The sequence below is a fragment of the Mycolicibacterium lutetiense genome (genome assembly GCF_017876775.1).
Classification (GTDB): domain Bacteria; phylum Actinomycetota; class Actinomycetes; order Mycobacteriales; family Mycobacteriaceae; genus Mycobacterium; species Mycobacterium lutetiense.
Map to the genome: position 1 here is coordinate 1247798 of NZ_JAGIOP010000002.1, position 57671 is coordinate 1305468.

The following is a 57671-nucleotide window of genomic DNA, read 5'->3' on the forward strand; positions in this document are numbered from 1 at the left end:
GGTGCCGGCGGCATACACGTCGCAACGCTGCTCGAAATGTGGGCACGTGGACCCGAAATCCCGTGAGAGCCAAGCGGTATTCCGGTGCACCTCGTGCACACACCATGAGCACGCGGACGTCAACGCCGCCAAGAACATTCTGGCCGCAGGGCTTGCGGTCACTGCCTGTGAAGACCAACTCCGGCCTGCGGGCAAGGCGCGGTCACCGAAGCAGGAACCAGCAGGAAACCGCGAGGAATTACTGCTCCACACCCCCAACGCCGCTACCGCAGCATGAACGGGTTGGAATCCCCCGGCGTCAGCCGCGGGGAGGATCGTCAATCAACACGATTAGGCTGGCCCGCCATGGGGAGACTCGTTGGACTCGTTCCGGGTGCCGTCATCGCTGTGGCGACCGCGCTGATCCCGGTCGCGTCCCTGCTCGGCACCGCACCCCCGGCCAGAGCCGACATCGACGTGCAGCAGATCGGGTCCGCACCCATCCCGGACGGACCCGCGCAGGGCTGGGTCGTCGCCGACCTGGATACCGGACAGGTACTGGCCGCACGCAACGAGCACACCCGTTACGCACCGGCGAGCACGATCAAGACCCTGCTGGCCCAGGTGGTGCTCGACGAGGTGCCGCTGGACAGCACGATCGTGGCCGACGAAGCCGATACCCGGGTCGAGTGCAACTGCGCCGGCGTCGCACCCGGGCACACCTACACCGCGCGCCAACTGCTGGAGGCAGCGCTGCTGGCATCAGGAAATGACGCCGCCAACACCCTGGCCCGGATGGTCGGCGGGCCCGAGGCCGCCGTGAGCAAGATGAACGCCAAGGCGGTGGCGCTCGGGGCGAACAACACGAATGTCGCCACCCCGTCGGGGCTGGACGGGCCGGGGATGCCGTTCTGGTCGACACCGCACGACCTGGCGACCATCTTCCGTGGCGCCATGGCCAATCCGACCTTCGCGCAGATCACCACGATGCCCTCGACCACGTTCCCCAGCAAGACCGGCGACCGGGTCCTGGCCAATCAGGACGAGCTGTTGCATCGCTACCCCGGCGCCATCGGCGGCAAAACGGGTTTCACCGACATCGCCCGCAAGACGTTCGTCGGAGCCGCGCAGCGCGACGGCCGCCGTCTGGTGGTCACGATGATGTACGGACTGGTCAAAGAGGGTGGGCCGACCTACTGGGATCAAGCGGCAACCTTGTTCGACTGGGGCTTCGCCCAGGACCGCTCGGCCAGCATCGGGTCGCTCTAGGCCTGGCGGCCCGCACCGACGGTCCGATATCTGAAGGAAACCTGACCGTGCGCGCAGCGAGTCCAAAGTTGCGTAGCGTCGACGCTCGTGCGAAGACTGTTCGTGACGCTGGCGCTCGCCCTCGGTACGGCCCTGGCCGCCGCGAACATCTGGGCACCGCCGGCCGCCGCGCAGCCAGGTGTCCAGCCGGCAGGTGCGCAGATTCCCGATGGGCCCGCCAAGGCCTGGCTGGTCGCCGACATGGACACCGGCCAGGTGCTGGCGTCCAAGGATCCCAACGGCTCGTACGCCCCGGCCAGCACCATCAAGCCGCTGTTGGCGATGGTGGTACTCGATCACCTTCGACCCGACAATTTCGCGCGGGCCAACGAGTCCCACACCAAGGTCGAATGCTCGTGTGTCGGCCTCAAACCGGGCCAGCCCTACACCACCCGCCAACTGCTCGAAGCGCTGCTCATGGTGTCGGGCAATGATGCGGCGAACATGCTGGCCGACATGCTGGGTGGCCGGCCCGCGGCCGTCGCGGCGATGACCCGCAAGGCGGCCAGCGTCGGCGCCCGCAATACCCGGGCGTCCTCACCGTCCGGCCTCGACGGTCCCGGCTGGGAAACCGTCACCACACCGCACGACCTCGCGGTGATCCTGCGCGCGGCGCTGAACTACCCGCTGATCGCGCAGATCATGCGCCAGCCATCGGCCCAGTTCCCGGGCAAGACCCTGACCAACCAGAACGAGCTTCTCGCACGCTATCCCGGTGACATCGCCGGCAAGACCGGATACACCGACCTGGCCCGCAAGACGTATGTCGGTGCCGCCCAACGCGGCAACCGACGCCTGGTCGTGGTGCAGATGTACGGCACCGGCGATCTGTACGGTCAGGCGATCGATCTGTTCGACTACGGTTTCTCGCACTGACCATCGGCAGGGTCGTAAAGAGGTAGGGCCCCACCGGGACTCGCACCTAACTAAGGTAACCCTAAATTCTCGCGGAGTATCCGCGCACGATGAGGGGAGCCGATGTGTCCGAGCGTGAGTTCTCGCTGGTGGTCGCCTATGGCACCGACATGGGCAACGCCGAAGACGCTGCCATGTCGTTCGCCGAGGCCACCACCGCAGCCGGAATTCCCGCCGAGGCCGTCGAACTCAATCAGGTGGAACTCGGTCAGCTCAGTACCGCAACGCATTTCATCGCGGTCACCTCCACCTTCGGTGATGGCGAGTTCCCCGACACCGCCACGTTGTTCTGGGAGGCGCTCAGCGTCTCCACCGATCGGCTGGAGCACCTGAGCTTCGCAGTCCTGGCCCTGGGCGACACATCCTACGAATTGTTCTGCAACGCAGGCATACTCCTTGATGCCCGGCTGGAAGAGCTGGGCGCCACCAGGATCGCCGACCGGATAGACGTCGACGGATACTACGAGGAACCTGCCGCTGCGTGGACCACCGACCTCGTCAAACAGCTCACCGCGGTCCAGGCCGGCCCCGCGGCACCCGTCGCCGTCATAGAGACCGCCCCGGCCGATCCCCCACTTCGCACCCAGGAACGCAACCGCCCCTTCGGGGCCGCGCTGACCGTCAATCGGCTGCTCACCGCGACAGAATCCGACAAGGAGGTCCGCCACTACGAGCTCGACCTCACCGGCTCCGGGATCACCTACCTGGCCGGCGATTCACTGGCCGTCCACCCGACCAACGATCCCGACCTGGTGGCGGCGATCCTCGCCGAACTCAAGGTGGGCCCCGAACACCGGATCGCCGACACGGAGGAGACCTTGGGTGTCCTTCTGACCGAGCACCTGGAGATCCGGACGCCCTCGCGAGCGCTGCAGGAGTTGGCCGGTACCGCCGCCTACGGTCAGGATGTCCTCGATCTGATCAGGCGCACCGCTCTCACCGTCGACGAGGTCGTAGACACGTTGCGCCCGTTGCAATTCCGCGATTACTCGATCGCCTCCAGCCCGCTGGTACATCCCGATTGCATCCATCTGACCGCGGCTACGGTGCGCTACCCCGCCGCCGACCGCCACCACGGCGGCGTGGCCTCCACATATCTGGCCGGGCGCGCGCAGACGGTTCGGGTTCACCTGCGCCCCAACCATCATTTCCGCCTGCCTCCCGGCGATGTGCCGATCATCATGATCGGGCCGGGAACCGGTATCGCGCCGTTCCGGGCGTTCCTGCAGGAACGGCAGGCCGCCGCCGCGCCCGGTCGGTCCTGGCTGTTCTTCGGGGACCGGCGCCGGGCGACGGACTTCCTCTACGGTGACGAGCTGACGGGATTCGTCGAGTCGGGCACGCTGACCCGGCTGGACGTGGCCTTCTCCCGCGATCAGGATACGAAAGTGTATGTGCAGCAGCGCATGCGGGAGAACTCAGCCGAGTTGTTCGCGTGGCTACAGGACGGCGCATACCTCTACGTGTGCGGTGATGCCGACCGCATGGCCAGGGATGTCGACGCCACCCTGCACGAGATCATCGCCGAGAACGGCTCGATGGATGCCGACGCCGCGCACGCCTACGTCAATGACCTGATCAAAACCCACCGGTATCTGCGCGACGTGTACTGAGTTTTTCCCGCGAGCAGACACCTAGGTACCCGGAAACGCGCGTTTTGGGGTACCTAGGCGTCTGCTCGCCGGTGATGGTGAGTCAGAACACCCGGCCGCGCAGGATCACCAGGTCGGGGTGGCTGACCCCGCCGTGGCGCGGATCCTCGGTGTAGCAGACCAGGTCCGCCGATGTCCCGTGCTCCAGCGCAGGCCGGCCCAGCCACGCCCGCGCATCCCAACTGGCCGCCCCCAAGGCGGCGGTGGGGCTCATCCCGATGCCCTTGAGCGCCTCGATCTCGTCGGCGATACGACCGTGGGCGATCATGCCGCCGGCGTCGGTGCCCGCGAAAACCGGCACCCCGGCCTCGTAGGCCGCTCCCACCCGGCCGCGGCAGGACGCATAGAGATCGCGCATGTGCCTGGCGTACGACGGGTACTTGCCTGCCGCATCGGCGATGCCGGGGAAATTGTCGATGTTGATCAGGGTCGGCACCAGCGCCGTGCCGTGTTCGAGCATCAATTCGATGGTGTCGTCGGTGATCCCGGTGCCGTGCTCGATGCAGTCGATTCCGGCCTTGATCAGCCCCGGCAGCGCATCCTCGCCGAATACGTGCGCAGTGACCCGCGCGCCCTCGGCGTGGGCCGCGTCGATCGCGGCCTTGAGGATCTCGTCGGACCACAGCGGCGCCAGGTCCCCGATGCCACGGTCGATCCAGTCGCCGACCAGCTTCACCCAGCCGTCGCCCCACCGGGCCTGCTCGGCCACCGCGGCGGGCAGTTGCGACTCGTCCTCGATGTCGATCGGCAACCCCGGCGAATAGCGCTTGGGCCGGGCCAGATGCCGTCCGGCCCGGATGATGCGCGGCAGGTCCTCGCGGTCGTCGAAGCTGCGGGTGTCCACCGGCGATCCGGCGTCACGCAGCAGCAACGCACCAGCGTCCCGTTCGGTCTCCGCCTGGGTGACCGCCTCGTCGATGTCGACGGCACCACCCGGGCCCAGGCCGACATGGCAGTGCGCGTCGACCAGGCCGGGAATGATCCAGCCACCGTCAAAGACGGTCTCGGCCCCGGCCACCGGTTCGGCGGACAGCACTCCGCGCATCCCGCGCTCTTCGCGCAAGCGCTCATCGTGCGAACGCTCTTCACGCAAGCGCTCATCGACGATCCACCACTCGACGGGCTCGCCATCGGGTAGGCCGCGTCCCCGAAGGTGGAGCGCGTGGAGCACAGCGCTACTTCTGGCCCGGGAACTTCAGCTTCGACAGGTCGAAATCGGCCAGGCCGGGCGGCAATTCGTCCAGGCCCTTGGGCATGTTCGACAGGTCGGGGAAACCGGCGGGCATCCCGGCGCCGAACGGGTTCTTGGGCTGGGTGGGGCCGCGACCCTTGCCTTTGCCTTTACCGGCCTGCTTGTTCTTGCCCTTGGCGGCCTTGCGCGGCGCGTTCTTGCGGCCGAACGGCATGCCCATCTGGCCGGCCATCGACGACATCATCTTGCGGGCGTCGAAGAAGCGGTCCACGAGCGAGTTGACCTCGGACACCGCGACACCGGAGCCGTTGGCGATGCGCAGCCGGCGCGAGGCGTTGATGATCTTGGGATCGGCCCGCTCGGCCGGCGTCATGCCGCGGATGATGGCCTGCACCCGGTCCAGCTGCTTGTCATCGACCGCGGCCAGCGCGTCCTTCATCTGTCCGGCCCCGGGCAGCATGCCCAGCAGGTTTCCGATCGGGCCCATCTTGCGGATCGCCAGCATCTGCTCGAGGAAATCCTCCAGCGTCAGCTCTCCGGAGCCGATCTTGGCGGCGGCCTCCTCGGCCTTCTGCTGATCGAAGACCTGCTCGGCCTGCTCGATGAGGGTGAGCACGTCACCCATGCCCAGGATGCGGCTGGCCATCCGGTCGGGGTGGAAGACGTCGAAGTCTTCGAGCTTCTCCCCGGCGGAGGCGAACAGGATCGGCACACCGGTGATCTCACGGACCGACAAGGCCGCGCCGCCACGAGCGTCGCCGTCGAGCTTGGTCAGCACCACACCGGTGAAGCCGACGCCTTCGCGGAACGCCTCGGCGGTGGCGACGGCGTCCTGACCGATCATCGCGTCGAGCACGAACAGCACTTCGTCAGGGTTGACGGCGTCCCGGATGGCCGCGGCCTGACCCATCAGCTCGTCGTCGATACCCAGCCGGCCCGCGGTGTCGACGATGACGACGTCGTAGTGCTTGGCACGCGCCTCGGCCATACCGGCAGAGGCGACCGCCACCGGATCGCCGTGGCCACCGATCTCCAGGCCATCGGGCGAGGTGCCCGGGTGCGGGGCGAAGGTCGCCACACCGGCGCGCTCACCGACGATCTGCAGCTGGTTGACCGCACCGGGACGCTGCAGGTCACAAGCCACCAGCAACGGGCTATGGCCCAGGCCCTTGAGCCATTTCGCCAGCTTGCCGGCCAGCGTGGTCTTACCCGCACCTTGCAGACCGGCCAGCATGATCACCGTCGGCGGGTTCTTGGCGAAGGACAGCTGGCGGGTCTCACCGCCGAGGATGCCGATCAGTTCCTCGTTGACGATCTTGACCACCTGCTGCGCGGGATTCAGCGCACCGGAGACCTCGGCACCCTTGGCGCGATCCTTGATGCGCGCAACGAAGGCACGCACCACCGGCAGCGAGACGTCGGCCTCCAGCAAGGCCAACCGGATCTCGCGCGCGGTCGCGTCGATATCGGCGTCGGTCAACCGCCCCTTGCCGCGTAGGCCCTGCAGGGCTCCGGTCAACCGGTCAGACAGGCTCTCAAACACGTGGTAAGCCTAGCGGCCGACGAATTGGGGCGTGTCCTCGCGCCGCGGGCCGGACCTCATGGCATCCGCTGCCCAGCAGATCAGCCGGCGTGCTCAGCAGGCTTCGACGGTTTTGCCGGTGGCGGCGCGGGCAGGATCGCGAACATGTCGCGCTCCAGTTCCTCGCGTACCGCGGCCCGGCGCGCGTCGTCACCGGCCAGTGCCGGTGCGGTGATGCAGAAGACGTCGACCACCGAGGATCCCAGCGTGGTGACCTTCGCCCAGCCGACATCCACCCCGCCGCGCTCGAACACCGCGGTCAGCCGGGCCAACAGACCCGACCGGTCGATCGTGCGGATCTGGACGATCAGGTCTTCGGGAGACGGACCCGGCGACCACAGGATGCGGGGCGGGGCGGGCACATGGTTGGCCGGCACGGAGGCCAGGATCTCGCCGGCGCGGGTTGTCGGATGCTGGGCGGCCTCGTGGTCGCGGCGTTCCAGCGAGCCGATCACATCCAGTTCGCCGTCGAGCGCAAGGATGAACTGCTGGCGCAGCAATTCGGCCGGCGGTGGCGCACCGAAGTGCGGAGACACCGCGAACGTGTTGATCGCCGAACCTTCGTGGCTGTTGACCGACGCCGAGTGGACCCGCAGCGAGTTCAACGCCAGCACGCCGGCAGCCTTGGACAGCAGGCCGCGCCGATCCGCAGCGATCATCGTCACGTTGTAGAGGTGCGGACCGTCGCCCGCGGTGAGCTCGACATGCACGCCGCCATCGGCGGCCAAGTCCGTGAACCGCGGCTCGACCGGATCGGGCTGCGGCAGCGATTCCCCTGCCATCACCAACCGGCACCGTCGCACCAGGTCACCGATCAGGGATGACTTCCAGTCGCCCCACACCCCCGGTCCGGTGGCCAGCGAATCGGCCTCGGCCAGGACATGGAGCAACTCCAGCAGCACCATGTCCCCACCGAGGGCATCGACCACTGCGTCAATGGTCTTGGGGTCCTGGAGGTCTCGTCGCGTCGCAGTGTCAGGCAGCAGCAGGTGGTACCGGACGATCTTCGAGAGCACCTCGATGTCGGACGGCCACATGCCCAGCCGGGTGCCGATCTGGGTGGCCAACTCCGCACCGATCTCGCTGTGATCGCCGCCGCGGCCCTTGCCGATGTCGTGGCACAGCGCACCCAGCAGCAGTAGATCGGGACGCGACACCCGGGTTGTGAAAGCACTTGCCCGCGAGACAGTTTCGACCAGATGACGGTCAACTGTCCAGATGTGCACGACATCCCGCGGCGGCAGATCCCGTACTGCACCCCACTCCGGGAACAGCCGGCCCCACAGGCCGGTGCGGTCCAGAGCCTCGATGGTGGCGACCGTGGCGGGGCCCGACGCGAGCAACACCAGCAGGTCCTTGCAGGCTTGGCGCGGCCACGGTGTACGCAACTCCGGTGCGGTCTCGGCCAGCCTGCTCAGCGTGGACACCGCCATCGGCAGCCCGGTACTGGCCGACGCCGCGGCAACCCGCAAGATCAGCCCCGGATCGCGTTCCGGCCGCGCGTCACGGGCCAGGATCACCTCACCGGCGTATTCGATCACTCCTTCGTCGAGCGGGCGGCGCACCGGGCGACGCAGCGCAGCGAAACCCCGCCGTGGCAAGGCATTGGCGGCCGTACGGATACCGGAGTCGACGTAATAGCTGACCGTCCGGGCCGCATCCGACAGGGTGCGGGCCAGGTCGAATCGATCCCCGATCCGCAGAGCCGCGCCGATTTCGTCGGCATGCTGAGCCAGCAGTAGTTCCCGACCACGCCCCGAGGAGCGGTGCAGTTCGGTGCGCACATTCAGCAGGGACAGGTGGGCACCGCCGAGCGTTCCGGTCGGTGACGCCAGGGCCCGACTCGGATATACGTCGGCCAGTTGCGCTATCGCGAGCGCGTTGAGCAGTTGTACGTCCCGCAGACCGCCGCGGCCCGACTTCAGGTCAGGTTCGGCGCGGTGTGCGATCTGGCCACTGCGCTGCCAGCGCGCCTGCGCGTACTCGACGAGTTCGTCGAACCGCGAGGCGATTCCGATCCGCCACTGCCGGCGCGCCCCGCCGATCAGCAGCGCCGACAGATCGGCGTCGCCGGCCATATGACGGGCATCGAGCATGGCCAGGCCCACCGCGATGTCCTCGCCTGCGACCTTGAGGGCTTCAGGTACGGTGCGCACACTGTGGTCGATGCGGATATTGGCGTCCCACAAGGGATACCAGAGTTTTTCGGCCACCTCAGCGACCAGCTCGACCGGCATGTTGTCATGCAGCAACATGAGATCGAGGTCGGAGTACGGCAACATCTCGCCGCGGCCCAGGCCACCGGTGGCCACGATGGCGAACCCACTCGTGGCCGTGATCCCGATCTCGGTAGCCTTTGTGGTGAGCCAGAATTCGTGCAAGTCGAGTAACGCGTCCCGCAGCGCGGCCGCGTCGAGTTGACGGGATCCACCGGTGAGCAACTGCTGGGTGGCCGCCGCCAGATCGTTGGCCGGCCGCGGCGAGCCGGCCGGACCCTCCTGTCCGGAGGTGCCGGCCGGCTCGTGCGCGGATTGTGGCTGCTGGTCTGTCATTTGAATTCCTCCCCCGGCCGACTATCTGCCACCGTGCTTCCTGACCGGGGGACTCGGTCGTCTACCTCTACGACCGGCCGCGGCTACAGGGCGTCGGTGCCCCGTTCCCCGGTGCGGACGCGGACAACGGTGTCGACCGGGCTGACCCAGACTTTCCCGTCGCCGATCTTGCCGGTGCGGGCGGCCTGAACGATGACGTCCACGACCTTGTCGACAGCGGAGTCGTCGACGACGACCTCCACCCGGACCTTCGGCACGAAATCGACCGAGTACTCGGCACCGCGGTAGACCTCGGTGTGGCCCTTTTGCCGGCCGTAGCCCTGTACCTCGCTGACCGTCATCCCCAGGATGCCCGTCTGCTCCAGGCCGGTCTTGACATCCTCCAGCGTGAACGGCTTGACGATCGCAGTGATCAGCTTCATATTCCCTTATTCCTCCCCGCCGTGACGACCAAGAACAGAACCGGTTCCGACAGCGACGAAGTCGTAAGCGCTCTCAGCGTGCTCGGACTCGTCGATACCGGATGCCTCCTCTTCTTTGTCCAGGCGCAGGCCCACGGTGTATTTGACAATCAACGCCAAGATAGCGGTACCCACCGCCGAATAGAGCAGAACAGCACCTGCCCCGACCGCCTGTCGCCACAGCTGATCGAACCCGCCACCGTAGAACAGACCGGCAACACCGGCAGGTGCTTCCTTGGTCGCCACCAGGCCGACCAGCAACGTGCCGACGATTCCGCCGACCAGGTGGACGCCCACCACGTCGAGCGAATCATCGAAACCGAACTTGAACTTCAAGCCCACTGCCAGGGCGCACAGGACACCTGCGGTAGCACCAATCGCCAGCGCGCCCACAACATTCACCGATGAGCAGGACGGCGTGATGGCCACCAGTCCGGCAACGATGCCCGATGCCGCGCCCAACGAGGTGGCGTGTCCGTCACGGATCCGCTCGGTGAGCAGCCAGGCCAGCATCGCCGTGGCAGTTGCCACCGTGGTTGTGACGAAGGTCGAACCGGCAACTCCGTTGGCCGACACCGCAGAACCGGCGTTGAAGCCGTACCAGCCGAACCACAGCAGCCCGGCGCCGAGCATCACGAACGGGAGGTTGTGCGGGCGCATCGGCGTGCCGGGCCAACCGAGCCGCTTGCCGAGGATGATGGCCAGGACCAGGCCCGCGACACCCGCGTTGATGTGCACCGCGGTGCCACCGGCGAAGTCAATTGCCTTGAGCTGGTTCGCGATCCATCCACCTTGGTGAATTACGGTCTCCCCGTCGGAGCCCTTGACGTCGAAGTCGAAGACCCAGTGCGCGACCGGGAAGTAGACGAACGTCGCCCACAGCCCGGCAAACAGCAGCCAGCCGCCGAACTTGATGCGGTCGGCGACGGCACCGGAGATCAGGGCGACCGTGATGATCGCGAACATCAGCTGGAAGCCCACGAACACGGTGGCCGGGATCGTTCCGACCAGCGCGATGGGCGCATCGGCCGAGCCGTTCGCTCCGATCAGGCCCTTCAGGCCGAAGAACTGCCCGGGGTCGCCGATCACACCTGCAGTGTTGTCACCGAACGCAACCGAGTACCCGTACAACGCCCACAGGACCGTGATGACACCCATCGCGCTGATGCTCATCATGATCATGTTGAGGACGCCCTTGGCGCGCACCATGCCGCCGTAGAAGAAGGCCAGACCCGGTGTCATCAACAGCACGAGCGCGGCGGCGGCCAGCATCCATGCCGTGTCACCGGTGTCCGGCGCACCCAATATCGGGAATTGCTCCACTCGCAGTTTCCTCCTTCACCACGCCACGGCCGCACGGATTTACGGCTGTTGACCTGGTCAAGACAATGCTGAGTGGATGTTTCACCGACGACGCCGCCGCGTTTCGCTCGTGTGAACGGATGGGCAGGCTGCGTTTCGCCGGTGTTACGCCGTGCGTTTTCCTGGGTTTTCCGGACTTTTCTAGCCCAGCAGGGCGTCGACGAACGCGGCGGGTTCGAACGGTGCGAGGTCATCGGGCCCCTCACCGAGCCCGACGAGCTTGACCGGCACGCCGAGTTCCTGCTGAACCCGGAACACGATGCCGCCCTTGGCGGTGCCGTCCAGCTTGGTCAACACCACCCCGGTGATATCCACGACGTCGGCGAACACCTTGGCCTGCGGCAGGCTGTTCTGCCCGATGGTGGCATCGAGCACCAACAGCACTTCGTCGACGGTGGCGCGCTTCTCCACCACTCGTTTGACCTTGCCGAGCTCATCCATCAGTCCAGTCTTGGTGTGCAGGCGACCGGCGGTGTCGATCACGACGACATCGGCGCCGGCCTTGATGCCCTCGTCGACGGCATCGAACGCCACCGATGCGGGATCGGCACCTTCGGGCCCCCGCACCACCTCTGCGCCGACGCGCGCGGCCCAGGTCTGCAACTGGTCGGCGGCCGCGGCGCGGAACGTGTCGGCAGCGCCGAGGACGACGCGGCGACCGTCGGCCACGAGGACCCGCGCCAGCTTGCCCACCGTAGTGGTTTTGCCGGTGCCGTTCACGCCGACGACCAACAGCACCGACGGCTTGTCAGCATGCGGCAGCGCCTTGATCGAACGGTCCAGGTCGGGCCGCAGCTCCGACATCAGCACCTCGCGCAGCACTGCACGGGCGTCGGCCTCACTCCGCACACTCTTGCTGGCCATCCGCTCACGCAATGCCGCGACAATGGACTCGGTGATCACCGGGCCCAGGTCGGCGATCAGCAGGGTGTCCTCGATCGCCTCCCATGAGTCCTCGTCGAGATCGCCGCCGCCGAGCAGCCCGAGCATGCTGCGGCCCAACGCGTTCTGGGACTTGGCCAGACGGCCCCGCAGCCGGTCCATGCGCCCTTCGGCCGGGGCGATGTCCTCTACGGCAGCGGCAACAGCATCCGGTGCCTCGATCGGCTCGACGGCCACTTCCGACTCGACCGGTTCGACAGGCTTCTCCGGTGCGACCGGCTCAGCCGGTGGTTCCGGCAGTTGCACATCGGAGATGCCACGTTTGGGCGCGTCTCGCGGAATGGTGGCGTCGTCGCCGACCGCAGGCAGTCCGCTGGTGTCGATGCGCTCCGGCGTCGGCGTGTCCGACGTGCTGAACGTGATACCCGAGGAAGCCGTGTAACCGCCGGAGCGATCGATCGGTTTTGCGGCGTCCCGCTCCGACAGGCTGATCCGCCGCCGCCGGTACCGCACCAACCCCACGGTGATGGCGACGACGACGATAACGGCGACGACCGCGATAGCGATCCACAGACCCAACAACGCACCTTCTGTCACGCCGTCATTGTCGCAGGGCTGCCATCTGGGGATGACCGGCCCCGTTTCCCGGTGACCCCGCGGCCCGGCGGCGCAGACAGAGCGCATCGGACCCGATGTCAGAACATCGGCGCACCGGATTGCCCGAAACCGTGGTACATGACCGTACCGAGGCGGTATCTTTCATTCACCACACCACCGAACCTCTCACTTCACGCGCGCCGTAGATGTCATCTACGGATTAGCTGCGATGGTGGCTGATTTCTCTAAAAACAGTTGATTACCTGCAATAATTCTATTTTTGCCCCCAGTTTCTCCAATTCGCTGACAACAGGTGTTGCCGTAGTCCACGATCCCAAACGGGTCGGGAATGGCTTCAGCGTTCAGACGGCATGCGGTCCTTCCCATGGAATTTTCAGGAGAGGGCAGACAAGGATGCACATTCGTGCACTTCGAGGGGCAGCACTGACGCTGGTAGCCCTGGTCGGCACCGTCGGACTCGTTCTGACGGCGAGCATGACCACGTTGATTCAACTGGCGGCTACGGCACTCATCATGGGCGGAACCGGGATGAAGGGAGCGGTGGAACAGGCCTACATGGACGAAATGAACAAGACCTATCTGCACCTCACCCCCGAGGAGCTGTACGGCGTTGCGACACCGGAGGAGTTCTGGCCGGCGACCGGCTTCTCCGACATCAGCTTCGACACCTCGGTGGCTCGGGGGGTCCTGGCGCTGCACAACACGATCATGAATACCGTCGGCCACAAGATCGTGCTCAGCTATTCGCAGAGCGCGAACATCGCTACCCGGGAGAAGCGCAACCTCGAAGAACTGCGGTCCCAGGGTTACGCCGGAATACCTCAATGGGACGAGTTGTCGTTTGTCTTCCTGGCCAACCCGAATCGGCCGAACGGCGGAATCCTGGCCCGATTCCCCGGCCTGTACATCCCGATACTCGGTGTGACCTTCGACGGAGCCACCATCGATGACGGCTACCAGACGATCGATGTCGCGCGCCAGTACGACCTGATCTCCGACTTCCCCAAGTATCCGCTCAACCTTCTCGCCGACCTCAACGCCCTGATGGGCTACTTCCTGCTGCATCCGAACTACCGGTCAGACGTGATCGACCTGGACGACCCCTCCACCTACGAGTCCCATACCTCGGGCAACACCACCTACTACCTGGTGCACACCGAACACCTTCCGCTCCTTCAGCCGTTGCGCGACATCGGAATTCTGACGCCGGTGCTCGATCTGATCGAGCCGACCTTGCGGGTGCTGATCGAACTCGGCTATGACCGCACGCCGGAGAACATGGGAGTCCCGACCAGTGCCGGGCTGATGCCACACATCGATCTCGGCAAGCTCGCATCGGACCTGCACGCCGCAGCCAGGGAGGGTGTGCGCAATGCACTCGCCGGCCTGGGCATCACCACCGATCAGCACGCAGAAAGCGTTGCTGCACCGGACAAGTCGGACCCGGAGAAGGTGACGCTCGATACCCCGGTCACGGCCGGGCCGCAGTCGGAGCGCACCAGGTCTCAGCTGACCCGCATCCGCACCGCAATCGAGAACTCCGCCCTCGGCCAACGTGACACCGACACCTCCGTCAAGACCGACACCGTCGTCGAAACCGAAACCGAAACCGAGACCGAGACCGACACCGTCGCGGACACCACCGTCGACACCGTCGAGACCGACACCTCCGTCAAGACGACCACGACCACGACCACGACCACGACTGCACCGGAACAGAAATCGAAGCCTGAGCAAATCCGGCAGTCGCTGCGGCGGGCGCTGTCACCCGAGAAGGCATCCGACGAGCTGAAGGTCGATGCGTCAGGCGACAGCCCACGTCCGCCCCGCAAGGCCCACCGCCTCGACGGGCGCGACTCGACCCGGGCCACATCCGGACCCAAGGACGCGAGGAACGGCACCAGACAAGACAAGTCGCGCCGTCACCTCCGCGCTGGACACTCCGACGCGGCATAGGAGTGCACTTGGAGAGCGTGCACGGTGACGCCTGGGTCCACGGGGGAATCCCGGCGTCACCCGCACGCTCAGCACAGCTTCGTCGAACGGTGATCGCAGACGCACGGACACCCGGGGTTCAGCCCGGGCTGGCGGCCAGTTCCTGACCCCGCATCCGCTGCGAGATCACGGTGGTGATGCCGTCACCGCGCATGGTCACACCGTAGAGCGCGTCGGCGACCTCCATGGTGGCCTTCTGGTGGGTGATCACAATCAGCTGGGACTTCTCCCGCAGCTGCTCGAACAGGCTGATCAGCCGGCGCAGGTTCACATCGTCGAGCGCGGCTTCGACCTCGTCCATGACGTAGAACGGAGACGGGCGGGCCCGGAAGATCGCCACCAGCATGGCCACCGCGGTCAACGACTTCTCGCCGCCCGACAGCAGCGACAGTCGCTTGATCTTCTTGCCCGGAGGCCTGGCCTCGACTTCGATTCCCGTGGTGAGCATGTCGGCAGGGTTGGTGAGCAGAAGGCGTCCCTCGCCACCGGGGAACAGGGTGGAGAACACCTGCTCGAACTCGCGTTCCACGTCGACATAGGCCTCGGTGAACACCTGCAGAATGCGGGTATCGACATCGGCGATCACGTCGAGCAGATCGGTTCGCGCAGCCTTGACGTCCTCAAGTTGTGTCGACAGGAAGTTGTAGCGTTCTTCCAACGCCGCAAACTCTTCCAGGGCAAGCGGATTCACCCGGCCCAACTCCGATAACTCGCGTTCGGCCTTCTTGGCCCGGCGTTCCTGCGTCGGCCTGTCGAACGGCATCGGCGCCGGCGCCATGACCTGCTCACCCCGCTCACGCGCCTGCTCGTACTCCGCCATCTCCAAGTCGCTGGGCGGCAACGCAACCTGCGGGCCGTACTCGGCGACCAGGTCGGCCGCGGGCATCCCGAACTGCTCGAGCACCTGCGCCTCGAGCTGCTCGATACGAAGTGACGCTTGGGCTTTGGCCATCTCGTCGCGGTGCAGCGAATCGGTGAGCGCGGTGATCCTGGCGTTGAGTTGGGTGACGACCTCGCGCACCTGGGCCAGTGCGGTGGCACGTAGTTGGCGCTCGGTGGCCAGCTCATCACGCATCCTCGAGGCCACCGACACCACCGCGCTCAACCGTTGGGCCACAACCCGTCCCGACTCAGACACCGCTGCGGCCACCTGGGCCGCGTGCGCACGAGCCTCGCGTGCCCGTTGCGCGCGCGCCCGGGCCTCACGCTCTGCGGCGGCGGCCCGACGCAGTGAATCTGCCCGTCCGCGCACGGCATTCGCACGTTCCTCGGCGGTACGCACCGACAGTCGGGCCTCCACCTCGACAGAGCGCGCCGCCTCGGCGGCAGCTGTCGAGGTCTGCCGGTCCACCGGCTCGGCCTCGAACATCGGCAGCTGTTCGGCGTTGTGCAGCCGTGATTCGAGTTCGGTGAGTTCCTCGACGGTCTGGGTGCGTCCGGCCTCGAGTTCGTCGCGTTGGCGGATCAACCGGTGCCACTCGTCACCGGCACCGCGGGCGTCCTGCCCCAGCCGGCCCAATTGCTCGTAGATCGCCGAGATCGCGGCGTCGGATTCGTTGAGCGCGGCCATCGCCTCTTCGGCCGATTCCCGACGGGCAGCCTGCTCGGTCAACGCACCCGACAATGCCGCCGCCAACTCACCGGTCTGCCGCTCGGTGGCCTCCAGTTCGTGGCGGGCCTTGTCGATCTCGGAACTGATCTCCAGTGTGGACGGCTTGCGGTCGGATCCGCCGCTGATCCAGCCGGCGCCGACGAGATCACCGTCGGCGGTCACCGCACGCAGGTCCGGGCGCGCCGAGACCAGCTGTACCCCGGCAGGCAGATCGGTCACCACCGCCACCCCGGCCAGCATCGCGGTGATGGCCCCCCGCAGGCGATCCGGGACCGTGACCACGTCGTTGGCCCAGATCGCACCGTCGGGAAGCGCGCCAGACGGGGCCGAGCCGTTGGCCTTCCAGTCCCCCAACAGCAGGGCCGCCCGCCCACCGTCGGATTGTTTGAGCGCGGCGACGGCGGCAGCGGCCACTCCGAAATCCTCGGCGGCCAGCGCGTCGGCGGCGGCACCCAGAACCGTCGCCACGGCGACCTCGTGCCCCGGCTGGACCTTCAGGTACTCCCCGATGGTGCCGAAAAGGCCTGTGCCACTGTGGTTTTTCTGCAACCAGGCGGCACCGTCACGCCGGTCCAGGCTGACCGAGAGAGCCTCGATCCGAGCCTGCAGCGAGGCGACCTGCCGTTCGGCGGCACGCTCAGCCGACTGCAGTTCGGACACCCGTTCGTCGGCCACCCGCAGGGCCGCCACCGAGCGGTCGTGCTGCTCATCCAAGCCCAATTCACCGGCATCCAGTTCGCCGACCCGGCTCTGCACGGTCTCGAATTCGGCCTGTGTCAGTTGGGCTTTGGCGGCTGCTTCCTCGATGTTGACCGACATCCGCATGACCCCGTCGTCGATCGATTCGACCCGGGTACGCATCGTGTCGACCTGCCCGGCCAGGCGGGCCAGCCCTTCACGACGGTCGGCCTCGGCGCGGGCCGCGGCCAGGTGCGCCCGTTCGGCTTCGGCGGCGAGTTGCTCACGCTCGGCCAGTTCAGCACGGGCGCTCTCCAGAACGATGCGCGACTCTTCGAGCTCTCCGAGCAGCTCCATCTCCAGCTCGGCGACCTCGTCGGCCTCGGCCTCCAACGCCTCGGGATCCTGCCCGGAGGAAACCTCCGCTTCCGACTCGAACAGCTGCGCCCGGTCGGTCGCGATCCGCACCGTGGCGCTCACCCGTTCGGCCAGCGCCGAGGCCCGGAACCAGGTCTGTTGGGCCGCCTCGGCGCGACGGGTCAGTTCGGCCACCGCGGCCTCGTGCGCCTGAAGTTCGACGGTCGAGGTCTCCAGCCGGACAGTCGCCTCGTCGTGCTCGCGACGCAGCATGGTCTCGGCCTGATCGGTGTTGTGGAACTCGACCTGTCTTCTGACCAGGTCGTCGGCGGCCAGGCGCAGCCGCGCGTCACGCAGATCGGCCTGAATCGTCGCCGCGCGCCGCGCCATCTCGGCCTGGCGCCCCAGCGGTTTGAGCTGTCTCCGAAGCTCAGTAGTGAGGTCCGTCAATCGGGCCAGGTTCGCCGCCATCGAGTCGAGCTTGCGGACCGCCTTTTCCTTGCGCTTGCGATGCTTGAGAACCCCGGCGGCCTCCTCGATGAAGGCGCGGCGATCCTCCGGACGCGACTCCAGGATCTCGGCGAGCTTGCCCTGACCGACGATGACGTGCATCTCGCGGCCGATGCCGGAGTCACTGAGCAACTCCTGAACATCCATCAATCGGCAACTGCTGCCGTTGATCTCGTATTCGCCTGCGCCGTCACGGAACACGCGACGGGTGATCGACACCTCGGAGTACTCGATCGGCAGCGCGTTGTCCGAGTTGTCGATGGTCAGCGTCACCTCGGCGCGGCCCAGGGGCGCCCGTGAGGACGTGCCGGCGAAGATGACGTCCTCCATCTTGCCGCCGCGCAGGGTTTTGGCGCCCTGCTCTCCCATCACCCAGGTCAGGGCGTCGACCACGTTCGACTTGCCCGATCCGTTGGGACCGACGACGCAGGTGATCCCGGGCTCGAAGCGAAGAGTCGTCGGCGAGGCGAAGGACTTGAAGCCCTTCAGCGTCAGACTCTTGAGGTGCACGGCGACTTACCCTACCGCCGACCCGGCTACCGTTCGTGAAACCCCGCCATCGTGGCGTCGGCATTCGCCCAATCTGCAACGACGTTGTCCACCGAGCCCGGGGCCTGGTCGCTCAGGAGCAGCTCAAGCAATCGCTGACATTTCGCGCGTGGCCCCTGGGCCACCACATGCACCCGGCCGTCGGGACGATTCGAAGCAAACCCGCTCAGACCGAGCTCCAGGGCGCGCGATCGGGTCCACCACCGGAACCCCACGCCTTGCACACGACCGTGCACCCAGGCGCTCAGCCGCACCTCTGCGTCGGGGTCACCGGCGGGGAGCTCCGGTCCGGTCATCGAGTGGCGACCTCGAACTTCACCTCGGTGCCGGCCTTGAGGGTCCGGCCCACCGTGCAGACCTGGTCAATCGCGCGCTCGACGACGGTCAGCAACCGCGCCACCTCGGCCTCCGAAAGACCTGACACGTCGATTTCGAGTTTCTCCTCCAGCAGCGGGTAGCGCTCCTGCTCCCGGTCCGCCGGTCCCGATACCCGGATCGTCGCCGGATAGTCGTCCCCCAGACGCCGTCGCAACGGCTGATCGCTGGACATTCCGCTGCACGCGGCGAGCGCGATCTTCATCAGCTCACCGGGGGTGAACACGCCCTCGACGTCCTCACTGCCCACGAGTACCTCTGCACCGCGCGAGCTGCGTCCGACATACCTGCGGACACCGGTGCGGTCAACCCAAAGTTCGGTCATGCGGTATTTCTACACGTCGCGACACGCAGGTATTCCAGCGGTAATCGCCCGCGGATCGGTCAACGGCCCCCGTTGCAGGCGGCGGCGACCCGGGCAGCGACGATAGACTCGGCACACCGACTTCGCCGAGGAGCACCGTGACCTATCCGCCGAGCAATCAGCCCACCCCGCCTTCGGGGGCGCCCGGCCCGTGGCAGCCGTACCAGCAGCAGGGCGGACCTGAGGGATATCCGAACACTGCCGGAAACCCTGAGCAGCCGTACGGCTCCCCCTACGGTGCACCTCAGCAGCCGCAACAGCCGTACGGCGCACCGTATGGAGCCCCCCAGCAGCCCCAGTCTCCGTACGGTGCTCCCTACGGAGCACCCCAGCCCTACGGTGCGCCCCAGCAGTACGGCGCGCCCTACGGAGGCCAGCCGCCCTACGGTGCGCCGCAGCAGCCGTACGGATACCCCACCCCCCAGCCGCCCGGTGGCGGCAACCGCAAGTGGTGGGCGATCGGCGGCGCTGTGCTGGCCGCGCTGGTCCTGGTCGGCGGCGTCGCGATCTTCGCGTTGAAGGGCGATTCAGGTTCGAACGGGGACCGTAACACCGCGGGCTCGTCGCAGTCCTCCGGCTCCAGCGACGCCGAGCAAGAGGTGCGGGATTTCCTCGATGAGGTGATGGCGAGTTCCAGCGACCTCAGCGAAGCCCTGCCCTACTTCTGCCAGGCCGACCAGGACCTGTTCGAAAAGATCGGCGGTCTGGATGCGATCGATATTCCGAAGACCACCGATTCCAGCGGATCGGCGGAGATCTCCAAGATCACCGTGACCGGCAACAAGGCCGTCGTCGACATCTCGAGCAGCGCGGGTCCCGGCAAGTTGTACCTGCGTAAGGAAAGCGGATCGTGGAAGATCTGCATGTCCGACACTCCGGGCATGCCCAGCATTCCTTGATCGGCCTCGGGTACGGCTCGTGTCAGCCCCGGGGACGGGGCTGACATCTCGGGCAGTAGAACGATGACCGATTCATGAACTTGTCGCGGCGCATCACCGCGCCGCACCGCCGGCACGGCTCCCCTTCGCGGCCGTAGGCATCCAAAGACCGTTCGAAGTAACCGGATTCGCCGTTGACGTTCACATACAGCGAGTCGAACGATGTGCCGCCCTGGCTCAGCGCATCGGTCATCACCGTGGCGGCGGCGTCGAGCACCTCGCCCAATCGGCGGCGCGGCAGCAGCGCGGCGGTCCTGGCACCGTTGATCTTGGTCCGCCACAGCGCCTCATCGGCGTAGATGTTGCCGATACCGGACACCACGGTCTGGTCGAGCAGCTGGCGTTTGATCTCGGAGTGTTTGCGCCGCAGCACCTCAACCACACGGTCGCGATCGAAGCGGGGGTCGAGCGGATCACGTGCCACATGCGCGACCGGTTGGGGCACGGCGGTACCGTCCACCGTCACCAATTCGGCCAGCTGCCAGCCGCCGAACGTACGTTGGTCGACGAAACTCAGGGCCGTGCCGTCATCGAGCACGGCGGCGATCCGCAGATGCCGGTCGTCACGGATCGGCCCCAGCAGCATCTGGCCGCTCATACCCAGATGCACCACCAACGCTTCGGTCTCGTCCTGGCCGCCATCGTCGGCCAGCGTCAACCAGAGGTACTTGCCGCGACGTCCGGTTCCGGTGATCCGGGCCCCCAACAGGCGGGCACTCAGGTCAGCGGGACCGGCCTCGTGACGGCGCACGGCACGCAGATGATGCACACGTACCGCCGAAATCGATTTGCCCGCAATATGTTCCTGCAAACCGCGACGGACTACCTCTACCTCGGGTAATTCGGGCATCGGGGCTCACGCATCGTCGAGTGCGGTCCAGGCCGCGGCCGCAGCCTTGAGCTCGGCCTCTTTCTTGTTGCGCCCCACGCCGCTGCCGTACTCGACATCGGCTACCACCACGGTCGCGGAGAATTCCTTGTCGTGATCAGGGCCGGTGGAGGTCACCACATAGCTGGGTGCACCGAGCCCGCGTGAGGCGGTCAGCTCCTGCAGGCTGCTCTTCCAGTCCAGCCCGGCGCCGAGCGTCGGCGCGGTGTCCAGCAGCTCACCGAACAACCGCAGGATGACCTCACGCGAGGTGGTCAGGCCGTGCTCCAGATAGATTGCGCCGAGCAGGGATTCGACACCGTCGGCGAGAATGCTGGACTTGTCGGCGCCACCGGAATTCTCTTCGCCCTTACCGAGAAACAGATGGCTGCCGAGACCGCCCTCGGTGAGCCCACGGCCGACATCGGCCAGCGCCTGGGTGTTGACGATGCTGGCGCGTAGCTTCGCCAGATCGCCCTCGGAGCGTTCGGGGTGGCGGTGGTAGAGCTCCTCGGTGATCGTCAACCCCAGCACGGCGTCGCCGAGGAACTCCAAGCGCTCGTTGGTGGGCAGGCCACCGTTTTCGTAGGAGTAGCTGCGATGCGTCAACGCGATGGTGAGCAGACCGGCCGGAAGGTCGATGCCGAGCGCCTCCAGGAGCGCCGCGTGCGAATCGGTCACTCGGCGCCCCCGGGCTGTTCGTCCTCGGGCAGCAGCGCAGCCAGCTTGGCCCAGCGGGGATCGATCTTGTCGTGGTGATGCCCCGGCTCTGCGGTGGCCAGCGCGACCCCGCAGTCGGGGCACAAGCCCGGGCAGTCCGGACGGCACAACGGGGAGAACGGCAACGCCAACCCGACGGCGTCGATGACCGGCTGTTCCAGGTCGACGGTGTCGGCGTGGCCACAGGCACCTACCCGGCCCATCTCGTCGGCCTCGGTGGTCTCGTCGGTGGTGCTGTCCGGGTACGCGTACAGCTCGGTGAGGTCGATCTCGACGTCGCCGGCGAGCGCGGTCAGGCAGCGCGAGCATTCACCGACAGTGGGAGCCGAAACGGTCCCGCTGACCAGCACGCCCTCCGACACCGCCTGCAGCTGCAGATCGAGCTCGAGTGGCGCACCTTTCTCGATGGCGACCAGCTCGGCCCCGATCCGCACCGGACTGGGCACCGTCTCCTGGTGGGCCAGGAACGAACCCGGCCGTCGGCCCAGCCGAGAGACGTCAATCACCAGCGGCGATCGGGAATCACTGCGCCTTTCAGACCCTCTCCGCCCAGCTGATCTCGCATGCGTTGACATGCATCGATCCTACGGCGACGTCCGAACTCACCACGACGCAGTGCACCGACCGTCACCCATGTCGTCAGCGGGTCGCGTAGTCGTGCGTCCCCGCGGTCGTGCGCAACTGGTGACGTCCACGGCCGACAGAGCGCAGCGTGCCGTTGAGGAAGTCCTCGAACTCGGCCAGCTTGCTGTCGACATAGATGTCGCACTCGCCGCGCAACCGGTCGGCTTCGGCGTGCGCCGCGTCGATGAGGCGGGTGGCCTCGGCGGTCGCCGTCGAGACGATCTCGGTCTGCGACACCAGACGCTGCTGCTCCTTGATGCCCTCCTGCACGGCCTTCTCGTAGGTGAGGTTGCCGTTCTCGGTCAGGCGATCGGCCTCGGCCTTGGCCCGGCCCGTGCTCGCGTCGTATTCCCGCTTGGCCGCGGCCGCTAGGCGCGCCGCCTCTTCGCGCGACTCCCCGACCATGCGTTCGCTGTGTTGACGGGCCTCGGCAACCATCCGGTCTGCCTGCGCCTTCGCGTCGGCCAGCAGTCGGTCGGCCTCGCTCCTGGCGTGATTGAGCATGCCGTCGGCATCGGCGTTCGACTTGCCCATCACCGACTCGCAGTGTTCCTTGGCTTCGCGCAACAGCGAATCACGCGCATCCAGCACGTCCTGCGCGTCGTCGAGCTCACCGGGGATCGCGTCCTTGATGTCGTCGATCAACTCGAGCACATCACCGCGGGGCACCACGCAGCCGGCGGTCATCGGCACACCACGCGCTTCTTCAACGATCGCGCCGAGCTCGTCGAGCGCTTCAAAAACTCGGTACACGGCAAAACCCTCCAGGTCGTCGTTGTCAGTGACCAGTGTGCCTGGTGTTACGCCTGTGACTTGGGAGCGCAATCGGTGTGTCGCTCGTGTTTGCCGCCCGACCTGAGCTTATGTCCGAGATTTCGACAAAAACTCGTACCCAAGCTCAGTTTCGGCGCGGATCAGCGGTTCAGCTTCTCCCTTAGCCTGCGATTGACCGGCGCGGGAAGTAGCGCCGAGACGTCACCGCCCAGGGAGGCAACCTCCTTGGCCAACGACGAGGACACGAACGAGTACTGCGGTGTGGTGGCGACGAAGAACGTGTCGACACCGGCCACATGCTTGTTCATCTGCGCCATCTGCAGCTCGTACTCGAAGTCGGTGCCGGTGCGCAGGCCCTTGACGATCGCGGTCAGGCCGCGCGTCTGGACGAAATCGACGACCAGGCCCTGCCCGGCCTCGACCCGCAGATTCGGTAGGTGTGTGGTCGACTCGACGATCATCGCTATGCGCTCGTCGAGGTCGAACATCCCCTTCTTGTTGGGATTCACCAGAATCGCCACCACGACCTCATCGAACTGCGCCGCCGCACGCTCGAAGATGTCGATATGACCAAGGGTGACCGGGTCGAAGGAGCCGGGACATACCGCGCCACTCATGGGTGACGACGGTACAGGCCCGGCCGACCCATCCGACCCGCTAGCCCACTTCGGCGAGTTCGACGCGGGTGTCACCGTAGCGCCGGGCGCTCAACACATCCCAACCGTCCGGCCAGCTCACCGGTTGACTCGACGACCGCCGCTCCACCAGAACGAGAGTGCCCGCGGACACCCAGCCGGCAGCCGCCAACACCGTCAACATCGCATCGACCTCGGCGTCACCGAGGTCGTACGGCGGGTCGGCGAACACCAGATCGACCGGACGCGTCGCACCCCCGGCCAACACCGAGTCCACATTGCCCCGGCGTACCGCGGCGTTGCGGACGCCCAGCGCGGTGATGTTCTCGGCGATGACGGCGGCGGCCCGCGCATCCGACTCGACGAAAGTGGCCGAGGTGGCACCTCGCGAAAGTGCCTCCAGGCCAAGCGCTCCCGAACCGGCGTACAGATCGAGCACCGACGACCCGGTGAAATCCAGCCGCGCCGTCAAGGCGTTGAACACCGCCTCCCTGACCCGGTCGGAGGTGGGGCGGGTACCGCTGCGGGGGACCGCGATCCGGCGGCCACCGAGTGCCCCTGCGACGATGCGGGTCAGCTCGATCCCCCGGTCGCTTCGCTCTTGCCCGCCGAACCGGTCACCACCACCAGCAGGTCACCACCCTCGACCTGCGCCGTGGCTGCCACGGCTACACGTTCGACGGTGCCTGCCCTGGGGGCCGTGATGGCTGCTTCCATCTTCATCGCCTCGATGGTGGCGATCGTCGCGCCGGCTGCCACGGTGTCGCCGGCCGCCACGCCGACGGTGACCACACCGGCGAACGGTGCCGCGACATGATCCGGGTTGTTGCGGTCGGCCTTCTCTGCGGCCGGGACCTCACTGGCGATACTGCGGTCGCGCACGGTGATCGGACGCAGCTGACCGTTGAGGATGCACATCACCGTGCGCATCCCACGCTCATCGGCGTCGGAGATCGCCTCCAAACCGATCAACAACTGCACGCCACGCTCGAGCTCGACACGATGCTCCTCGCCGTAGCGCAGCCCGTAGAAGAACTGATTGGCACTCAGGCCGGAGGTATCGCCGTAGATCTCGCGGTGCGCCTCGAACTCCTTGGTCGGCGCGGGGAACAGCAACCGGTTCAACGCCGCCTGACGCTTGGGGCCGGGAGCAGACAACAGCGCCTCATCCTCGACGGAAAGCTCCTGCATCGGCTTGGCCGGACCACGACCCTCAAGAGCCTTGGTGCGCAACGGCTCCGGCCATCCGCCCGGCGGGTCACCGAGTTCGCCCCGCAGGAACCCGATCACGCTGTCCGGAATGTCATAGCGCGCCGGATCTGCGGCGAACTCCTGTGCGCTGGCCCCGGTACCCACCAGAGACAACGCCAGGTCCCCGACCACCTTGCTCGACGGGGTCACCTTCACCAACCGGCCCAGCACCCGGTCGGACGCGGCGTACGCCGTTTCGATCTCCTCGAACCGATCCCCCAGCCCCAGCGCGATGGCCTGCTGCCGCAGGTTGCTCAGCTGCCCACCGGGAATCTCGTGCGTGTAGACACGACCCGTGGGTGCCGGCAACCCGGACTCGAACGGCGCGTACACCTTGCGCAGCGCCTCCCAGTAGGGCTCCAGATCGCAGACCGCACCCAGCGACAACCCGGTGTCGAACGACGTGTGCGCGGCCGCGGCCACGATCGAGGACAACGCCGGCTGACTCGTCGTGCCCGCCAACGGCGCGGCCGCGCCGTCCACCGCACTGGCTCCGGCCTGCCAGGCCGCCAGATACGTCGCCAACTGCCCACCCGGAGTGTCATGGGTGTGCACATGCACCGGCAGATCGAAGCGCGACCGCAGGGCACTCACCAACAGATGCGCAGAATGCGGACGCAACAACCCCGCCATGTCCTTGATCGCCAGCACATGCGCACCGGCATCGACGATCTGTTCGGCCAGCTTCAGGTAGTAATCCAGCGTGTACAGGTTCTCGCTGGGGTTACTGAGGTCTCCGGTGTAGGACATCGCCACCTCGGCGATCGCCGTACCGGTCTCACGCACCGCATCGATCGCCGGACGCATCGACTCGACATTGTTGAGCGCATCGAAGATCCGGAAGATATCGATTCCCGTGCGGGTCGCCTCGTCCACGAAGGCCGACGTCACCAACTCCGGATACGGCGTGTACCCCACCGTGTTCCGGCCCCGCAACAACATCTGCAGACAGATATTGGGCACCGCTTCCCGCAGGGCGGCCAGCCGCTCCCACGGATCCTCCTTCAAAAACCGAAGCGCCACATCGTAAGTCGCCCCACCCCAACACTCGATGGACAACAGCTGCGGCATCGTCCGGGCCACATAGGGCGCCACCTTGAGCAGGCCGGTGGACCGCAACCGGGTGGCCAGCAACGACTGATGCGCATCACGGAACGTCGTGTCGGTGACCCCGAGGGCCTTGCTGTCCCGCATCCACCGCGCGAAGCCTTCGGGTCCCAACTCGACCAGGCGTTGCTTGGAGCCCGGCGCCGGCACCGACGACAGATCCAGCGCAGGCAACTTATCCTGCGGATACACCCCCGTCGGCCGTTCCCCGTTCGGCTTGTTCACGGTGACGTCGGCCAGGTAATTCAAGATCTTGGTACCGCGATCGGCAGGCGTATGGGCGGTCAGAAGCTGCGGACGGTCATCGATGAACGAGGTGGTGACCCGTCCGGCACGGAAATCCGGATCATCGATCACGGCCTGCAGGAACGGGATGTTCGTCGACACCCCGCGGATGCGGAACTCCGCCAGCGCACGCCGGGCGCGCGAGACGGCGGTGGGAAAATCACGTCCCCGACACGTCAGCTTGACCAGCATCGAGTCGAAATGTGCGGAGATCTCCGCACCCAGGTTGGATCCGCCGTCCAAGCGGATACCCGCACCTCCGGGCGACCGGTAGGCAGTGATCCGGCCGGTGTCGGGGCGGAAACCGTTGGCCGGATCCTCGGTCGTGATCCGGCACTGCATCGCCGCGCCGCGGATGACCAACGACTCCTGACTCAAACCCAGATCGTCCAGGCTCTCCCCGGCGGCGATCCGCAACTGTGAGCCCACCAGGTCCACATCGGTGATCTCCTCGGTCACCGTGTGCTCCACCTGGATCCGCGGATTGCACTCGATGAACACGTGATGCCCGCGCTCGTCGAGCAGGAACTCGATGGTGCCCGCACAGCTGTAACCGATCTGGCTGGCCAGGGCCACGGCATCCGCGCAAATCTGTTCACGCAGAGCAGGATCCAGGTTCGGCGCCGGCGCGAGCTCGATCACCTTCTGGTGCCGTCGCTGCACACTGCAATCCCGCTCGAACAGGTGCATCACGTTGCCCTGCGTATCGGCAAGGATCTGCACCTCGATATGGCGCGGGTTGATGACGGCCTGCTCCAGATACACCTCGGGATCGCCGAATGCCGACTCCGCCTCACGCGAAGCCGCCTCCACCGCCTCGGGTAGCGACTCGGGGTCCGTCACGCGGCGCATTCCGCGCCCGCCGCCGCCGGAGACCGCCTTCACGAACAACGGGAACGTCATATCCCTTGCCGCAGCGACCAATTCGTCGACCGACGACGACGGCGCCGAGGAGGCCAGGACCGGCAGGCCCGCCGCCTTCGCGGCTGCGATCGCCCGCGCCTTGTTGCCGGTCAATTCCAGAACGTGCGCCGAGGGCCCGACGAAAGTGATGCCCGCCTCCGCGCAGGCGGCCGCCAGTTCCGGATTCTCCGACAAGAACCCGTAGCCGGGATACACCGCGTCCGCGCCGGAATGTTGGGCGACCCTGATGATCTCGTCCACAGAAAGGTACGCCCGTACCGGATGGCCGATCTCGCCGATCTGATACGACTCATCGGCCTTCAGGCGATGTAGCGAATTGCGATCCTCATACGGGTACACCGCCACCGTCGCGATGCCCATCTCATAAGCGGCACGGAACGCACGGATAGCGATCTCGCCACGATTGGCGACTAACAGCTTGGAAATCACGGGTAGACCTAACCGCCAAGTTATTTCTGAAGTGTTACAGCAGCGTTGACCAGTATTCCCAGAAACGCACCAAGATCAACAGCACAAGTGAGGTGAACCAGAGCGCCACGAGCGACCACCGCCACTGGTGGACGATCCGGGCGACCCCGTTGGTGTGCAGCGGCCGAAGCGCAACCGAGCTCACCACCACGAACAGCGGAATGGTAACCGCCCACACGACCATGCAGTACGGGCACAGGGCACCGATGCGGTAGAGGCTCTGGAAGATCAGCCAGTGCACCATGACCACACCGAGCAGGCTTCCCGCCGCCAGCCCGGCCCAGTACCACCGGGGCAACCGAACGCCCGCGATGGCCAGGACACCTGTGACCAGCACGACGGTGAACCCGACCACCCCGATCAGCGAGTTGGGGAACCCGAAGACCGCGGCCTGCGAGGTGGACATCACCGAGCCACAGGAGAGCACCGGGTTGATGCTGCAGGTCGGGACGTAACTCGGGTCGATCAGTAGCTCGATCTTCTCGACCGTCAGCGCCAGAGCCGCCGCCAACCCGAGGACACCGGCGATCAGTATCCAGACCGCACCGGCTTTACCGACGGCTACTCCCGGGGCCTGCTCGGCCCCGGAATCGCCGAGTTCGTCGACCTCGGAGGCTGCGACGTCACTCATGGGTGGGCCGGTGCGGGGGCTGCCGGTGCTCCGGGCGCCGGGGCGGGCGCGGCCGGGGCGGGCGCGGGGCCGGCCAAGGCCGGCAGGTCGCCGACGACTTCCTTGACCTTCGCGATCAGTGCGTCGGGCGTGGTCGGGCTGTACTCCTCGCCGTTGAACTGAATGGTCGGTGTCGAGTTGATCCCGGCGGCTGCGGCCATCCCCTGGACCATCTCCACGTAGCGCGCCTTGGTGATGCAGTCGGGCACGTCACCGGCGGCACCGGCCTGGCGGGCCAGCTCGATGATCCGGGCGTTGTCCGGGTAGACACCGCCGCCCTCCGCCGGCTGGATGCCCGGGGTGAACAGCGCGGAGTGGAATCGGCGGAACGAATCGATGGACTGGTCGGCGACACAGTAGGCGGCACCGCCGGCCCGCGACGAGTAGCCGTTGCCCATCTTGTCCAGGATCGCCACCATGTGGTAGTCGACTGCCACCGCACCGGTGTCGATGAGCTTGTTGATGGTCGGACCCAACAGCTGTTCCAGATTGCCGCAGGCGGGGCACAGGAAATCCTCGTAGAGGCTCAGCGTCACCTTGGGCTCAGAAGTGCCCTCTTTGGTGATCACGCTGGGCGCCGCCACGTGCACGGCGCGGGCCTCCCCCGAGGCCGGGCGCTTGTGGCCGGTCGTCACGATGTAGAACACCAGGCCGACGGCGAACAGCACCACAACGGCTGTCAGCCCGATCTGAACCCATAGGTTGCGCTTGCGGTCCGCCGCCTTGAGGTCGTACTTCGCGGTCTTCTTCGGTTTGGCCACGTCGACAAGCGTACCGGCGCCTCCAGGTCAGCTTTCGGCGTGGCTGAGATGTGCCCGCAGCGCCGAGATCATGGCGCTCGTCGCGGTGGCACTGCCGCCTCCCAGCGGGAAGAAGTTGGCGAACGCGTGGATCATCGACCGCTCCTCCCGGAGGTCCACCACCACCCCGGCGTCCTGCATGGCTCTCGCGTACCGGTTGCCCTCGTCCCGTAACGGGTCGAACCCGGCCGTGACCACCAGTGCGGGCGGCAATCCGGAGAGATCCTCACTCAGCAGCGGTGACACCACCGGATCGTCGGCGGACACCTCGGCCCCATCGAGGTAGTGCCCGGAAAACCAGTCCATGTCGCGTTTGCTCAGGAAGTAGCCGTCGGAAAACAGCGTCTTGGATCGGGTCTCGCTCGACATGTCGGTGACCGGATAGAGCAACAGCTGCAGCGCAGGCAGCGGCAACTCGGAGTCGCGGGCCTGTTGAGCCACCACGGCAGCCAGGTTGCCGCCCGCGCTGTCGCCCCCGACCACTATGCGCGTGGCACCGAGGCCGGCCGCGTGGTCCAGTGCCCAACGGTAGGCGGCATAGGCGTCGTCGATCGCCGCCGGCGCCTTGTGCTCGGGCGCCAGCCGGTAGTCGACGGAGATCACCTGTATTCCGCCGTCCCGGCAGATCAGCCGGCACAGGCTGTCGTGGGTGTCGAGGTCACCGATCACGAAGCCGCCGCCGTGGAAGTACAGCAGCAGCGCCGAGGTGTCCGGGGATCCGGTGCCGTCCGGGACGTAACGTCGCGCCCGGAGAGGGCCGGCCGGGCCGGGAATCGAAATCTCGGTCACATCCGCGCGGATGCGGGGATCCATCATGGCCGCGGTGGCCCGCAGCGCGGCCCGCGATACGGCGACACCGGACTGCGAGCTGTGATCGGCGACCAGACCCCCGACTCCGGCGGCGTGTTCGGCGGCCAGGGTGAACTGCAGTGTGGTGTCCAGGGTGTTGCCGTCGACGACCACCGAACGCCCGCCCAGCAGCAGGCGTTTGGTCCGGTCGGAGATCCGCGGAATCGCCGACAGGGTGAACTTGGTTGCCCGCTGGAGCACTGCCTGTTTGACCGTGTCCCGGCTGTGGCCACCAGCTCCACCCAGGGCCTGCCCGCCTGGCAGACTTTCCGTCATGGCTGCTCCCTCTGTAAGTCCTCGCGTCACGCTCAATGACGGTAATTCGATACCGCAGGTCGGGTTGGGAGTTTGGCAGACCCCTGCCGAGGAGACCGAACGGGCAGTGACCGCGGCCCTGCGGACCGGCTACCGGCACATCGACACCGCCGCCGCGTACCGCAACGAGCCAGAGACCGGCCGCGGCCTGGCCAACTCCGGGGTGCCCCGCGAAGACGTGTTCCTGGTGACCAAGCTGTGGAACAGCGACCAGGGATACGACTCAACGCTGGCCGCGTTCGACGCCAGCCTGGATCGGCTCGGTGTCGACTACCTCGACCTGTATCTCATCCACTGGCCGGTGCCGGCCAACAACGCCTACGTCGACACCTTCAAGGCCTTCGCGCACCTGCGGGACCAGGGCCGGATCCGGTCCATCGGGGTCAGCAACTTCGCGCCCGAACACCTGACCGTGCTGATCGACGCCACCGGCATCGTGCCTGCGGTCAATCAGATCGAATTGCACCCGCTCCTACCGCAACACGAGCTTCGCGAGGTCCACGCCAGATTGGGCATCGCGACCGAGGCATGGAGCCCGCTGGGACAGGGCTCCCTGCTCACCGATCCGGTGATCACCGGCATCGCCGAACGGCACGGTAAAACCCCCGCACAGGTACTGATTAGGTGGCATATACATCTGGGTAATATCGTCATCCCCAAGTCGGTGAATCCCGAGCGGATTGCCAGCAATTTCGACGTGTTCGATTTCGATCTGGACGCATCGGACATGTCGGCCATCGCCTCGCTGGAGACGGACACCCGCCTGGGACCCGACCCTCGAACCTTCAACTTCACAGGATAGGTGCCATGACCTCCTCGGACGGGGCCGCGATTCCCACCGTCACGCTGAACGACGACCGTACGATCCCGGTCGTCGGTCTCGGCGTCGGCGGACTCTCGGATTCCGAGGCAGAGCGCGCCGTGTCCACGGCCTTGGAAGCCGGTTACCGGCTGATCGACACCGCGGCGGCCTATGAAAATGAGGCCGGGGTCGGCCGTGCCATCGCGGCATCGGGCATCCCGCGCGAGGAGATCTCGGTCACCACCAAGCTGGCCATCACCGATCACGGTTTCACGTCGTCGCAGGACGCCGGGCGGGCCAGCCTGGAGCGGCTCGGCCTCGATTATGTGGACCTCTATCTGATCCATTGGCCCGGCAACGACATCGGCAAGTACGTCGACAGCTGGGGTGGACTGATGGCACTCAAGCAGGCCGGGCTGACCCGTTCCACCGGGGTGGCCAACTTCAGCCCCGAGAACCTGTCGACGATCGTCGATCTGACGTACGTCGCACCTGCGGTCAACCAGATCGAGCTGCACCCCCTGCTCAACCAGAGTGCCTGGCGCGCCGCCAACGCCCAGTACAACGTCGTCACGCAGGCCTACAGCCCGCTCGGTGTCGGCAGCCTCCTGGACAACCCGGCCGTCACGGCCGTCGCCGAGGCACACGGCAAGACCCCGGCCCAGGTGCTGATCCGCTGGAGCATCCAACTGGGCAACAGCGTGATCTCCCGGTCGACCAACCCGGAGCGGATCGCCTCCAACCTCGACGTGTTCGGCTTCGAACTGACCGCCGATGAGATCGCGGCTCTCGACAGTCTCGATAATGGCACCCGCTTCCGGCCCGACCCGGCGACCTTCACGGGCTAGCCCGTCGGGCAGGTGCCCGCGGCGTCGCGGAGAACCCCGGCCGACGCGGTGTCGACCGGGAGCGCGTAGCCGCGCAGCACCTCGACGAACTGCACCGAGTACTGACACCAGAACGCCTGATTGGGCGGCATCCAGCGGGCGGGTTCCTGATCGCCCTTGTCCTGATTGGGTTTTCCGGCGACCGCCAGCAGATTGGCCGGGTCGTTGGCGAACCGCAGCCGCAGATCGTCGGGCCAGTCTCGCGCGCCCAGGTCCCAGGCCAATGCCAACGGCACGATGTGGTCGATCTGCACCGAGGCACCGGTCCGGTTGCCTCGGACGAATGACACGACCGCATTGGTATACGGGTCGTGCAGGGTGCCGGTCGCCACGGCGGTCGGACACCGCTTGATCGCGACGAAGGTCTTGTCCACGAGGTCGCGGTCGAGGATGTCGTTGCGGGTGTCACAGCCGTTGTGGCCACCGGGGGCGCTGTTGTCGTCGTCCCATGAGTCACCGTACGCCGCGCGGCGATAGTCGTTGCTCCGCACCCGCATCGGTATCTCGGGCACTCCGGCCAACAGGTCGACCCCGGGCGCGACGCTGGGCGGTTGCGCCTGGGCGGAGAACCGGTCGGGACGTTGTGTCGACCACGCCACCTGGACGGCGACGACCACTGCGAGTGCCACGGCGGCGGCCAGCCACCACATCCGGCGGCGGGTCATGCCTTGTCCAGATATTCGACGCGGTCCGTATTCACGAATTGTGCTGCCAGCAGGTCCATTCCGGGATCATGCGGACTCTGCGCGTAGCGCTGCTCGCAGAATGCCCGGGCTTCCTGGATCACTTCGAGATGGTCCCGCAGAGACAGGAAGCGCAAGTTGATGGTGCGCCCGGACTGGTTGAGGCCCAGCACATCTCCCTCGCGACGCTCGTCGAGATCCAGATCCGCCAGGGCGAATCCGTCCAGGGTCGCCGCCACGGCCTTGATCCGTTCACCTGCCTTGGACGTCTCCGGCAGCCGGGTGGCCAACAGGCACAGGCTGGGATGCTGCCCCCGGCCGATCCGGCCGCGCAGCTGATGCAGCTGGCTGATGCCGAACCGGTCGGCGTCCATCACCACCATCATGGTGGAGTTGGGCACATCGACGCCGACCTCGATGACGGTGGTACACACCAGCACATCGATCTCGCCGGCCCGGAACAAGCCCATCACCGCGTCCTTCTCCTCACCGGACAGTCGGCCGTGCATCAGGCCGAGCCGCAACCCGGACAGCGGACCCGCACCCAACCGGTCGAACAGCTCGACCACCGTGACCGGCGGCGGACCCCCGCGCTCTTCGCTCTTGTCACCGGACTTGTCGGATTCGTCGATGCGCGAGGCGACCACATAGGCCTGACGCCCCGCGGCCACCTCCTCGCGGATGCGGGCCCAGGCCCGGTCCAGCCAGGCCGGCTTCTGCGAGATGAAAATGGCGTTGGTGGTGATGGGCTGGCGCCCCCTCGGCAGTTCGCGCAGCGTCGAGGTCTCCAGATCGCCGTACACGGTGAGCGCGACGGTGCGGGGTATCGGCGTGGCCGTCATCACCAGCAGATGGGGCGTCAATCCATCACGGGCCTTGGCGCGCAATGTGTCCCGTTGCTCCACACCGAACCGGTGCTGTTCGTCGACGACCACCATGCCCAGATTGTGGAACTCGACCGCCTCTTGCAGTAGTGCATGGGTGCCGACAACGATGCCGGCCCGCCCGGACGCCACCTCGTCGCGCACCGCACGCTTCTGCGGCGCCGTCATCGACCCGGTGAGCAGCGCGACCCCGGTCGAGGATTCAGCGCCGCCGAGTTGGCCCGCCATCGCCAGCGGACCCAGCACGTCGCGGATCGAGCGCGCATGTTGTGCGGCAAGCACCTCGGTGGGCGCCAGCAGCGCACACTGGTAGCCCGCATCGACCATCTGCAGCATCGCCAGCACCGACACGATGGTCTTGCCCGAGCCCACCTCGCCCTGCAACATCCGGTTCATCGGCCGCGTCGAGGCCAACTCGCCCGAGATCACCTCCAGCACCTCGGACTGCCCGGCGGTCAGTTCGAACGGCAGCCGACCCCGCATCGCGGCGGCCAATCCGTCGCCGGTTCGTGGTGCGGCAGGGCCGGATTCACTCAGTTCGCTGTAGCGCCGGGCCACCAGCGCCCATTGCAGCCCGATGGCTTCGTCGAAGGTCAACCGCTCGCCGGCCCGCTCCCGCGCAGTAGTGTTCTCGGCCAAATGGACGGCCCGCAACGCCTCGTCTTCGGTCATCAGATTGTGTTCGCGGACAAAGGATTCCGGGAGCGGGTCCGGGACCGGGTCGAGGACGTCGAGCGTCTGGCGCACGCACGCGTAGATGTCCCAGCTCTGCACCTTCGCCGAGGCCGGGTAGATCGGGAAGAAGTCTCGTTCGAACTCCGCCAGCATCTCCTCACCGGTGGCACCCGATGCCGACGCGATGGTCTTGAGCGACTTGGTCCCGATCTGCTTGCCGGGCGGCGGATTCAAGACCAGGAACGCCGGATGGTCCAGCTGCAGATTGTTGCGAAAGTACTTGACCTCGCCGGAGAGCATCAGCCGCGTACCTTTTTCCAGCTTGTCGACCATCCACCCCGCGTTGAAGAACGTCGCAGTCACGGTGGGCCGATGCTCACCCAGGGTGACCCGCAGCCACGTCCGGCTCGTCTGCCGTCCGGTCTTCTTGTTGAAGGTCGGCTTCATGCCGCCGGTCTTGGTCTCGGTGACGACCTCGATGAACGTGACGTGCTCACCTTCCTCCAGATCGAGGGCCTCACCTTCTCCGCGGACCGTCATCCCGTCGCTGTATTTACGGGGGTAATGCCGAAGCAGATCGTTGACGGTGACGATGTCGAAATGCTCCTGGAGCGGCTTGGCTGCCTTTGCCCCGATCACCAGATCCAACCGGTCGCCGAGAGTGGCCACTACTCGACCCCGATCAGCAGGGCGTCACCATGGTGCCCTGTGTGATACGTCACCAATTCGGCACCGAGGTGCTGGCGGCGCACGTGGGCCTGCAGCGCGTCCCCCACGAGGCCGTCGACACCGTCGCCGGTGAGCACGGTGATCAGCTCTCCGCCGGCCACCATCAGCAAATCGATCAACCCGGCGGCCGCCGAGGTGAGGTCCGGCCCGACGATCAGCACCTCATCGCCGGCGATGCCAAGCCCGTCGCCCGGCTGACAGGCGCCCGCCCAGGTCAATGCATCTTCGGTGGCGATCCGCACCGCACCGTGCCGCGCACCCGCGGCGGCGCGCGCCATCGTGTACCCGTCGTCGACGGCCTGTCGTCCCTCGTCGTGGACGGCCAGCGCCGCCAGCCCCTGCACCATCGATCCCGCAGGCACCGGCACCACGTCGATCCCCCAGCCGATCGCCGCCGTGCAGCCCGCGACCAACTCCTCTGCGGCGACATACCCGTTGGGCAGCACCATGACCTGGGCCGCACCCACATCGATCAAGGCCCGCAGCAGCTGCTGCGCGTTGATCGGCGCGCCGGCATCGGGTCGCAACACCTGCGCACCCTCACCGGCGAACAGTTCGACACCGCCGTCCCCGTCGACCACTGCCAGCACGGCGCGCTCGCGGGCCCAGCCCCCGGCGGGCCGGACGCCGGCGGCGACGGTCAGCGCAGTGATCTGAATCCGGTTCAGCGACCCCACCCCCAGCCCAGCCTCGACCGCAGCCCCGGCATCGTCGAGGTGGACGTGCACCGAGTACTGATCGCTGCCCGAGGCGGCGATCGCCACCGACTCACCGATCTGCTCCAGCGCTGCCCGCAGCCCCTCGACGGCAGGCGCACCGCACCCGCTCAGCAGGTACATGACCTCGAACTGTGGCGGTGCCGCCGCGGCCGCCAGCGTGGCCTGCGGCGAGGCCGGGGTGTAGACCGGCCGGCGGGGCACGTGGCCGGCCAATGTGGCCGTCATGGCGTCTAGCAGGACGAGCAGGCCACGACCGCCGGAATCGACCACCCCGGCCTTGGCCAGCACATCAAGTTGTTCCGGTGTGCGGTCCAGGGCGGCCGATGCAGCCTCACCGGCAGCGGCCGCCACCTCGGCAACCTCGCCGCCAGCGGCCGCGCACTGTTCACCGGCCACGGCGGCCGCCTGCAACACGGACACGATCGTCCCCGGCACTGGATCACCCATGGAGGTGACAGCCAGGACGGCGGCGTGACGCAGCGCCGTGCCGAACAGCGCGCCGTCCACCGCGGAGAGACCGCCGTCACGCCGGGCCGCAGCGGTGGTGATGACCTCGGCCAGGCCGAGCAGAATCTGGGACAGGATCACTCCGGAGTTGCCCCGAGCCCCCTGCAATGCCCCGGCCGCCAACGCGCCCGCCACCACTGCGAGGTCGGCGCCAACCGGCTCGGCATCGACATGCGCCCACGCCGAACGCATCGTGAACAGCATGTTTGTCCCGGTATCGGCATCAGCCACCGGGAACACATTGAGCCGGTTGATCTCGTCGGTATGGACGATCAGATCATCGACAGCGGCGTGAGCCCAGGCCCTCAGAGCGGAGGCATCCAGCTGCCGAGCCGACATCGGACCTCCCAATCCCCGAATCAGATCCCCACCGAAACCCGGTGCGATCCCCCATTGCGGCGCGGTCATCGCCGTGGCTTCCAGCCTATCCAGTGACGATGACAAACCCGATCAGAGCACCACCGGCTGTGCACAACCTGGGTCGTGTTCACGAGCCGTTTTGGCGATCCTCTGGCCTCCCGGTATTCTGATCAGGTTGTCGGGTCGAGCCCCGCCGTTTGCGGCGAGTGGGCCCAGTCCCCCCAAGTACTGATTTCGAGGAGTTGTTGATATGGCTGCCGTGTGCGATATCTGCGGAAAGGCACCTGGCTTCGGCAAGTCGGTGTCGCACTCGCATCGGCGGACCAGCCGGCGCTGGGATCCGAACATCCAGTCGGTGCGTGCCGTGGCGCGCCCGGGTGGCAACAAGCAGCGCGTGAACGCCTGCACCTCCTGCATCAAGGCCGGCAAGGTCTCGCGCGGCTAGTTTCGCGCGCCTGACCGGTGCGCGACGCTTCTGTTTACCTGAGGAGACGGCAGGGTATGCCCTGTCGTCATGACCTCACGTCGCGCACCACACACACCGATCTATGCATGTGCGGCCGCAATCGCGGTCGGTTTCGTGCTGTCCGCATGCGGCGGCACCAGTTCCGATGACAACACCACCTCGGAGACTCCCTCCACAACGGAGGCTCCGGTGACCTCGGAAGGTCCGGCGACCCATACCGAGACCACAGTCATCGAAACCCCGGTATCGCCTGGACCCGCGACGCCGTCGGCTGAGATGCCCGCGCCTACTGGCGACGGCGGCGGGGACATGACTATCCAGATACCCTCGCCGGGTATCCCCTCGCCCCCGCCGATCCCCGCGCCGCCCGCGATCCCCGCGATCCCTGGGCCCTGATCGCCTCAGGGCAGCCGCCATTCGATCGGGTCGGCACCTTTCTGCTGCAGCAATTCGTTGGCCCGACTGAACGGGCGCGACCCGAAAAATCCACGCGACGCCGACAACGGTGACGGGTGCGATGATTCGATCGTCGCGCAGTCACCTTCGGCCAGTAGCGGTTTGAGGGTCGACGCGTCACGCCCCCATAGCACCGCCACCATCGGCTGCTCGCGCGCGACGAGCGCCCGGATCGCACACTCCGTCACTGCTTCCCAACCCTTACCGCGGTGCGAGGCCGGCGTACCCGGCGACACCGTGAGCACCCTGTTGAGCAGCATCACGCCCTGTTCTGCCCACGGGGTGAGATCCCCGTTGGCCGGCTTCGGATAGCCCAGATCCTCGGTGTACTCGTTGAAGATGTTCGACAGGCTGCGCGGCAGCGGACGCACATCTGCGCCCACCGAGAAACTGAGGCCGACTGCATGCCCCGGTGTCGGGTAGGGATCCTGACCGACGATCAACACGCGCACCCGCTCAAAGGGAAAAGTGAAGGCGCGCAAAACATTCTGACCGGTAGGCAAATACTGCCTGCCTGCGGTGAGCTCGTCGCGGAGGAACTCACCCATCTGCGCGACGTGCGTTTCCACCGGCTCGAGCGCGCGGGCCCAGCCGTCCTCGACGAGTTCATTCAGGGGGCGTGGGGTCACGGAAATCCAACTTAGCGTGAGCCGTCAGTCAAACGACTGCCATCCCGCGTTTCCCTCCCACGCGGCGCCGTCGAGGAGCACCGCGGCCGGGCCGGCGAGCACCCGTCCGATGGCCCGCCACCCTGGCGGTGGCGCACCGGGGAATGTCGCGACCAGCGCGTGGTCCTCGCCACCGCCCAGAACCCAGGCCAAGGGGTCGGCACCCACGGCTGTGGCGGCCTCGGCGACCGCCAGGCGATCGGTGTCGAGACGGCTGCTGTCCAGGTCGATGGCAACCCCGGAGGCCGTCGCGATGTGGCCCAGATCGGCGAGCAGGCCGTCGGAGACGTCGGTCATGGCAGTGGCCCCGGCGTCGGCGGCCCGGGCGCCCTGACCGTAGGGCGGCTGCGGGGTGAGGTGTCGCTGCCGCAGGTCCCCGAATCCGGCGGGCCCGTCGACGCCGTGCTCCCACAGTGCGTACCCGGCTGCCGACCGTCCCAGCTCCCCCGCCACCGCGAGGGTGTCACCGGCGCGGGCACCGCTGCGGCGCACCGGTTCCCGGCCGCCGAGGTCACCGAGGACAGTGACCGATATCACCCACAGCGGAGCGCTGACCAGATCCCCACCGGCGATGCTGGCGCCCAGCCGACGCGCCTCATCCCACAGCCCGTCGGACAATTCCGCCGCGGCTGCGACAGCGGTATCGGGTGGTGCACCGAACGCCACCACGAACGCGGTGGCCCGGCCACCCATCGCCTCGATATCGGCGGCGTTCTGGGCGATGGCTTTGCGCCCGATGTCATGCGGCGTCGACCAGTCGAGCCGAAAATGGCGGTCCTGCACCAGCATGTCGGTGGAGACCGCGGTGCGCCCGTCGGACGCCGTCAGCACGGCCGCGTCGTCACCCGGGCCCAGCGTCACGGCATCGGCTTGCGCGCGTCCGAACACCAACCGGTCGATGACGACGAATTCCCCCGCGGTCGCCAGGGTGTCGCCGTCGTCGTCACCGGGATCGTCGCCGATCGTCTCGCCGGTCATATCGCCTCCTGCCGGTCGGTTGCCGCGTCGGAGAACCCGGACCCGACCTGCGGTACGTTTGGTGCCTGCGGCCAGCAGTTTATGCAGCGAGACAGAGGAGGCGGCCGGTGGTGGAGGCTTACGTGCTGATCCAGACCGAGGTGGGTCGCGCCGAAGTCGTCGCCAAACAGCTCGCCGGACTGCCCGGCGTGGTGTCCGCCGAATACGTGACCGGGCCCTATGACGTGGTTTTGCGTCTCAGCGCCGACACGTTGACGGCGCTGCAATCCGATGTGGTCCCGGCCGTGCAGCAGGTACCCGGAATCACCCGGACCCTGACCTGCCCGATCGCCAACGCCGGCCGGCCATAGAGTTGGCGGCGTGACCGACTCGCACACCTCCGACGGACCGCCCCGCGCCCTGCTGATCGCGGCTGTGGTCGTTGCGGTTTCGGTGCTGATCACGGTCCTCGGTATCGCGGCGTCCCGGCAACGCTCACCCGAGCAGCAACCCGTCGCCATCCCGGCGATACCGGCGCCACAGGCCGACAGCCAGCAGTGCCATGACCTGCTCAAGGCACTGCCCCAACAGCTTGGTGATTTCCGGCGGGCCACCACCGTCGACCCCACCCCGCCGGGCACCGCGGCCTGGCGGGCCGAACCCGACACCGAGCCGGTGGTCCTGCGTTGCGGGCTGGAGCGCCCCACCGATTTCATTGTCGGCACTCCGCTACAGGTGGTCGACGAGATCCAGTGGTTCAGGGTGGGAGAAACCGGCCCGGTAGCCCCCGGAACGGAGGCCGATGATCAGGCCCGCAGCACCTGGTACGCGGTCGACCGTCCGGTGTACGTCGCCCTGACCCTGCCCGCCGGGTCAGGACCGACGCCTATTCAGCAGATCTCCGGTCAGATCGCCCGCACCATGCCCGCCCAGGAGCCGGCACCGGCTCCGGCGCGCTGAGTCAACGCAGTCCGGTACCGCGGGCCAGCGCAGTCTCGACCATCGCGGTCAGCAAGGTGGGGTAGTCGACACCGCTGGCCGCCCACATCCGCGGATACATCGAGATGGTGGTGAACCCCGGCATCGTGTTGATCTCGTTGATCACCGGGCCGTCGTCGGTCAGGAAGAAGTCGACGCGAGCCAACCCCTGGCAGTCGATCGCGGTGAAGGCACGCACGGCCAACCGGCGGATCTCCGCCGAGACGTCGTCGTCAACCTTGGCGGGTACGTCCAGTTCGGCTGCGTCGACAAGGTATTTGGTGGCGAAGTCGTAGAAGCCGTCCTCGCGTCCGCGCACGCCGGCCACCCGGATCTCGCCGACGGTGCTGGCTTCGATCTGGCCGTCGGGGAATTCGAGGACGCCGCATTCCAGTTCGCGCCCCGGGATCGCGGCCTCGACAATGACCTTCGGGTCGTGGTGGCGCGCGAGTTCGATCGCGGCAGGCAGCTCATCCCACGTCGCGACCCGGCTGACGCCGATCGACGAGCCACCCCGGGCAGGCTTGACGAACACCGGCAGGCCGAGGCGCTCCCGCTGTTCCAGATCCAGGGTCGGATCTGAACCGTCGCGGCTGGGACGCAGCACCACGAAGTCGCCGATCGGCAGGCCCTCGGCGACGAGCAGCTTCTTCGTGAACTCCTTGTCCATACCCGCGGCACTGGACAACACTCCGGAGCCGACGTACGGGATCCCGGACAACTCCAGCAGGCCCTGGATGGTGCCGTCCTCGCCGTAGGGCCCGTGCAGTACCGGGAAGACCACGTCGACGGCGGCCAACAGCTCACCGGGACCATTGCTCAGCGCCAACAGCTGACCGCTGCGGTTCGGGGCGGCCGGCAGCGCGAGCTCGGTACCGGACGCCTCGGTCACCTCGGGCAGCCGGCCGTCGGTGATCGCGAGCGTCTCCGGACTTCCGTCGGTCAGGACCCACGATCCGTCGGGGGTGATCCCGACGGCGACGACCTCGAATCGCTCCGGGTCGAGGTTGCGCAGGATGCTGCCTGCCGATACGCAGGAAATCGCGTGCTCAGAGCTACGCCCGCCGTAGACCACGGCGACGCGGGTGCGGGATCCGGTCTGATTGCGGGCTGTCACAACCTAGAGAGGTTACCGTCCCGGTCCGCTCCCACCTTCCGGTGCGTCCCGACCTGGGCTTTCACCGCTGCAGTGCGTGCTCCACGTCGGCGAGCAGGTCTTCGGTGTCTTCGATCCCGGCCGAGATGCGGGCGAACCCGGCGGGCACCGGGTCGCCCCAGCGGGCCCTGCGGTCGACCGAGGTGTGGATCCCGCCGAAGCTGGTCGAGGCGATGAGCAGTGCGCTGCGCTCGACCAGGGTGTGCACCGCGGCGGCGTCGGCCAGCTCTATCGACACCAGCCCGCCGAAACGCTTCATCTGGGAGGCCGCCAGGTCGTGTGCCGGATCGTCGGGTAGTCCGGGATAGCGCACCGAGCGCACCGCAGGATGGCTGCGCAGCATCATCGCCAGGGCTGCGGCGTTCTGGCACTGCCGTTCGAAGCGCAGTCCGGCACTACCGAGGCTGCGCAGCACCAACCATGCCTCGAACGCACCAAGGATGGGCCCGGCCAGCAGCCGGTCGCGCTCCACCGCGGCCATCAGCTCGGGCTGGCTGCCTGCCACGTAGCCGGCTATCAGATCACTGTGTCCCGACAGTGACTTCGTGGCACTGGCCACCACGAGGTCGGCGCCGAGCGAAAGCGGTTGCTGACCAAGCGGTGTGGCGGCGGTGTTGTCGACGACGAGCGTGGCGCCGCGACTACGGCAGGTCATTGCCAGCCGGTGCAGGTCGACGACGTCGAGCCCCGGATTGGCCGGTGTCTCGGCGAGGACCACGTCAGCGTGAGCGGACGCCTCACAGATCTCGGCAACACTCGCTTCGATCACCGTAATACCTTGTGGCGCAAGGTATTCTACCGCGTAACGACGGACCTGATAGTAGCCGTCAGCGGGGACGACAAGCGTGGATCCCGGTCTGGCCAGGACCCGCAGAGCCGAGGTGATCGCGGCCATGCCCGATCCGAACGTGAGCGCAGCGGCGGCCCCTTCCAGTTCGGCGAGGGCCGCTTCGAGCTGCCGCCACGACGGGTTGGAGCTGCGGCCGTAGCTGTCGAGCGGCTCGGCTTCGTCGGGCGAGAGATGGAACGCCGACGCCGGCACCGGGATGGGCGCCACCGGCTGTCCTGGAATCGATTCCAGGCCAACAGCTTTGACGCTCCGAGTGGAATCTCCGTACAGGCCGTCCACTCACTCACTCCGGCTTCGTGCTGCGACCCAGTAGCAGTAGAACCGCTTCGTGAACCGACAATCCCTTGTGGCACACCCGATGAACGGCGTCGGTCAGCGGCATCTCGACACCGTAACTGGACGCCAGCGCCAGCACCGATTCACACGAGGACACGCCCTCGGCGACATGTCCGCCCGCGGCGGTCAACGCCGATTCCATGGTGCCGCCGTTACCCAGACGCACACCGAAGGTGCGGTTTCGGGAATGCCCCGAGGTGCAGGTGGCCACGAGGTCTCCGACGCCGGCCAACCCGGCCAACGTGGCGGGGGTGGCGCCCAACGCGATACCCAGCCGCATGACCTCGGCCAATCCGCGGGTGATGATGGCGGCCACGGTGTTCTCCCCCAGCCCCACGCCCACCGCCATACCGCAGGCCAGCGCGATGACGTTCTTGCAGGCACCGCCGACTTCGGCGCCGACCACGTCGGCGTTGGTGTACGGCCGGAAGTAGCCCGTGGCCAATGCGCGTTGCAGAGCGACCGCGCGTCCGGAGTCGCTGCAGGCGACGACGGTGGCGGCGGGCTGTTCGTCGGCGATCTCGCTCGCCAGGTTCGGCCCGGTGACCACGGCGACCCGGCCTGGATCGGCCCCGGTCACCTGCACGATCACCTGACTCATACGCATGAGTGACTCGAGTTCGATGCCCTTGGCCAGACTGACGAGTGTCACGTCGTCACCGATCAGGTGCTTCCAGCCCTCCAGGTTCGCCCGCAGTTGCTGCGCCGGAACACCCAGGAGCACTGTGCAGGCACCGGCCAGCGCCTCGGCCGGATCGGAGGTTGCCCGGATCGACGAGGGCAGTACGACGTCGCCCAGGTACCGACTGTTGCGATGCTCGGTGTTGATCTCGTCGGCAACCTCGGGGCGCCGGGCCCACATCGTCACCGGATTTCCCGCGTCCGCCAACACCTTCGCCAGCGCCGTCCCCCACGCACCGGCACCCATCACCGCAGCTGCTACCACCTGTTCACCCTATCCGGCGGCCGCGCGACGCGCCGCCTCCGGCCGGGCTGGCAGGATGAACGGATGAGCGGCTCCCGAAGCAGCAACGCCGCAGCCACCCAGGCCGCCGACGTCACCCTCGTGATCGCGGTGAAACGGCTGTCAGCCGCGAAAACCCGGCTGGCGCCGATCTTCTCCGCGGCCACCCGCGAGGCCGTGGTGCTGGCCATGCTCGTCGACACCATCAACGCGGCGTCGTCCATCGCCCCGGTGACCGTCGTCACCCCCGACGAGACCGCGGCCGAGGCCGCCAGGCAGCTCGGCGCCGGCGTCCTGATGGACCCGACGCCGCCGGGCCATGATGATCCACTCAACAACGCGATCACCGCGGCCGAGGCGGCGCTGCGCTCCGCTGCCGGAAATATCGTTGTCCTCCAAGGAGATCTACCCGCCCTGCAACCCCAGGAGCTGGCCGAGGCACTGTCCCTGGCCCGCGGCTATCAGCGCAGTTTCGTCGGCGACCGGCACGGCACCGGAACCTCGGCGCTGTTCGCGTTCGGCACTGCCCTGTCTCCCCATTTCGGATCCGATTCGGCTGCGCGCCATCGCCGCTCCGGTGCGATCGAACTCACCGGAGCATGGCCCGGTCTGCGCTGCGATATCGACACTCCCGACGATTTGCAGGCGGCCCGCCGTCTCGGCGTCGGCACCGCCACGGCACGCACCCTCGGCAGGCGTGCCACTAGGTAGCCGAGGACCCGCGAGATAGGGAATGATCGGACGGATGAGCGAAGCCACTGAAGCCGAGCCAGAAACCCGGTCGGATCACTCCCGACGGGACGCCGCGACAGTCGTATCGGAGCAGTCCGACGAGGCATCGTCGCCGGGAGCACCACCGGCGGCCACCTCGCCCGCAGTGGACAACGCGCTGCCCGAGGACCGATACCTCAACCGCGAGCTGAGCTGGCTGGACTTCAACGCCCGGGTCCTGGCCCTGGCCGCCGACACCTCACTGCCCTTGCTCGAGCGGGCAAAGTTCCTGGCGATCTTCGCGTCCAATCTCGACGAGTTCTACATGGTCCGGGTGGCCGGCCTCAAACGCCGCGACGAGATGGGACTTTCGGTGCGCTCGGCCGACGGCCTGTCCCCGCGCGAACAGTTGCGTCGCATCAACGAACGCACCCAGCAGATCGCCAGCCGTCACGCCAGCGTGTTCTTCAACTCGGTCCGCCCCGCCCTGGCCGAAGAGGGCATCGTCATCGTCAACTGGGCCCAGCTCGACGAGTCCGAACGCGCGAAGCTCTCCACCTACTTCCATGAGCAGGTGTTCCCGGTCCTCACCCCGCTTGCGGTGGATCCGGCGCACCCGTTCCCGTTCGTCAGCGGGCTGAGCCTGAACCTGGCGATCACCGTCAAGCACCCCGAGGACGGCGGCCAACACTTCGCCAGGATCAAGGTGCCCGACAACGTCGGCCGCTTCGTCGAACTCAGCGGCCCCGCCGAATCGACGGTGGTGCGGTTCCTGCCGATGGAGGAACTGATCGCGGCGTTCCTGCCGGTGTTGTTCCCCGGCCTCGAGATCGTCGAGCACCACGCCTTCCGGATCACCCGCAACGCCGACTTCGAGGTCGAAGAGGATCGCGACGAGGACCTGCTGCAGGCGCTGGAACGTGAACTGGCCCGCAGGCGGTTCGGCTCGCCGGTCCGGCTGGAAGTGTCCGACGACATGACCGAGAGCATGCTCGAACTGCTGCTGCGGGAACTGGATGTGGACCCCGGCGACGTCATCGAGTTGCCCGGGCTGCTGGATCTCTCCGCGCTGTGGCAGATCTACGGCGTGGATCGGCCCGCCCTCAAGGACCGGCCGTTCGTACCCGCCACCCCACCGGCTTTCGGCGAACGTGAAACGCCGAAGAGCATTTTCTCCACACTGCGCGACGGGGATGTGCTGGTGCACCACCCCTATGACTCGTTCTCCACCACCGTTCAGCGCTTCATCGAGCAGGCCGCCGCCGATCCCAACGTGCTGGCGATCAAGCAGACGCTGTACCGCACCTCCGGTGACTCCCCCATCGTCAACGCCCTGATCGATGCCGCCGAGGCCGGCAAGCAGGTGGTTGCGCTCGTGGAGATCAAGGCTCGCTTCGATGAGCAGGCCAACATCAAGTGGGCCAGGGCACTTGAGCAGGCCGGCGTACACGTGGTCTACGGGTTGATCGGACTCAAGACGCACTGCAAGACCTGCCTCGTGGTGCGGCGCGAGGGGTCGACAATCCGGCGCTACTGCCACATCGGTACCGGCAACTACAACCCGAAAACCGCGCGGCTGTATGAAGACGTGGGGTTGCTCACGGCCGATCCCGACATCGGCGCCGACCTCACCGACCTGTTCAATTCTCTGACCGGGTATTCCCGTAAGGACGCCTACCGCAATCTGCTGGTGGCGCCGCGCGGGGTGCGCAAGGGCATCATCGAGCGCATCGACCGCGAGATCGCCGCCCATCATGAGGGAGCCGAGACCGGAATCCGGTTGAAAGCCAACGCACTCGTCGACGAACAGGTGATCGATGCGCTCTACCGGGCCTCGCAGGCCGGGGTCCCGGTCGAGATCGTGGTGCGGGGCATCTGCGCCCTACGTCCCGGTGTTCCCGGGTACTCCGACAACATCACGGTGCGCTCGATCCTCGGACGCTTCCTGGAGCACTCGCGCATTATTCACTTCCGCGCCATCAACGAGTTCTGGATCGGCAGTGCGGACATGATGCATCGTAATCTGGACCGCCGTGTCGAAGTGATGGCTCAGGTCAAGGATCCGAGGCTGACCGCCCAACTCAACGAGGTGTTCGAGTCCGCGATGGATCCGGCCACCCGGTGCTGGGAGTTACGACACGACGGTTACTGGACGGCGCTGCCCCGGGAGGGACAGACAGTCCGCGATCACCAGGTGTCGATGATGGAACGGCACCGGTACCCCTGAGCCCCGCCGGGGCCCGGGCTGCGCAATGACCTGCAGGAGTTTAGGTGTCCAACGACAGCACAACAGCAGCGCGGCCGGGCACCAAGCTCGTGCCCGCGGCGGGCGCCGTGTTGTGGCGTGGCGGCCAGGACGCAGCAGGCGGAGTCGTGACCGAGGTGGCTGTGATCCACCGTCCGCGGTATGACGATTGGTCCCTGCCCAAGGGCAAGGTCGAGGTGGACGAAACCGATCCGGTGGCCGCGGTACGCGAGGTTCACGAAGAGACCGGATATACCGCACAACTCGGCCGTCGACTCGGCTCGATCTCGTATGAGATTCCGCAGGGCACCAAACGGGTCCGGTACTGGGCGGCCCGTGCCACCGGAGGAGACTTCACCCCCAACGACGAGGTGGACAAGCTCATCTGGCTGCCGGTGGACGCGGCGATGGACCAACTGGGCTACCCGCATGACCGAAAAATGTTGCGCCGCTTCGAAAAACACCCACACGACACCAACACGGTACTCATCGTGCGGCACGGTGCGGCCGGGCGCCGATCCCGCTTCAAGGGCGACGACCGCAAGCGTCCTCTGGACAAGAAGGGTCGGGCACAGGCCGAGGCCCTGGTCGATCAACTACTGGCATTCGGTGCCACAACGCTTTACGCGGCCGATCGGCTGCGCTGCCATCAGACCCTCGAGCCGCTGGCGCAAGAACTCGGGGTGGACATTCACAATGAGCCGGCGCTGACCGAAGAGGCATACAGCTCCGACCACAAGGCCGGCCGCAGCCGCGTGCTGGAACTCGCGGCGCGGGCGGGGACCCCGGTGATCTGCACGCAGGGCAAGGTGATTCCCGATCTCATCTCATGGTGGTGCGCACGGTCACAGGTACGCCCGCAGACCACCGGAAATCGCAAGGGCAGCACCTGGGTGTTGTCGATGACCGACGGTCGACTGGTCGCCGCAGACCATCTCAGCAGTCCCCTGCCTGCCTGCGGCGGCTAACCGCACACAAAAAAGGCACGTCGTGAGCGGATCTACCGCCCACGACGTGCCTCTTCCGTAATTACTTGCGGCCCTTCTTGGCCGGTGCCTTCTTGGCGGCGACCTTCTTGGCCGGAGCCTTGGTCGCGGCCTTCTTGGCCGGAGCCTTGGTCGCGGCCTTCTTGGCCGGTGCCTTCTTGACTGCGGCCTTCTTGGCCGGAGCCTTGACTGCGGCCTTCTTCGCCGGAGCCTTCTTGACAGCGGCCTTCTTCGCCGGTGCCTTCTTGACTGCGGCCTTCTTGGCCGGAGCCTTGACTGCGGCCTTCTTCGCCGGAGCCTTCTTGACAGCGGCCTTCTTGGCCGGAGCCTTCTTGGCAACGGTCTTCTTGGCGGCACCACGCTTGGCCGGGCCCGCGGTGACGCCGCGCTTGACGGCCGGACCGTCGGCCGGGAGACGCTGCGCTCCAGCGACAACCGCCTTGAACTGAGCGCCCGGACGGAACGCCGGCACCGAGGTCGGCTTGACCTTCACCGTCTCGCCGGTGCGCGGGTTGCGCGCTACACGGGCAGCGCGACGGCGCTGCTCGAAAACACCGAAGCCGGTGATCGTGACGCTTTCGCCCTTGTGCACCGCGCGGACGATGGTGTCCACAACGTTCTCGACCGCGGCGGTAGCCTGCCGACGATCGGTGCCCAGTTTGGTTGTGAGTACGTCGATGAGCTCCGCTTTGTTCATCCAAAACCTCCGAAACCAGTGGCCCTCTTTGGACCGACTAGAGGACACGGTAAACCCTGTAACCACTGATTTCCAAGAGCCACGCGCAATTTCAGGCGTAGCTGGCGAACAATCCGGCAATCCGCTTGCCCCACTTGGACTCCGCCGGGTCGGGTCCAGAACCGGTTTGGCAGGCGGCGAATTCGGGCGCTGAAGCGTCCTTAGGAGGCCTCGATCAGGCCGGCAGAGTGCGCGGTTTCCAGGCCGGCCTGCGCTTCTCGTAATCCTCGATCGAAGACAGTTTCCGCAGCGTAAGGCCTATATCGTCGAGTCCCTCGAGCAGCCGCCAGGCCGTGTAGTCGTCAATTCTGAACGGCAACACAACCGTTCCGGCGACGATATTTCGATCTTGAAGGTTCACAGTGATTTCCAGCCCGGGATTCTGCTCGATGAGCTTCCATAAGAGCTCGACATCATCTTGGGCGACTTCGGCGGCCAATAGCCCGGCCTTGCCGGCGTTGCCGCGGAAAATATCGGCGAAACGGGACGAGATAACCACCCGGAAGCCATAGTCCATGAGTGCCCAGACGGCATGTTCGCGCGACGATCCGGTACCGAAATCAGGGCCGGCCACCAACACGGAGCCTTTATCGAATGGCGGCAGATTCAGAATGAACGACGGATCGGTGCGCCAGGCGGCGAACAATCCATCCTCGAAACCTGTTCGGGTTACCCGCTTCAAATAGACCGCGGGGATGATCTGATCGGTGTCGACATTGGCCCGCCGCAGCGGGACGCCGATTCCGGTGTGAGTACTAAAAGCGTCCATCACGCTTCTCCTTCTGGCTTCTTAGCGGGTCGCGGCGGGCAGATCGGCAGGGGACGCGAGTTTTCCACGGACAGCGGTGGCCGCCGCGACACCCGGTGAGACCAGGTGGGTGCGGCCCCCCTTGCCCTGTCGGCCTTCGAAGTTCCGGTTGGACGTGGAGGCGCAGCGCTGCCCCGGGGACAGCTGATCGGGGTTCATGCCCAGACACATCGAGCAGCCGGCCTGCCGCCATTCGGCACCTGCCGCGGTGAATATCTGGTCGAGGCCCTCCGATTCGGCCTGGGCGCGGACCCGCATCGAGCCCGGCACCACCAGCATCCGCACTCCGTCGGCCACCTTACGATCGCGTAGCACGTCGGCGACGACCCGGAGGTCCTCGATGCGACCGTTGGTGCAAGACCCGACGAAGACGGTGTCCACGGCGATGTCACGCATGGCCATCCCGGGCCGAAGATCCATGTAGGCCAAAGCCTTCTCCGCCGACTGGCGCTCCCCGTCGTCGCCCATCAACTCCGGGTCCGGGACCGACGCGGACAGCGGAACCCCCTGCCCCGGGTTGGTGCCCCAGGTCACGAACGGGCTCAACGCGGCGGCGTCCAGGTAGACCTCGGTGTCGAATTCGGCGCCCTCGTCGGTGCGCAACTTGCTCCACGCGGCGACGGCGTTGTCCCAGTCGGCACCCTTGGGAGCATTCGGACGACCCTTGAGGAACTCGAAGGTGGTCTCGTCAGGAGCCACCATTCCGGCGCGCGCCCCGGCCTCGATGCTCATGTTGCAGATCGTCATCCGGCCTTCCATGGACAGCGCCTCGATGGCACTCCCCCGGTATTCGATGACGTGGCCCTGCCCGCCACCGGTACCGATCTTGGCGATGACGGCAAGAATGATGTCCTTGGCGCTCACGCCGGGCGGCAGCACGCCGTCGACGTTGACCGCCATGGTCTTGAACGGCTTGAGCGGCAGTGTCTGCGTGGCCATCACGTGCTCGACCTCGGACGTGCCGATGCCCATGGCGATGGCGCCGAACGCTCCGTGGGTCGAGGTGTGGCTGTCTCCGCACACGACCGTCATACCCGGCTGGGTCAGTCCGAGTTGAGGTCCGATGATGTGCACGATGCCTTGTTCAGCATCCCCCATCGAGTGCAGCCGGATACCGAATTCCGCGCAGTTGCGCCGCAATGTCTCGACCTGGGTGCGCGAAACCGGATCCGCGATCGGCTTGTCGATGTCGACCGTGGGGACGTTGTGGTCCTCGGTGGCGATCGTCAGGTCGGGCCGGCGCAGCGGCCGGCCGGCCAAGCGCAGACCGTCGAACGCCTGCGGGCTGGTGACCTCGTGCACGAGATGAAGGTCGATGTAGATCAGGTCGGGCTCTTTGGCAGCGCCCTCTCCCTGGCCGCGCGCCACGACATGGTCGTCCCAAACCTTTTCGGCCAGGGTGCGCGGCTTCACGGATGTCTGTGTCGATTGGTCCATCGCTACTTCTCGATTCGATTAACGGCAATGCGGGCTTGCATCAAGAGTCCGCCAGGGCTGGGAGTTACTGTCGCCATCTCATCTGTCATCTCAGAATGCGAGACGCTAGTATCTCTCTGTGAGAAATGATAGCGGCATCGGCGTTCTCGACAAAGCGGTGGGTGTGCTGCACACCGTGGCCGAGTCACCTTGCGGGCTGGCCGAACTCTGCGAGCGGACCGGCCTCCCCCGCGCGACCGCGCACCGACTGGCCGCGGGGCTCGAAACCCACCGGCTGCTGGCCCGCGACGCCGACGGCCGCTGGCGCCTCGGCCCGGCACTGACCGAATTGGCCTCCCACGTCAACGATCCGCTGCTGGCCGCCGGGGCCGCGGTACTGCCCCGCCTGCGCGAGATCACCGGCGAGAGCGTCCAGTTGTACCGGCGCGAAGGCCAATCACGGGTCTGTGTGGTGGCGTTGGAACCCCCGGCCGGGCTACGTGACACCGTGCCGGTGGGCACCCACCTTCCGATGACGGCCGGCTCGGGAGCCAAAGTTCTACTCGCCTACGCCGACCCGGCCACCCAGCAGGCCGTGCTGCCGGTCGCCAAGTTCACCGACCGCGTCCTGGCCGAGGTCCGTAAGCGCGGCTGGGCGCAGAGCGCCGCCGAGCGCGAGCCGGGTGTGGCCAGTGTCTCGGCGCCGGTGCGCGACGGCCGCGGTGCCGTGATCGCCGCAGTGTCGGTGTCCGGACCGATCGACAGAATGGGTCGCCGGCCGGGAGCCCGCTGGGCGGCAGATCTTCTCGCCGCCGCCGACGCCCTGACCCGCCGACTGTGAGGCGGATCTCAACAGCCGGCTGAGGCACCCGGCGTGTCACGCCAGCGTGGCCCTCGAGCTCCGGTGCCACTCCAGCGTGACGAACTGGGCGGGTCCGGCGGCGCCCCGGAACCCCGTCCCGTCGAGCGTCACGCCAGAGTGACGTTCGACACCCGGTGCCACTCCAGCGTGACGAAGTGGGGAGCGGGGGGCGCGACGAACCCGACGCGAGACACAACCCGCGCAACGCAAAAGCGCCCAGTTCATGAGAACTGGGCGCTTTTACTTCTGTACCCCCGATGGGATTCGAACCCACGCTACCGCCGTGAGAGGGCGGCGTCCTAGGCCGCTAGACGACGGGGGCTAGAACTTCCGGATGGTCAGCATAGCTCAGGCGATCGTGCTCACCTAATCCGACTGAACCACTCCGGATGGCTGGGGTACCAGGACTCGAACCTAGAATGAGGGAATCAGAATCCCTAGTGTTGCCAATTACACCATACCCCATTAATTGCCCATCACCGCAGGTCACAGGCAATTTCGATCCGATCGACTCAGCGGGGGCTTCCCCGTTTTGCTTTTCGAACCGACGAGCAGACTACCAAAGATTTAGGGCGCTTTTCACCACCGGCCGCTCACCCGCGGCCCCGGGCAGCCCGCAACCGCGCCAGACTGCGGTCAGCTCCCAGCAGTTCCATCGACTCGAACAGCGGCGGGCTGATCGTCGCCCCTGTGACCGCCACACGGATCGGCCCGAACGCCTTCCGTGGCTTGAGCTCCAGACCGTCCAGAAGCGCTGTCTTGAGCGCCGCCTCGATGTTGGCGGTGTTCCACTCCCCGACGCCTTCCAAGGCGCTCAGCGCGGCGTCCAGGACCGGTGCGGACTCTTCGCGAAGTTCCTTGGCCGCTGCCTTCTCGTCGATCTCGTAGGAGTCGTCGTCGAAGAACTTCAGCAGCCCCCACGCATCGCCCAGGACGACGATGCGGGTCTGGATCAGCGCCGCGGCTTCGGCGAATGCGGCGTCGTCCAAACCGGTGTCGTGACCGTGGCCGTCGAGGTAAGCGCGCAGCCGGGCGGTGAAATCCTCTGCCGTCAGCAGCCGGATGTGCTCGGCGTTGATCGCGTCGGCCTTCTTCTGGTCGAATCGCGCCGGGTTCGAGTTGACGTCGGCCACATCGAACGCGGCCACCATCTCGTCGAGGCTGAACACGTCATGATCGTCGGCGATCCCCCAGCCCAGCAGCGCCAGATAGTTCAGCAGGCCCTCAGGCAGGAAGCCGCGGTCGCGGTGCAGGAACAGATTCGACTGCGGATCGCGCTTGGACAACTTCTTGTTGCCGTCGCCGAGAACACTTGGCAGATGGGCGAACTGAGGCACCTGCTCGGCCACACCGATCCGCATCAACGCCTGATACAGCGCGATCTGGCGCGGTGTCGATGGCATGATGTCCTCGCCGCGCAGCACGTGGGTGATCTTCATCATCGCGTCGTCGACCGGGTTGACCAAGGTGTACAACGGATCTCCGTTGGCGCGGGTGATCGCGAAATCCGGCACCGAACCCGCCGGGAAGCTCACCTGGCCGCGCACCAGATCGGTCCAGCCGAGGTCCTCATCGGGCATGCGTAGCCGCAGCACGGGCTTGCGGCCCTCGTCGGCGAACGCCCGGCGCTGCTCGTCGGTCAGGTCGCGGTCGTAATTGTCGTACCCGAGTTTCGGATTGCGCCCCGCTGCCAAGTGCCGCGCCTCGACTTCTTCGGGCGTCGAAAACGCCTCGTAGACCTCGCCGGCCGTCAGCAGGCGCGCGATCACGTCACGGTAGATCTCGCTGCGCTGCGACTGCCGGTACGGCTCGTACGGACCGCCGACCTCTGGCCCCTCGTCCCAGTCCAGACCCAGCCACCGCAGGGCGTCGAGGATCGCCGCGTAGCTTTCGTCGCTGTCACGCGCGGCATCGGTGTCCTCGATGCGGAAGACGAAGGCCCCGCCGGTGTGCCGGGCGTAGGCCCAGTTGAACAGGGCCGTGCGCACCAAACCGACGTGCGGGGTGCCGGTCGGCGACGGGCAGAACCTCACCCTGACATTTGAACTGGTCATCACTTTCCTTTACGCACAACGGGATTGGTAAGGGTGCCGATGCCTTCGACGGTGACGCTCACGGTGTCCCCGTCTTCGATCGGGCCCACCCCCTCGGGGGTTCCGGTAAGGATCAGGTCACCCGGCAGCAGCGTCATCACGGCCGAGACCCACTCGACGATGGCACCGATGTCGTGGATCATCAGCGAGGTCCGGCTGCGCTGGCGCACTTCGCTTTCGCCGGCCGAGCCGGCAATCCCGTGTGCGACCTCGGTGCGGATCTCCAGATCCGAGGGGTCGAGGTCGGTGACGATCCACGGGCCCGCGGGGCAGAAGGTGTCGTGCCCCTTGGCCCGCATCCACTGGCCGTCCTTGGCCTGCTGGTCGCGCGCCGAGACGTCGTTGGCAATGGTGTAGCCCAGGATGTTCTCGGCGGCCCGCGCGGCGGGCACATCCTTGCAGGGCCGCCCGATGACGATCGCCAACTCGCCCTCGTGATGAACCGGATTGGCGTCGGCCGGCAGCTGGATCGGCACGTTGGGCCCGATGATCGCGGTGTTGGGTTTGAGGAAGATCACCGGATCCTCGGGAGCTGCCCCGCCCATCTCTGCGGCGTGGGCCTCATAGTTCTTGCCCATGCAGATGACCTTGCTGGCCAGGATGGGTGCCAGCAGGCGGACGTCGGCCAGCGGCCAGCTCCGTCCGGTGAACGTGGGGTTGCCGAAGGGGTGCTCGGCAATCTCTTTGCAGACGGCATCGGCACCGTCGCCTTCAACACTGACGAAAGCGACGCCGTCGGGACTGGCAATTCGACCTAAACGCATTTGACCAGGGTAGTGCGCAGCGTCAGCGTGAACGCCCCGAGTCGGTTTTCGTCATTGCCCGTCGAACAGCGAGGCCAGAAACGGTGTGGAGTCCGGGACCGAGGCCAGCACGGTGCCGGAGTGATCCTCGTCGGGATAGACCTTGAGTGTGACGTCCTGGCCGTTGGCGCGTAGCTGATCGGCAAGCTGCTGCGACATGTTCGGCGGGACATCGCGGTCCAGCAGTCCGACGCCGAGGAAGATCGGCCGGTCGTAGCCGCTGGTCGGCGTGCCCAGGTAGGCGTCGAGCGCCTCGGTCAGCCCGGGCAGGCTGGCCAGTGGCGCGCGGAAGTACGCGATCGGCGTCATACCGGTGAGCTGCTGGTCGAGTTGCGGCTTGCACAGCGTCTCCGCCTTGGCGACCGCGTCCAGCCCAGCGGGGGTGAGCACGCTGTCGATGTCGAGATCGGGCCGAGCCTCCCGCACCCCGGCCAGGATGTAACCGGTGTAGCTGTTGGCCGCGGGTCCCGTGTTCGGCGGCAGCGCCATGTCCGGCCCGGCCTGCTTGACGATGCCCTCGACATTGAACGGTGTCCCGGTCGCCACCACGCCGCGGTAGTCCAGCCCGGTGCCGCGGCTGAATTCGGTGGCCCAGCGCGCGCTGTTGACCGCGGCGCCGCCGCCCTGCGACTGGCCCACGATGGCCCATCTCGGTGACAACGGCAGATCCATCTGGTGCATGGCGATCACCGAATCGACGACGCTGTGCGCGGTGGCCACGCTGTTGAGGTAGCTCATCAGGCCGGGGGTGCCCAGCCCGGCATAGTCGGAGCCGACAACGGCGTAACCCTGGTCGAGCCAGTGCGTCAGGTATTCGACATCCCGACCGCTGCGCGGCTGCGCCGAGGGAGCGCAATCGTCGCCGAGTCCTACGGTGCCGTGTGCCCACGCGATCGTCGGCCAGCCGCCCTGGGGCGCCTGGCCATGTGGAATGAACACCGCCGCGGTGCTGACAGCCGGTGAATCGTGCTGATCGACAGTTGAATAGAGGATGCGGTAGGCACGCTGCGCACCCGGAACCGACAGCGCGGGATCCAGCGGAGCGGTCTCGATCAGGCTGCCGGGGGTAGGAATCGGCGCGTCGTAGTGACGGACATCCAAGCCGGACCAGTCCGGCTCGGCCGCCGACGCGGTGGGTAGGACCACGAATCCACACATCATCACGACGGCTACCGCCGGCCACAGTTTCACGGGCACAGCGTATTGCACGCGTGCGGTGTCTCATATTGTGGAATCAAAGTTCAATATCTTGGGACGCCGTGGAACGATGCACCCATGCCCGTTTCGTCGATCAGCACGTTCCGCCGCTGGTCGATGCTGGCGATCGCACTGGCGGCCACCACCTGCGCCAACGTATTCATCAACGGCGCGGCGTTTCTGATTCCAACGCTGCACGCCGAGCACGGTCTGGATCTGGCCAAAGCAGGTCTGCTGTCATCGATGCCGAGCTTCGGGCTCGTCCTCACCCTGATCGCGTGGGGCTACGTCGTCGACCGGGTGGGCGAACGGATCGTGTTGACGGTGGGCTCGGTCTTGACTGCCGCAGCGGCGTTCGGCGCGGCTTCCGCGGATTCCCTGGTGATGGTCGGGGTGTTCCTACTGCTGGGTGGAATGGCTGCGGCCAGCAGCAATTCGGCCAGCGGGCGGGTCGTGGTCGGCTGGTTTCCGCCCGAGCAACGTGGGCTGGCGATGGGAATCCGGCAGACCGCAACGCCCTTGGGCGTGGGCTTGGGCGCATTGGTCATTCCACGCGTGGCCGAATCCCATGGCGTGGCAATCGCATTGCTGTTCCCTGCCATCCTGTGCGTCCTGTCCGCGGCGATTTGTGCTGTGGGAGTACTGGATCCACCACGACCGCCCCGTCATGAGGCGCCGGCCGAACACCTGGCCAACCCCTACCGGGGCTCGAACGTGTTGTGGCGCATCCATGCCGTGTCGGTGCTGCTGGTGGTTCCCCAGGGCCTGGTCTGGACGTTCACCCTGGTGTGGCTGATGAGCGATCGGGGTTGGTCTGCCGCGTCGGCCGGCACACTGGTCACCGTGGCCCAGTTACTGGGCGCCGCTGGGCGGATCGCCGCGGGCCGGTGGTCCGATGTGGTTGGGCTACGCCTACGGCCCATCCGGGCCATCGCGTTGGCCGCGGCTGCGACGATGGGCCTGCTGGCACTCACCGATTGGCTGGGTTCGCCGGTCAGTGTTGCGCTGATCGTGATCGCGTCGGTGATCACGGTGTCCGACAACGGTTTGGCGTTCACGGCGATCGCCGAGATCGCCGGACCGTTCTGGAGTGGACGCGCGCTGGGCACCCAGAACACCAGTCAGCACCTGGCGACGGCCAGCTCGGCACCGTTGTTCGGTGCGCTGATCGGTGTGGCCGGATACCCGGCGGCTTTCGCGGTGTGTGCGTTGTTGCCGTTGTTGGCGGTGCCGCTCGTGCCGGCTGACCCGATGGATGAAGAGCGACCGGCCCGATGAGCCGCTTACCCCGCTGACTGTTCACCCATGTCCCCCGTCCCGGGCACCCCGTCGACAAGCCCGTACTGCAGGTACACGATCCCGCCCGGGCTGGCGACCGGCGGCTGCAGCAGTGCGACGTTGGTCGGCACGGCGCCACCGTCGAACACCTTCTTCCCGACGCCGAGCACGATCGGGTGCACCCACAGATCGATCCGGTCAAAGAGCTTCTCGCGCAGCAGCGTTTGCACAAAGTTCAGGCTCCCGACGACCTTGACCTTCTGGTGGCGGTCCCGGATGTCTCGCACCGCGCTCACCAGGTCCGGCCCCACCAAAGTGGACCCCGACCACGAAAGTGCCGGTGCGCCACGGGACGCCACGTATTTCGGAATGCTGTTGAACAGCGTGCCGAACTCATCATCCTGGCCCGGCCAGTGCGCGGCGAAGATGTCATAGGTCCGGCGGCCGAGCAGCAGTGCGTCGGTTCCTTGGTATGCGGTGTCGACCTGCGCTCCGGAGACCTCATCGATCAGCGGCGCTTGCCAACCACCGAACGGGAACCCGTCGGGGTCTTCGTCGGGGCCACCCGGTGCCTGCCCGACGAGGTCCAGGGTGGTGAACAGTTCGATATCGATGACGCCCATGTCATGCTCCCGATGGGTTGATTGGCTCAGTTATTGGATAGACCTGCGGTCAGCGGCATATTCATCGCCGCTGACCGCACCAACCTGGTCAGCTCCCGATCAGCACCACACCGGCCAGGGCGATGACGGCGACCCACACCGTCGAGACCGTCGCCAGCACGAAGGGGCGAACGCCGACCTTGCGCAGGGTCGTGAAGTGGACGCCCACACCCAGAGCGAACATCGCGGCCGTCAGGAGTGCGGTCTGGACGACCTTCGCTTCAGCCAGGAGTCCGGCGGGCACCAGTCCCGTCGATCGCAGTGTCACGCAGGCCAGAAAGGCAATCACGAACAGCGGCACCAGCGGTGGCCGGACGCTGCCGGCTTCGTCGCGCGCCAGCCGTCGTTGCCGCACGCTGACCACGGCCATCACCGGAGCCAGCATCAGCACCCGGGCGAGCTTGACCACCACGGCGGCGCCGAGTCCCGCACTGCCGATAGCACTCCCGGTGGCAACCACCTGGGCGACCTCATGGATCGAACCACCCGCCCAGAGTCCGGCCTGATGGTCGCTGAGCCCGATCAGGTTGGACAGCAACGGAATCGCCGGGATCATCAGGGTGCCGAAGATGACGACCAACGCCACCGCGGTGATCACCTCTTCCTCCTCGGCGTCGATGACACCG

The 57671-nt window shown here is 66.8% G+C and carries 52 protein-coding genes and 2 tRNA genes (2 of these 54 running past the window's edge); 17 read left to right on the forward strand and 37 right to left on the reverse strand.

What is annotated here, in order from left to right:
• The 4 genes from JOF57_RS15325 to JOF57_RS15340 form a co-directional block, all read left to right on the forward strand.
• Positions 1 to 277 carry the 3' portion of an RNA-guided endonuclease InsQ/TnpB family protein gene (locus JOF57_RS15325; protein ID WP_209917804.1) on the forward strand. The gene continues 974 nt to the left of window position 1, outside the view, so 277 of the gene's 1251 nt are visible here — the last part of the coding sequence; its start codon lies beyond the left edge, outside the window; it ends in the stop codon at positions 275 to 277.
• A 68-nt stretch (positions 278 to 345) separates the two neighbouring features.
• Positions 346 to 1248, forward strand: coding sequence for a D-alanyl-D-alanine carboxypeptidase family protein (locus JOF57_RS15330; RefSeq protein WP_209917806.1), 903 nt, complete (start codon positions 346 to 348; stop codon positions 1246 to 1248).
• Between the two features lie 87 nt (positions 1249 to 1335).
• A complete protein-coding gene (locus JOF57_RS15335; RefSeq protein WP_209917808.1) occupies positions 1336 to 2163 on the forward strand; it encodes a D-alanyl-D-alanine carboxypeptidase in 828 nt (275 codons plus the stop codon).
• Between the two features lie 89 nt (positions 2164 to 2252).
• Positions 2253 to 3815 (forward strand): diflavin oxidoreductase, encoded by a 1563-nt coding sequence (locus JOF57_RS15340; RefSeq protein WP_209917810.1) that lies wholly within the window; start codon positions 2253 to 2255, stop codon positions 3813 to 3815.
• Positions 3816 to 3897: 82 nt separating this feature from the next.
• Here the strand turns inward: JOF57_RS15340 and JOF57_RS15345 are convergent, their stop codons facing one another.
• The 6 genes from JOF57_RS15345 to ftsY form a co-directional block, all read right to left on the reverse strand.
• A complete protein-coding gene (locus JOF57_RS15345) occupies positions 3898 to 5025 on the reverse strand; it encodes a metal-dependent hydrolase family protein (RefSeq protein WP_209917812.1) in 1128 nt (375 codons plus the stop codon).
• A gap of 4 nt (positions 5026 to 5029) precedes the next feature.
• Positions 5030 to 6589 carry a signal recognition particle protein gene (gene ffh / locus JOF57_RS15350; RefSeq protein WP_209917814.1) on the reverse strand — a complete coding sequence of 520 codons (1560 nt, stop codon included), beginning with the start codon at positions 6587 to 6589 and terminating at the stop codon, positions 5030 to 5032.
• 80 nt (positions 6590 to 6669) lie between these two features.
• Positions 6670 to 9180 (reverse strand): [protein-PII] uridylyltransferase, encoded by a 2511-nt coding sequence (locus tag JOF57_RS15355; protein WP_209917816.1) that lies wholly within the window; start codon positions 9178 to 9180, stop codon positions 6670 to 6672.
• 83 nt (positions 9181 to 9263) lie between these two features.
• Positions 9264 to 9602: a P-II family nitrogen regulator gene (locus JOF57_RS15360; protein ID WP_163662545.1), complete on the reverse strand. Its 339-nt coding sequence runs from the start codon at positions 9600 to 9602 to the stop codon at positions 9264 to 9266.
• 6 nt (positions 9603 to 9608) lie between these two features.
• Positions 9609 to 10913 carry an ammonium transporter gene (locus tag JOF57_RS15365; protein ID WP_209923386.1) on the reverse strand — a complete coding sequence of 435 codons (1305 nt, stop codon included), beginning with the start codon at positions 10911 to 10913 and terminating at the stop codon, positions 9609 to 9611.
• 231 nt (positions 10914 to 11144) lie between these two features.
• Entirely contained in the window at positions 11145 to 12482 is a 1338-nt protein-coding gene (ftsY, locus tag JOF57_RS15370; protein WP_209917818.1) for a signal recognition particle-docking protein FtsY, read from the reverse strand.
• Positions 12483 to 12896: 414 nt separating this feature from the next.
• Between ftsY and JOF57_RS15375 the strand changes: the two genes are divergently transcribed.
• A complete protein-coding gene (locus JOF57_RS15375; protein ID WP_209917820.1) occupies positions 12897 to 14459 on the forward strand; it encodes a PE-PPE domain-containing protein in 1563 nt (520 codons plus the stop codon).
• A gap of 118 nt (positions 14460 to 14577) precedes the next feature.
• Here JOF57_RS15375 and smc read toward each other — a convergent pair whose 3' ends face one another.
• Genes smc through JOF57_RS15390 form a run of 3 tightly spaced genes read right to left on the reverse strand, consistent with a single transcriptional unit; the run spans position 14578 to position 18904 of the window.
• The gene (gene smc, locus JOF57_RS15380) at positions 14578 to 18165 is read right to left on the reverse strand and encodes a chromosome segregation protein SMC (protein WP_209917822.1); all 3588 of its coding nucleotides are present in this window, start codon (positions 18163 to 18165) and stop codon (positions 14578 to 14580) included.
• Positions 18166 to 18191: 26 nt separating this feature from the next.
• Positions 18192 to 18500 carry an acylphosphatase gene (locus JOF57_RS15385; RefSeq protein WP_209917824.1) on the reverse strand — a complete coding sequence of 103 codons (309 nt, stop codon included), beginning with the start codon at positions 18498 to 18500 and terminating at the stop codon, positions 18192 to 18194.
• Positions 18497 to 18904, reverse strand: a complete 408-nt coding sequence (locus JOF57_RS15390; protein ID WP_209917826.1) for an OsmC family protein — start codon at positions 18902 to 18904, stop codon at positions 18497 to 18499. Before JOF57_RS15390 ends, JOF57_RS15385 begins: the two co-directional genes overlap by 4 nt.
• Before the next feature lie 137 nt (positions 18905 to 19041).
• Between JOF57_RS15390 and JOF57_RS15395 the strand changes: the two genes are divergently transcribed.
• On the forward strand, positions 19042 to 19842 hold the full coding sequence (locus tag JOF57_RS15395) for an Rv0361 family membrane protein (RefSeq protein WP_209917827.1): 801 nt from the start codon (positions 19042 to 19044) through the stop codon (positions 19840 to 19842).
• Positions 19843 to 19864: 22 nt separating this feature from the next.
• Here JOF57_RS15395 and mutM read toward each other — a convergent pair whose 3' ends face one another.
• The 10 genes from mutM to JOF57_RS15445 form a co-directional block, all read right to left on the reverse strand.
• Positions 19865 to 20731: a bifunctional DNA-formamidopyrimidine glycosylase/DNA-(apurinic or apyrimidinic site) lyase gene (gene mutM / locus JOF57_RS15400; RefSeq protein ID WP_209917829.1), complete on the reverse strand. Its 867-nt coding sequence runs from the start codon at positions 20729 to 20731 to the stop codon at positions 19865 to 19867.
• A 6-nt stretch (positions 20732 to 20737) separates the two neighbouring features.
• On the reverse strand, positions 20738 to 21430 hold the full coding sequence (gene rnc, locus JOF57_RS15405; protein WP_209917831.1) for a ribonuclease III: 693 nt from the start codon (positions 21428 to 21430) through the stop codon (positions 20738 to 20740).
• Positions 21427 to 22044: a YceD family protein gene (locus tag JOF57_RS15410; protein WP_209917834.1), complete on the reverse strand. Its 618-nt coding sequence runs from the start codon at positions 22042 to 22044 to the stop codon at positions 21427 to 21429. Before JOF57_RS15410 ends, rnc begins: the two co-directional genes overlap by 4 nt.
• A 64-nt stretch (positions 22045 to 22108) precedes the next feature.
• Entirely contained in the window at positions 22109 to 22846 is a 738-nt protein-coding gene (sepIVA, locus tag JOF57_RS15415; RefSeq protein ID WP_209917836.1) for a cell division protein SepIVA, read from the reverse strand.
• Between the two features lie 161 nt (positions 22847 to 23007).
• Entirely contained in the window at positions 23008 to 23484 is a 477-nt protein-coding gene (gene coaD, locus JOF57_RS15420) for a pantetheine-phosphate adenylyltransferase (protein ID WP_209917838.1), read from the reverse strand.
• 40 nt (positions 23485 to 23524) lie between these two features.
• The gene (gene rsmD, locus JOF57_RS15425; RefSeq protein ID WP_209923388.1) at positions 23525 to 24079 is read right to left on the reverse strand and encodes a 16S rRNA (guanine(966)-N(2))-methyltransferase RsmD; all 555 of its coding nucleotides are present in this window, start codon (positions 24077 to 24079) and stop codon (positions 23525 to 23527) included.
• Positions 24076 to 27498, reverse strand: a complete 3423-nt coding sequence (locus JOF57_RS15430; protein WP_209917840.1) for a pyruvate carboxylase — start codon at positions 27496 to 27498, stop codon at positions 24076 to 24078. The genes rsmD and JOF57_RS15430 overlap by 4 nt, the downstream gene beginning before the upstream one ends.
• A 34-nt stretch (positions 27499 to 27532) precedes the next feature.
• Positions 27533 to 28168, reverse strand: coding sequence for a vitamin K epoxide reductase family protein (locus tag JOF57_RS15435; protein WP_209917842.1), 636 nt, complete (start codon positions 28166 to 28168; stop codon positions 27533 to 27535).
• A complete protein-coding gene (locus tag JOF57_RS15440; protein ID WP_209917844.1) occupies positions 28165 to 28968 on the reverse strand; it encodes a DsbA family protein in 804 nt (267 codons plus the stop codon). The genes JOF57_RS15435 and JOF57_RS15440 overlap by 4 nt, the downstream gene beginning before the upstream one ends.
• A gap of 27 nt (positions 28969 to 28995) precedes the next feature.
• Positions 28996 to 30132, reverse strand: coding sequence for an alpha/beta hydrolase (locus tag JOF57_RS15445; protein ID WP_209917846.1), 1137 nt, complete (start codon positions 30130 to 30132; stop codon positions 28996 to 28998).
• Here JOF57_RS15445 and JOF57_RS15450 point away from each other — a divergent pair.
• Entirely contained in the window at positions 30131 to 30973 is an 843-nt protein-coding gene (locus tag JOF57_RS15450; protein ID WP_209917848.1) for an aldo/keto reductase, read from the forward strand. The genes JOF57_RS15445 and JOF57_RS15450 overlap by 2 nt on opposite strands.
• A gap of 5 nt (positions 30974 to 30978) precedes the next feature.
• Positions 30979 to 31821, forward strand: a complete 843-nt coding sequence (locus tag JOF57_RS15455) for an aldo/keto reductase (RefSeq protein ID WP_209917850.1) — start codon at positions 30979 to 30981, stop codon at positions 31819 to 31821.
• On the opposite strand, the gene JOF57_RS15460 is transcribed toward JOF57_RS15455, so the two are convergent.
• From JOF57_RS15460 to JOF57_RS15470, 3 genes are read right to left on the reverse strand one after another with little or no spacing between them, the layout of a single operon-like run.
• Complete coding sequence (locus JOF57_RS15460; RefSeq protein ID WP_209917852.1) at positions 31818 to 32525, reverse strand: HNH endonuclease family protein; 708 nt, start codon at positions 32523 to 32525, stop codon at positions 31818 to 31820. The genes JOF57_RS15455 and JOF57_RS15460 overlap by 4 nt on opposite strands.
• Entirely contained in the window at positions 32522 to 34771 is a 2250-nt protein-coding gene (recG, locus tag JOF57_RS15465; protein WP_209917854.1) for an ATP-dependent DNA helicase RecG, read from the reverse strand. Before recG ends, JOF57_RS15460 begins: the two co-directional genes overlap by 4 nt.
• A complete protein-coding gene (locus tag JOF57_RS15470) occupies positions 34771 to 36396 on the reverse strand; it encodes a fatty acid kinase ATP-binding subunit FakA (RefSeq protein ID WP_209917856.1) in 1626 nt (541 codons plus the stop codon). The genes recG and JOF57_RS15470 overlap by 1 nt, the downstream gene beginning before the upstream one ends.
• Positions 36397 to 36667: 271 nt before the next feature.
• Between JOF57_RS15470 and rpmB the strand changes: the two genes are divergently transcribed.
• Together rpmB and JOF57_RS15480 are read left to right on the forward strand one after the other, a co-directional pair.
• The gene (gene rpmB / locus JOF57_RS15475) at positions 36668 to 36862 is read left to right on the forward strand and encodes a 50S ribosomal protein L28 (RefSeq protein WP_003881125.1); all 195 of its coding nucleotides are present in this window, start codon (positions 36668 to 36670) and stop codon (positions 36860 to 36862) included.
• A gap of 69 nt (positions 36863 to 36931) precedes the next feature.
• A complete protein-coding gene (locus tag JOF57_RS15480; protein WP_209917858.1) occupies positions 36932 to 37279 on the forward strand; it encodes a hypothetical protein in 348 nt (115 codons plus the stop codon).
• A gap of 5 nt (positions 37280 to 37284) precedes the next feature.
• On the opposite strand, the gene JOF57_RS15485 is transcribed toward JOF57_RS15480, so the two are convergent.
• Together JOF57_RS15485 and JOF57_RS15490 are read right to left on the reverse strand one after the other, a co-directional pair.
• Positions 37285 to 37968: a uracil-DNA glycosylase gene (locus JOF57_RS15485; RefSeq protein ID WP_209917860.1), complete on the reverse strand. Its 684-nt coding sequence runs from the start codon at positions 37966 to 37968 to the stop codon at positions 37285 to 37287.
• A 24-nt stretch (positions 37969 to 37992) separates the two neighbouring features.
• Entirely contained in the window at positions 37993 to 38985 is a 993-nt protein-coding gene (locus JOF57_RS15490; protein ID WP_209917862.1) for a thiamine-phosphate kinase, read from the reverse strand.
• Positions 38986 to 39092: 107 nt separating this feature from the next.
• Here JOF57_RS15490 and JOF57_RS15495 point away from each other — a divergent pair, with 107 nt between their 5' ends.
• Together JOF57_RS15495 and JOF57_RS15500 are read left to right on the forward strand one after the other, a co-directional pair.
• Positions 39093 to 39335, forward strand: a complete 243-nt coding sequence (locus JOF57_RS15495) for an Lrp/AsnC ligand binding domain-containing protein (protein WP_209917864.1) — start codon at positions 39093 to 39095, stop codon at positions 39333 to 39335.
• Positions 39336 to 39345: 10 nt separating this feature from the next.
• Complete coding sequence (locus JOF57_RS15500) at positions 39346 to 39924, forward strand: DUF3515 domain-containing protein (protein ID WP_209917866.1); 579 nt, start codon at positions 39346 to 39348, stop codon at positions 39922 to 39924.
• A 1-nt stretch (position 39925) separates the two neighbouring features.
• Here the strand turns inward: JOF57_RS15500 and JOF57_RS15505 are convergent, their stop codons facing one another.
• From JOF57_RS15505 to JOF57_RS15515, 3 genes are all read right to left on the reverse strand, one after another.
• The gene (locus tag JOF57_RS15505) at positions 39926 to 41059 is read right to left on the reverse strand and encodes a D-alanine--D-alanine ligase family protein (protein WP_209917868.1); all 1134 of its coding nucleotides are present in this window, start codon (positions 41057 to 41059) and stop codon (positions 39926 to 39928) included.
• 61 nt (positions 41060 to 41120) lie between these two features.
• On the reverse strand, positions 41121 to 42227 hold the full coding sequence (locus JOF57_RS15510; protein WP_209917870.1) for a cystathionine gamma-lyase: 1107 nt from the start codon (positions 42225 to 42227) through the stop codon (positions 41121 to 41123).
• Between the two features lie 4 nt (positions 42228 to 42231).
• Positions 42232 to 43230 (reverse strand): NAD(P)H-dependent glycerol-3-phosphate dehydrogenase, encoded by a 999-nt coding sequence (locus tag JOF57_RS15515; protein WP_209917872.1) that lies wholly within the window; start codon positions 43228 to 43230, stop codon positions 42232 to 42234.
• Between the two features lie 63 nt (positions 43231 to 43293).
• Here JOF57_RS15515 and cofC point away from each other — a divergent pair, with 63 nt between their 5' ends.
• The 3 genes from cofC to mutT1 are packed head-to-tail and all read left to right on the forward strand — an operon-like array spanning position 43294 to position 47172.
• Positions 43294 to 43959 (forward strand): 2-phospho-L-lactate guanylyltransferase, encoded by a 666-nt coding sequence (cofC, locus tag JOF57_RS15520; protein ID WP_209917874.1) that lies wholly within the window; start codon positions 43294 to 43296, stop codon positions 43957 to 43959.
• Positions 43960 to 43981: 22 nt separating this feature from the next.
• A complete protein-coding gene (locus tag JOF57_RS15525; protein ID WP_209917876.1) occupies positions 43982 to 46186 on the forward strand; it encodes an RNA degradosome polyphosphate kinase in 2205 nt (734 codons plus the stop codon).
• A 44-nt stretch (positions 46187 to 46230) separates the two neighbouring features.
• Positions 46231 to 47172: an 8-oxo-(d)GTP phosphatase MutT1 gene (gene mutT1, locus JOF57_RS15530; protein WP_209917878.1), complete on the forward strand. Its 942-nt coding sequence runs from the start codon at positions 46231 to 46233 to the stop codon at positions 47170 to 47172.
• A gap of 61 nt (positions 47173 to 47233) precedes the next feature.
• Here the strand turns inward: mutT1 and JOF57_RS15535 are convergent, their stop codons facing one another.
• The 3 genes from JOF57_RS15535 to leuC all read right to left on the reverse strand — a co-directional run bounded on the left by JOF57_RS15535 (position 47234) and on the right by leuC (position 50171).
• A complete protein-coding gene (locus JOF57_RS15535; RefSeq protein ID WP_209917881.1) occupies positions 47234 to 47887 on the reverse strand; it encodes an HU family DNA-binding protein in 654 nt (217 codons plus the stop codon).
• 214 nt (positions 47888 to 48101) lie between these two features.
• Positions 48102 to 48695, reverse strand: coding sequence for a 3-isopropylmalate dehydratase small subunit (gene leuD / locus JOF57_RS15540; protein WP_209917883.1), 594 nt, complete (start codon positions 48693 to 48695; stop codon positions 48102 to 48104).
• A 21-nt stretch (positions 48696 to 48716) separates the two neighbouring features.
• The gene (gene leuC, locus JOF57_RS15545) at positions 48717 to 50171 is read right to left on the reverse strand and encodes a 3-isopropylmalate dehydratase large subunit (protein WP_209917885.1); all 1455 of its coding nucleotides are present in this window, start codon (positions 50169 to 50171) and stop codon (positions 48717 to 48719) included.
• Between the two features lie 118 nt (positions 50172 to 50289).
• Here leuC and JOF57_RS15550 point away from each other — a divergent pair, with 118 nt between their 5' ends.
• Complete coding sequence (locus JOF57_RS15550; protein WP_209917887.1) at positions 50290 to 50991, forward strand: IclR family transcriptional regulator; 702 nt, start codon at positions 50290 to 50292, stop codon at positions 50989 to 50991.
• Positions 50992 to 51261: 270 nt separating this feature from the next.
• Here JOF57_RS15550 and JOF57_RS15555 read toward each other — a convergent pair.
• From JOF57_RS15555 to JOF57_RS15575, 5 genes are all read right to left on the reverse strand, one after another.
• Positions 51262 to 51334: transfer RNA gene (locus JOF57_RS15555), tRNA-Glu, on the reverse strand.
• Positions 51335 to 51402: 68 nt separating this feature from the next.
• Positions 51403 to 51477: transfer RNA gene (locus JOF57_RS15560), tRNA-Gln, on the reverse strand.
• Positions 51478 to 51605: 128 nt separating this feature from the next.
• A complete protein-coding gene (gene gltX / locus JOF57_RS15565) occupies positions 51606 to 53066 on the reverse strand; it encodes a glutamate--tRNA ligase (RefSeq protein ID WP_209917889.1) in 1461 nt (486 codons plus the stop codon).
• Positions 53066 to 53869, reverse strand: coding sequence for a fumarylacetoacetate hydrolase family protein (locus JOF57_RS15570; RefSeq protein ID WP_209917891.1), 804 nt, complete (start codon positions 53867 to 53869; stop codon positions 53066 to 53068). The genes gltX and JOF57_RS15570 overlap by 1 nt, the downstream gene beginning before the upstream one ends.
• 51 nt (positions 53870 to 53920) lie before the next feature.
• Positions 53921 to 55069, reverse strand: a complete 1149-nt coding sequence (locus JOF57_RS15575; RefSeq protein ID WP_209923390.1) for an alpha/beta hydrolase family protein — start codon at positions 55067 to 55069, stop codon at positions 53921 to 53923.
• Between the two features lie 114 nt (positions 55070 to 55183).
• On the opposite strand from JOF57_RS15575, the gene JOF57_RS15580 reads away from it, so the two are divergent.
• On the forward strand, positions 55184 to 56383 hold the full coding sequence (locus JOF57_RS15580; RefSeq protein ID WP_209917893.1) for an MFS transporter: 1200 nt from the start codon (positions 55184 to 55186) through the stop codon (positions 56381 to 56383).
• A gap of 5 nt (positions 56384 to 56388) precedes the next feature.
• Here JOF57_RS15580 and JOF57_RS15585 read toward each other — a convergent pair whose 3' ends face one another.
• Positions 56389 to 57006 (reverse strand): dihydrofolate reductase family protein, encoded by a 618-nt coding sequence (locus JOF57_RS15585; RefSeq protein ID WP_209917895.1) that lies wholly within the window; start codon positions 57004 to 57006, stop codon positions 56389 to 56391.
• A gap of 88 nt (positions 57007 to 57094) precedes the next feature.
• Positions 57095 to 57671, reverse strand: partial view of a YeiH family protein gene (locus JOF57_RS15590; protein WP_307870029.1) — the 3' portion only. 464 nt of this gene lie beyond the right edge of the window; 577 of the gene's 1041 nt are visible here — the last part of the coding sequence; the start codon falls outside the window, past its right edge; its stop codon occupies positions 57095 to 57097.

Coding starts and splice junctions, on each gene's coding strand:
- JOF57_RS15570 (WP_209917891.1), bottom strand. CDS start 53,869: ATGCGTTTAGGTCGAATTGCCAGTCCCGACGGCGTCGCTTTCGTCAGT.
- JOF57_RS15490 (WP_209917862.1), bottom strand. CDS start 38,985: ATGACCGGCGAGACGATCGGCGACGATCCCGGTGACGACGACGGCGAC.
- JOF57_RS15470 (WP_209917856.1), bottom strand. CDS start 36,396: ATGTCGGCTCGGCAGCTGGATGCCTCCGCTCTGAGGGCCTGGGCTCAC.
- JOF57_RS15435 (WP_209917842.1), bottom strand. CDS start 28,168: ATGAGTGACGTCGCAGCCTCCGAGGTCGACGAACTCGGCGATTCCGGG.
- JOF57_RS15385 (WP_209917824.1), bottom strand. CDS start 18,500: ATGACCGGACCGGAGCTCCCCGCCGGTGACCCCGACGCAGAGGTGCGG.
- JOF57_RS15575 (WP_209923390.1), bottom strand. CDS start 55,069: ATGATGTGTGGATTCGTGGTCCTACCCACCGCGTCGGCGGCCGAGCCG.
- gltX (WP_209917889.1), bottom strand. CDS start 53,066: ATGACCAGTTCAAATGTCAGGGTGAGGTTCTGCCCGTCGCCGACCGGC.
- JOF57_RS15360 (WP_163662545.1), bottom strand. CDS start 9,602: ATGAAGCTGATCACTGCGATCGTCAAGCCGTTCACGCTGGAGGATGTC.
- JOF57_RS15460 (WP_209917852.1), bottom strand. CDS start 32,525: ATGACCCGCCGCCGGATGTGGTGGCTGGCCGCCGCCGTGGCACTCGCA.
- leuC (WP_209917885.1), bottom strand. CDS start 50,171: ATGGACCAATCGACACAGACATCCGTGAAGCCGCGCACCCTGGCCGAA.
- JOF57_RS15375 (WP_209917820.1), top strand. CDS start 12,897: ATGCACATTCGTGCACTTCGAGGGGCAGCACTGACGCTGGTAGCCCTG.
- JOF57_RS15445 (WP_209917846.1), bottom strand. CDS start 30,132: ATGACGGAAAGTCTGCCAGGCGGGCAGGCCCTGGGTGGAGCTGGTGGC.
- JOF57_RS15480 (WP_209917858.1), top strand. CDS start 36,932: ATGACCTCACGTCGCGCACCACACACACCGATCTATGCATGTGCGGCC.
- JOF57_RS15525 (WP_209917876.1), top strand. CDS start 43,982: ATGATCGGACGGATGAGCGAAGCCACTGAAGCCGAGCCAGAAACCCGG.
- coaD (WP_209917838.1), bottom strand. CDS start 23,484: ATGAGTGGCGCGGTATGTCCCGGCTCCTTCGACCCGGTCACCCTTGGT.
- JOF57_RS15340 (WP_209917810.1), top strand. CDS start 2,253: ATGAGGGGAGCCGATGTGTCCGAGCGTGAGTTCTCGCTGGTGGTCGCC.
- JOF57_RS15330 (WP_209917806.1), top strand. CDS start 346: ATGGGGAGACTCGTTGGACTCGTTCCGGGTGCCGTCATCGCTGTGGCG.
- mutM (WP_209917829.1), bottom strand. CDS start 20,731: ATGCCCGAATTACCCGAGGTAGAGGTAGTCCGTCGCGGTTTGCAGGAA.
- JOF57_RS15535 (WP_209917881.1), bottom strand. CDS start 47,887: ATGAACAAAGCGGAGCTCATCGACGTACTCACAACCAAACTGGGCACC.
- rpmB (WP_003881125.1), top strand. CDS start 36,668: ATGGCTGCCGTGTGCGATATCTGCGGAAAGGCACCTGGCTTCGGCAAG.
- JOF57_RS15580 (WP_209917893.1), top strand. CDS start 55,184: ATGCCCGTTTCGTCGATCAGCACGTTCCGCCGCTGGTCGATGCTGGCG.
- JOF57_RS15390 (WP_209917826.1), bottom strand. CDS start 18,904: ATGACCGAACTTTGGGTTGACCGCACCGGTGTCCGCAGGTATGTCGGA.
- JOF57_RS15455 (WP_209917850.1), top strand. CDS start 30,979: ATGACCTCCTCGGACGGGGCCGCGATTCCCACCGTCACGCTGAACGAC.
- JOF57_RS15355 (WP_209917816.1), bottom strand. CDS start 9,180: ATGACAGACCAGCAGCCACAATCCGCGCACGAGCCGGCCGGCACCTCC.
- JOF57_RS15450 (WP_209917848.1), top strand. CDS start 30,131: ATGGCTGCTCCCTCTGTAAGTCCTCGCGTCACGCTCAATGACGGTAAT.
- JOF57_RS15365 (WP_209923386.1), bottom strand. CDS start 10,913: ATGCTGGCCGCCGCCGCGCTCGTGCTGTTGATGACACCGGGTCTGGCC.
- leuD (WP_209917883.1), bottom strand. CDS start 48,695: ATGGACGCTTTTAGTACTCACACCGGAATCGGCGTCCCGCTGCGGCGG.
- JOF57_RS15410 (WP_209917834.1), bottom strand. CDS start 22,044: ATGTCAACGCATGCGAGATCAGCTGGGCGGAGAGGGTCTGAAAGGCGC.
- cofC (WP_209917874.1), top strand. CDS start 43,294: ATGAGCGGCTCCCGAAGCAGCAACGCCGCAGCCACCCAGGCCGCCGAC.
- JOF57_RS15585 (WP_209917895.1), bottom strand. CDS start 57,006: ATGGGCGTCATCGATATCGAACTGTTCACCACCCTGGACCTCGTCGGG.